Genomic DNA, 57,671 nt, shown 5'->3' on the forward strand with positions numbered 1-57,671 from the left:
CCTTGGCGGGGTTGGAACGGTAGGCGCCGGACATGGAGTAGTCCAGGTCGCCCGAGCCCTTGGCCAGGTCGTTGGTGGCCTGGGAGGGGTACAGCACCAGATTGCCGCCCTCGCTGACCACCATCAGGTCCGGCAGTTTGTCGCCGGTGAAGTCGCCGGGGGCGTCGGCCTGGTCGCGCGGTGTGACGTAGAAGAAGTACTTCGTCGCCTGGGACACGTTGCCCGCGCCGTCGACGACGCGTACGTACAGCACGTTGGGCCCGGCGGTCGGCGGCTTCGCGTTCGCGAGCGTCGCGCTGACGCTCGTGGCCGTACCGGAGGCGCGGTTCACGGAGAACGGGTAGTTCGCCGAGTTGAAGCCGTACTCGTAGCGGACGACGTCCGTGTCGAGGGCGCGCACGGTGAAGGAGCCGGGTGTGCCGAACTTCTTCGTGGACCAGTTGGCGTCCTCGGCGTCGTTGCCGAAGCCGTTCTCACTGCCGTCGGCGTTGGGGAAGTCGGTGGAGCTGACCTTGGGCGGTTTGGGAGCCGCGGTGTCGAGGACGAAGCGGCAGGGTGTCGTGGACGGGGTGTAGGCGGAGGTGGAGTTGGCGTCGTCGACCGCGCGCACCCGCCAGGAGTAGAGCGTGCCATGGGTGAGCTTGCTGGTCGAGAAACCGCTGGTGGTGCGCAGTGCGGTGCCCTTGTCCCCGCCGACGGAGACCTTGCCGGTGGAGCCGAGCAGGTCGCCCGTGGTGTCCCACTTGCCGGTCGGCCACAGGTCGAAGTCCAGGTAGTCGAGGTTCTTGTCCTTGTCGGAGCCCCGTGCGGTGAAGGTCAGGCTGCCCGAGCCCATGCGGACATACGGCTCGGTGGTGGTGCACTTGGCGTCGGGTCCCAGGTCGAGGGACTTGGAGTCGATGGTCGGTTTGCGGTTGTAGACGAGCTCCAGGACAGGTGCGTGATCACCGTTGGCCTGGAACTTCTTCCACGCGTACTGCGAGTCCTCGTCGCGGGCGCGCAGCCCGAACGTGATCATGTCCTTGCCCTGGTCGGCGCGCTGCTGCGCGGCCTTCCTCACGTCAAAGGTCTCGTAGGCGTCCCGGCAGCCGGACTTGTAGCCGTGCGCGAAGCTCTTGGTGGCGAATTTGTTGCCGTCGGTCAGCTTGGGGGCGTTCTTCCAGTTGGTGTGCCCGTTGACCGCGCCGGTGAGGTGCACGCTCATCGAACGGGCGCTGCACGACCAGGAGTACGTCTCCAGCATCCGCAGCTTCGCACTGGTGATCTTCGTGCCCTTGAGGTCCTTGTCGAAGGCGATGTTGAAGTAGGAGCGCGAGGTGCCCCAGGTGTCCGACTCGAATCCGACGCGCGCCTCGTGCGTCCCGCCCTTGTTGAACCCCTTGCCGTTGTAGAAGGTGGCGTTGGGGTGCCGGCTGTAGGCGGTGGTCCAGTTCTGCGTGTGCTTCTTCACGGACGGGTCGACGAACACCGGGTAGGTGGTCGCCGGGTCGTCGAGGAAGGAGAGATCGGGAGAGATGATCCAGTTCGCCCCGGACAGGTCGGACTCCACCAGCTCACCGCGGGAGTCGGGCGAGGGCCCGTCGAGTCCGGCCAGGCCGAGGGTGGCCGCCGGGCCGGTCGGTGTGGGCGCGGGCGTCGGCTCCGCCGGCGCGGACGGCAACGGCGACTCCGACACCGTCACCTCGGGACCGTCGCTGGCCATCGGCAGGGTCTCCGGATGGGTGTCGGCCTGCTCGTCGGTCTCGACGAGCTCCTCGGTGGGACTGGGGCTGTCGCTCGGAAGCTCGGTGGCCGACTCAGTGGGGCCGGGGGTCTCCGAAGCGGTCGGCTGCGCGGTCGCGCCGACGCCACCGTCCGTCACCGCCGGCGCTCCGCTGCTGTCCCACATCAGTGGCGTCGGTGAGACCGCGATCTCCTGGGAGTAGACGTTCTCGGCTGACAGGACCCCCGTGACCGGGTCCAGCCGGAAGGTCAGATCCGGTGAGGTGATTCCGTACGACAGCTGCTGGGCGCGGGGGTCGGCCGCTGCCTGCCGGTTCTTCAGGACGAGCAGCTGGGCGAAGCCCTCGTCGTCGGCCGTGAGCACCAGATCGGCGCCCGGGAAGATCTCCGGGTACAAGGCCCGTGAACCGTCGATGACGGGAGCCGGAACCGCGCCCGGCCAGGTGAGCTGGATGTCGTAGCCGTCGACGGTCAGGGTGACGAGTGGGTTCGCGGTCTCGTCCGCAGCGGCTCGGACGCCGGTGAGCAGGGAGGCGCGGCGGACGGTCGCGCGCGACGCGCGCTGTTCCTTCCGCGCCGGCGAACCCTTCTCGGAGCCGGCCGAGAAGACCATCCGCGCATTGGTCGCCTTCGGCTCCCAGCCGTCCTCGGTGCGGTGGAGGCGGTAGTCGATGTCCTTCCACTCCCCGCCCGCTTTGGCCCGGATCGGTGAGGAGTGCAGGTGCTTGACCATGAGCCCGTCGGGTCGCGCCCACGTGGTGGAGCGCGCCGTGCGCGATGCGGTGACCTCGACGAGCTCGCCGGTCCTCCGTGCCCGCGACACGGCTGCGGCCTCGGTCACCGGCTTCGCGCTCCTGTCGCGGTGGGGGTCCCCGCGTGAATCGGAACGGTCCAGGCCGAGGCCGACGAAGGTGATGCCGGTGGCGGCGAGAGCCGCCGTCAGGACGACGGCGGTGGTCCGATTTCCGGGCAGGCCCCGGCGCCGGGTGCGCTCCGTGCGCGTCATCGGGCGAGTTCCCCTTCCCCCCTTGGAGCCGGCGCGCAGTCAGGCGCGGCCGGGCGAGCCGATGATGACCCATGAGCGCGCCGACGTCACGCTTCGCGCCGAGCACGCGGGATGAGCGGAACGAGCGCCGGGACCGTACCTCTGGTGGACGCCGTTTCCCGAGAACTGCCCTGTGTCGCAGAGCCGTTGACGTCAATTCAGTGCCAAGTCGGACAAAGACTCCCGGCACCGATGAGTATTTGCGATTGAATCCGACGAATCACGTGCTATATCAGGGAAATGTGGGTGCTGGCGTTACCCCGGATAGGCGAGAACTGCGCATTACGCACGGTTATGAATCGTTACGTAACGTGATGGTGATCACATCCGCAGGGTCGATCTGGCGGAACTTCACAGGCGCTGCACAAAATCAGCTCATCTGATACGCCATCACGCGTGGTCCGAACCTGGTCCCGCCTCACTGGTCCGGGGGACCTCGTCGTGTTCGGTCGTTACTCGCCTGTCCGTCGTGGCCGCACACGCCGTGTGCGCATGGCCGTGGTGCCCGCCATCGGGGCCGCCCTCCTGGTAGGTCTCCTGCCCGCGCAGTCACTGGCCCTGCCACCCGATCCGTCCGTGGCCGAGAAGGGCCGCGAAACGCTGGAGCTCGAGGCGCTCGACCAGGACAAACCACTCTCGGGCGAGGCCTTCGAGCGGGACCTGGAGTCCCTGAAGGTCGACGTCCCCGCAGACCTGGAACAGGCTCCGGCCGGTACGGCGACAGCACCGGCCGCCGACTCGGGGCTGGTCAGTTTCGGCTCCGCCGCGTCGGCGGACCAGGCCACCCTGGGCGCGGGCACCACCGCCCGGCAGGCCGATCACACCCCTGTCGAAGACCTTCCTGTCAGCCTCGGGCAGGCCGCCGACCAGCCGGCGCCCACGGGTACCTGGCAGGTCTCCGTCGCCGCCCGGACCTCGACCGTCGCCCAGGGGGTCGACGGCGCGCTCATCACGATCCAGGCCCCCGCGACCGGCTCCGTGCCCGTCTCGGTCGAGCTCGACTACGCGACGTTCAAGAACCTCTACGGAGCGGACTGGGCCTCCCGGCTGCGCTTCGTCCAGTTCCCGGAGTGCTACCTCGTCACCCCGGAGGACGAGGCCTGCCAGACGTACGAGGAACTGGAGACGACCAACGACACCAGGACCCAGTCGATCACGGCGACGGTCGACACGGCGGCGGACGGCACGGTCACACCGGCCGTGGCGAAGGACCCCGGGACCACCGGCCCCTCGGTCGCCCAGGCCGCCTACCGCACCTCGGCCACGCGGGTCGCGGCGGGCGGTGACACGGCTGTCGTCGCCGCTGTCGACTCCGGCGGAGGCGCGGGCGGGACGTTCAAGGCCACCCCGCTGGCCGCCAGCGGATCCTGGCAGGCCGGCGGCTCCTCGGGGGCGTTCACCTGGTCGTACCCGCTGACGGTTCCCGCCGCACCGGCAGGACCGGCCCCGCAGATCACCTTCAGCTACAACTCCCAGTCGGTGGACGGCCGCGTCGCGGTCTCCTCTCCCCAGTCCTCCTGGATCGGCGAGGGCTGGGACTACGACCCCGGCTACATCGAGCGCCGCTACCGCTCCTGCCAGGACGACCGCAAGACCCTGGACGCGGGCACCCCCAACAACACGGCCAAGAAGGACAAGACGTCCGACCTGTGCTGGGCGTCGTACAACGCGGTGATGTCCCTGGGGGGCAGGAACGTCGAGCTGGTGCGGGACGCTCCCGCGGGCAGCGATCCGGAGACCGACACCGAGGTCTACCGGGCCCAGACCGACGACGGCACCCGCGTCGAGCGCAGGACCGGCGGGACCAACGGCGACGACAACGGCGAGTACTGGATCGTCACGACCACGGACGGCACCCAGTACTACTTCGGCCTCAACGAGGTCGGCGGTGGTCATGCCGACTCCCACTCCGTATCCACCGTGCCCGTCTTCGGCAACCACCCCGGGGAACCCTGCCACGCCACCGCCTTCGCCGACTCCCGCTGCGGGGCCGGGAGGCAGCAGGCCTGGCGCTGGGGACTCGACAAGGTCGTCGACGTGCACGGCAACGTGATGGTCGTCAACTGGAAGCAGGAGACGAACCACTACGCGGTCAGGAAGAAGTTCACCTCCCCCGAGCAGTACGAGCGTGCCGCCTACCCGGCCAGCATCGAGTACGGCATGCGCTCCTCCGACCTCACCCAGCCCTCCGCGACGGTCGAGTTCGGCGCGAAGCAGCGTTGCCTGAAGTCGGAGACGGCCTGTGACTCCGCGAACTTCGCCAAGACCGACGACCCCGGCGCCTACCGGCCCTGGTGGGACACCCCCGGCAACCTGAACTGCAAGTCGACGTCGAAACTGTGCCCGGCCTTCCCGTCGTTCTGGACGCAGATGCGTCTGGACACGGTGACGACGAAGGCCGCCCGCGCCGGCCAGACCGGCCTGGGCAAGGTCGACACCTACCAGCTCCACCAGTCCTTCCCGGAGGACTGGTACGACACGGCGCCCGGCCTGTGGCTGAACTCGGTCACCCGCCGGGGCTTCGCCCCCGGTGACACCACCGGCATCCTCCAGCACAAGGACGGCGTCAGCTTCGCCGAGTACTCGGTCGGCTCCACCTCGCCGCTGCGGACGAGACTGAAGGACCGCCAGCTTCCGAACCTGGTGCCGAGCGGTGCGAACGACCAGCGTCCCGCCTTCACCCGGCCCCGCATCGGCACCGTGGCGACGGAGCACGGCGGCGACATCGAGGTCGAGTACAAGGGCGGCTGCGCCAGTGAGCCGGCCGAGGACAAGGGCAAGGACAACGGCACCTGCTACCCGGTCCGCTGGTCGCCGGACGGCGACGAGAAGACGCCGGCGAAGTCGTGGTTCAACAAGTACGTCGTCCACTCCGTCACCCAGACGGACAAGGTCACCTCGCACGGCAAGCCGGTCTACACGACATACAAGTACGCGGGTCCTGCCTGGGCCAAGAACGACGACGAGTTCACCCGGCCGTCCCTGCGGACGTTCAGCGCCTGGCGGGGCTACCGCCAGGTCGCGGTCACCAAGGGGAGCAAGACCACCTCCCAGTCGGGCGAGCCGCAGGGGCAGTCGTACTCCGAGACCCGGTACTTCCAGGGCACGGGCGGGGAGGTCAAGGACTCCACGGGCACGTACACGCTGGTCACCGACGACGCACCGCAGTACGCGGGCATGACGGCGGAGAGCATCACCTACCTGGACTCCGACAAGCGGGTGCAGAAGCGTGCCCTGAGCTTCCCCTGGTCGAGGCAGACCGCCTCCCGCTCCCGTGAGGCGGAGAACGGCACCGCTCTCTCCCCGCTGCTCGCCCACCGCACCGGTGTCAAACGGTCGGACGAGATCCAGACCGTCGACACGAGCTGGCGGGCGGTACGGACCCTGACGACCGTCGACGACACCTACGGCCTTCCGGTCCAGGTGGAGACGTCCGTGGTCAAGCCGAACGGCTCCGGCGAGACCCTGTCCGACCAGAGCTGCACCAGGACGTCGTACGTGCACAACACCACGGCGTGGCTGATCGGCCTGACGAAGGAACAGCGGACCACGGGCACCTCGTGCGCCGGGTACGACACGGCGGACCCGGCCACCAAGCTCGTCAAGGCGGTCCGCGACAGCTACGACGGCCAGGCGTACGGGGCGGCTCCGACCAAGGGCCTGCTCACCTCCCAGGCAGGTACCGACGGCGCCGGAACCGCCTACTCGGTCGTCGCCGGCACGACGTACGACCCGCTGGGCCGTGTCCGCACGGTCACCAGTCCGGGCGTGGGCACGACCGAGACGCAGTACACCCCCGCGGACACCGGCGGACCGGTCACCACCACCAAGGTGATCAACGCCAAGGGCCATGCCGTCACGACGACCTTCGACCCCGGCCGCAGCCTCGCGCTGACGGTCACCGACGCCAACGGCCGGGTCACACGCAACGAGTACGACGCCCTCGGACGACTGGTGAAGGGCTGGTCGCCGTCCCGCTCCTCCGGCGGCAAGTCGCCCGACGTCGAGATCTCGTACCAGTCGGCGATCGCCACCTCCGAGACGACCCGCCCCGCCGCGGTCACCACCAAGAGCCTCAAGGACGACGGGACGTACAGCCGGCAGGTGGCGATCTACGACGGTCTGATGCGCCCCGTGCAGACGCAGTCCGAAGCCCACGGCCCCGGCCGTGTCGTCACCGACACCACCTACAACGACCACGGCCTGGTCGGCGAGCAGACCAGCGGGTACCTCGCGAAGGGCGATCCGGCAGCCGAGCTCTTCGCGCCCCGATCGCGGACCCTGATCCCGAGCTGGATCAAGTACCGCTACGACGGCCTGGAGCGCAAGCAGCGCGAGTCGACGTACCACGACGGCGACTTCGCCTACGCGACCTACACCTACTACAGCGACACCAGCACATACGTCGACCCCGCCGGGTCCACGGTCCCGCGGACCCGCACCTTCACCGACGCCCTCGGCAGGGTCACCTCCATCCGCCACTACAAGGACGACGGGAGCACCAGCGAGGGGCGCGTCACCTCGTACGAGTACGACGCACGCGGCTATCGCACCAAGGTCACCGATCCGGCAGGGAACGCGTGGACGTACACGTACGACGCGCGGGGACGGGTGACCTCCACCAAGGACCCCGACACGGGCGAGACGAAGACGTGGTACGACGAGGCCGACCGGCCTCAGAAGGTGACGGACGCCAAGTCCAGGACGACGTACACCGAGTACGACGAACTGGGCCGGGTCGAGTTCGTCCGTGAGGGCTCCGCGACGGCCGTCCCGGTCAAGGAGTTCACGTACGACAGCCTGCCCGGTGCGCTCGGGCAGCCGGTCGCCTCGATCCGGCGCACCCTGAACGGCGACTACATCGAGCGCGTCACCGGTTACGACACCGAGTACCGGCCCACCGGCACGGAGACGGTGATCCCGCCCGGCTCGCTGACGACGGGCGTCGCCGGAACGTACGCCTACGCGTACACCTACACACCCGTCACGGGGCAGGTCCAGTCGGTCACGCTGCCCGCGGTGGGCGGGCTGGCGCAGGAGAAGGTCGTCACCCGCTACAACGCGGACGGCCTCCCCGAGTCGACGGCGGGCGCGGCCTGGTACACGTCCGACGTCACCTACTCGCCCTACGGCGAGGCCCTGCGTACGGTGTCCGGCGCCCAGCCGTACCGGGTGTGGACGACGAACTTCGTCGACCCGCACACCGGCCGGCTCCAGCGCACGGTCGCCGACCGCGAGACCTCCGGCCCGCACCGCATCACCGACGGCTACTACGCGTACGACAAGTCCGGCACCATCACCTCCCACGCGCGTCAACTGACGGACGCCTCGGGCTCGTCGTGGGACACCCAGTGCTTCACCTACGACGTGATGGGCGAGCTGCTCAACGCCTGGACGTCGAACATCACCCCGACCGGCTCCGACGACGGCTGCAAGACGTCGAACGGCGCGACCTGGGGCCCCCGCACGGACTACATGGCCTCGTCAGGTCCGGTGGCCGACGCGCCCGACGCGTCGACGGACGTGTCGAGCCCGGACACCGCGCTGGCCACCACCCGGTCGGCCGCCGCCCCCGACGCCGCCACGGTCTCCACCGGAGCCACCGCCTACCACCAGTCCTTCACCTTCGACTGGCTCGGCAACCGCGCCGCCATGACCGAGCACGACCCGGCGGACGCCACGAAGAACGTCTCGCTCAAGTACGGCTACGGCACACCCCAGCCGCACACCATGAAATGGATCAGCTCCGACCCGGCCGGCCGGGGCAGCAGCTACACGTACGACGCGGCGGGCAACACCGAGGCCCGTGACCTGCCCGCCACCACGCAGAACCTCACCTGGACGCAGGAGAACAAGCTCGACACGATCACGGACGACGGCAAGAAGACGACGTACGTCTACGACACCGCCGGAAACCGCGTCCTGGAGAACTCCCCGTCGGGCTCGACGCTCTACCTGGGCGAGACCGAGGTGACGACCGACGCCGCCGGGGCGGTCGTCCGGGCCTCCCGCACCTACGGACAGGCCGGCGCGCCTCCCGTGACCCGCACGGCGAGCAATGGCGCGACGACGGGTCACCAGATCAGCGTGCTGCTCACCGACCATCTCGGCACGGCGAACACGGCGGTCTCCCTGTCGAGCGGACAGGCCGTCACCCGCCGGGCCTTCAAGCCCTACGGCGAGACCCGCGGGGCCAAGCCGTCGGTCTGGCCGAACAAGCGCGGCTACCTGGGCGTCGGCATCGACGACACGGCCACCGGCCTGACCCACATCGGCGCCCGCGAGTACGACCAGGACTCCGGCCGCTTCCTCTCGGCGGACCCGGTCGTCGACATCGCCGATCCGCTGCAGATGAACGGCTACGCCTACAGCGGCAACAGCCCGGTCAGCCACGGCGACCCCAGCGGCCTCTGGTGCGACAGCTGCAACGACGGCAAGGGCTGGACCCGCCCCGACGGCGGCACCCAGGGCGACCCGAACGGCGGTCTGAACTCCGACGGCTCGGTGCGGGGGACGCCGCACGGTGGCGGTGGCAGCTGGGAGAGCACCGTCACGTGGACCGCCGCCCAGACGCCTCGGACGAACGATATCGACGAGCTGCTCAAGCACTTCCTGATGAACAGTCCGAACGGTGACTCACCCGGGACCGACTACTGGGTGACGCCCGTCTATGAGAACGACGGACCGGGCAACGCATGCTTCGGCCGGGAGGCATGCCGTCAGGCGTACAAGTACCTGTTGCGCCACGACGACGTGGCGGAGGCCAAGCGCATCGCCGCCAACTACTGCGTCGCGAACTTGAACGAGTGCGTGTCGGACGCCAGCGCGTTCGAGCGCGGCAAGCTCATCGAGGGATTCATCGCGGCACTGGTCGCCGGGGGAAGGAGCTCATCGGCGGTCTCCGGTGTCGGGAAGACGAAGGGGTGGGGCTGCAAGTGCTTCCTGGCGGGGACGGACGTCCTCATGGCCGACGGGAGCAGCAAGGACATCGAGGACATCGAGTCCGGGGACGAGGTACTGGCCACCGACCCCGGAACCGGTGAGACGGGGTCCCGCAAGGTCACTCGTCTCATCGTCACCGACGACGACAAGCAGTTCAACGAGCTGTCGATCGCCACGGTCGATGGAATCGAGAAGCTCACCGCAACCCACGAGCATCCTTTCTGGTCCCCGTCCGAGCAGAACTGGATCGAGGCGGGCGACCTCACCGCCGGCATGACCCTGCGCACCGACACAGGGGACACGGTCGTCGTCACCGGGAACCGTGCCTTCACCAGGCACGCCCGTACCTACAACCTCACCGTTGACGACCTGCATACGTACTATGTGCTGGCGGGCGAGACTCCAGTACTCGTACACAACTCGGGCGGGCCGAGCTTTGACCTCAACAAGATGGACGCGCCCGGTCACAGTAATTACGCCTTGGTGGACAAAAACAACACGGTTTACTATGTCGGCAGATTTGGGCCGAACGAAACGCCGGCGACCGTTCAGAAGCGGCATGGTGCTAACTTTGATCGGTTCAACCCGGCAAACGGTGACAAGATGAGCGTGTTTCCGGGTACCAGGACATACGGTCAGGCGCGCCTCCTCGAGCAGCGGATGATGGAGTACTTCAACACCTACGTCGGAAGGGGGCCGACGTATCGAGGGAACAGGGACAACCCGATGGAACCAGGGAAGAAGCCCGCTTACCTCGCCTATGAGAACTACAAGAACGGAGGGTGTCCGTGAGTGACGAACGCGTGAAGGCAGACTTGATGGCGATTCTGCAGGAATTCGCGGAGAGTGCGGGCGGTCGTCCTTCTCTCAAGGAATTCATGGAGCTCTTCAAGTGGCCGTCGGAGGCCATTTACTCCGCCCCGCTCGAATTCGAGGCAATTCTGGTGGACGGAACCGTGTACTCTGGCCCGGCAGAGTCCAGGGTGTCCGAAATGAATGACTCGGTATTTACGGAATTGACTGACTTCCTTGCAAGTCTGCCCGGTGAGGACAGTGGAGGCGCCGTGGCTCCACATGGTCTGGCGAACATCCTGCTGGAATTCATCAACGACGAAGCCGAAAACTTTGCTGATGTGCCCAGTGGGGGTATTTCCAGCCTGCTCGTCTCAGGGGCAGGGGGTGTTGACCGGCCTGAGGTGGGGGACATTCTGGCTGTTCCCGTCGATGGTGGCTGGTACGCGGTGATCGTGGTTGCGCGCAACAGGTTCGGTGTGGCGCTCGGGGTTTTTGGAGAGAAGCTGCCTTCCCTGGACGCTGTGCACCCCGAACCTTCCTCCGCGTGCAAGTTTCCCGTTTACAGCGATGATGCGGAGGTCGTGAACGGATCGTGGAAGGTGGTCGGGCGGAATGAGGGCCTCCTTTCCGCATTTCCGGCCGAACCGGAAATCTACCACTCGCCGAGTTTGGTGTTTCCGGGGTTCGACTTCGGCGAGTTCGGCGCCGCGGAGAGCCCCTCCGGCACCGTCCGGCTGATCGACAGTGCCGAGGCGACGGCTGTCGGTATTTCTACAGGAAGCTACCGGCAGACGTTCACCGGAGAATTTCTGCAGCACTCCCTGGATGGTTTGGTAAGGCGCTGGCGTCAGTCTGAGCTGTAGTCGACGCCGTGTCGGGGCGCCGGGACGGCGTCGCTGCGGGGAGGGCGTGGGAAGCCGCTCTGGTTCGAAGTGGGTGGGCGTGACAGACTTTCTCTGTTGCGGAAGTGAACAGAGTGGCCAGGGGGCGTGGGCGGATGAGCAAGCGGCAGACGCGGAAGATGCTGCGGTTGATGGCGAGCGGGGAGCCGGTCGAGCTCACCAGCGCGATGGCTTCCGTGAAGAAGCTCGCCCGACTCGCCTTCACCGCCCAGCAGTTCGGGTACGAGTACGCGGACGTACGGCAGGGCGGCGGGAACAACAGCCAGCTGAAGATGCTGATCGTGCCCGACCACAGTCCGCACGCCCGCGCCCGCGCCGCGCAGAACTGGGCGCAGTACCCGAACGCCCACGACGGGGTGTCGCTGCCCCCGCTCGTGCCGGACGCGTTCGAACTGCTCAAGGCCCGCATCAACTTCGACCTCACCGGCAAGAGCGCCGAGAAGCGGATGGGGTACGGCGCTCTCGGTGTCTCCATCGGCCTGGTGATCCTGGCGTACCGGCTCGGCGGGACGTCCTCCGACTTCGTCATCTGCGCCGTCATATGGCTGGCCCTCATGGCCGTCTTCGGCATCGGGCTCGTCGTCACCCGCAAGCGCAACGCCAAGTTCGCCGCCCGGCTGCAGGCGGCCGGATTCGCCCCGGTGGCGGACGAGACCGGCCGGGTGCGCTATCTGCCTCCGGGCGGGCAGATGCCGGGGCACGGGAATCCGTACGGGGGTGGCGGGCCGTACGGGGGGCACGTGCCGGGGCAGGCGCCGGCCTACGGTCAGCCGCAGCCTCCGATGCCGTACGCCCAGCCGCAGCCGCAGCCGCAGCCTCCGATGCCGTACGCCCAGCCGCAGCCGCAGTACCCCCAGCCGCCCTACCCCCAGCAGAACCCCCACTGGCAGCCCCCGCAGCGCTGACGTCCGGGGCAGCTCTCATCCCGGCCTTGCCCGAGGTGAGAGCAACGTTCCCTCCCGGTCACCGGCTGCCACAGCGCCGAAACGCTCCCTCCCTACCTTCGGGATCAGTCCCTCGCGGCACCGCCCGCGCCCCCGGAGAGCAGTGGAGGCCTGATGACAGTCCGCAGCGGCCGTTGGATTCAGCAGTGGGATCCGGAGGACGAGGTCTTCTGGAACACGACCGGGGAGAAGACCGCCCGGCGCAACCTCCTCTTCTCCGTGCTGTCCGAGCACATCGGGTTCTCCGTCTGGACCATGTGGTCCGTGCTCGTCCTCTTCATGGGCCCCGAGTACGGGCTCACCCCCGCCGACAAGTTCCTGCTCACCTCCGTGGTCACACTGGTGGGCGCGGTCGTCCGGGTGCCGTACACCTTCGCCGTCGCCGTCTTCGGCGGGCGCAACTGGACGGTGATCAGCGCGGCGCTGCTGCTCGTGCCCACCGTCGCCGCGTTCACGGTGATGGAACCGGGGACCTCCTTCTCCACCTTCCTCCTCGTCGGCCTGCTGGCCGGTGTCGGCGGCGGCAACTTCGCCTCCTCCATGACCAACATCAACGCCTTCTTCCCACTCAGGAAGAAGGGCTGGGCGCTGGGACTGAACGCCGGCGGCGGCAACATCGGCGTCCCGGTGATCCAGCTGGCCGCCCTCGCGATCATCGGCGCGAGCGGCGGACCGCGTGTGCTGCTCGGTGTCTACATCCCGTTGATCGTCGTCGCCGCCGTGCTCGCCGCGCGGTACATGGACAACCTGGCCTCGGTGAAGAACGACACCGGCGCCGCCAAGGACGCCGCGCGGGACCCGCACACCTGGATCATGTCGTTCCTCTACATCGGCACCTTCGGCTCGTTCATCGGCTACAGCTTCGCCTTCGGGCAGGTGCTGCAGAGCCAGTTCGACCGCACACCGCTCGAGGCCGCGTACGTCACCTTCATCGGCCCGCTGCTCGGCTCGCTGATCCGGCCGGTGGGCGGATGGCTCGCCGACCGGTACGGCGGCTCGCGGATCACGCTGTGGAACTTCGTCGCCATGGGCGCGGCGACGTCCGTGCTGATCGTCGCCTCGATGCAGGGCTCGCTGGCGCTGTTCACCGTCGCGTTCGTGGTCCTGTTCGTGCTGACCGGCCTCGGCAACGGGTCGACGTACAAGATGATCCCCGGCATCTTCCAGGCGAAGGCGCTGGCGAGGGGGCTGGTGGGGGAGGAGGCGGCCGGGTACGGGCGGCGGCTGTCCGGGGCGGCCATGGGGCTGATCGGAGCGGTGGGGGCGCTCGGCGGCGTCGGCATCAATCTCGCCTTCCGTCAGTCCTTCCTCTCCTACGGCTCCGGCACCGGCGCGTTCGTCGCCTTCCTTGCCTGCTACGCGGTCTGCTTCGCGGTCACGTGGGCGGTGTATCTGCGCCGGCCGGTGGACACGAACCCCGCCTTGGAGAAGAAGCCGCAGCTCAGCTACGCGGACGTATGACGGGAAGTGACGTAACACTGGTGACATGAAGCCGAACCGAGCCTGTCATGGAGCGTTGACAGGCTCGATCGGCGTGACGGCGGAGCCGCGACCTCACGCACCACCATGCAGTACACCGACTCGATCCGGGACGAGAGAGCCATGTACGACGAACGAGAGCAGCCATCCGAACACGGACCCCTCGCCGGGTTCACCGTGGGTGTGACCGCCGCGCGCCGGGCCGACGAGCTGGGTGCGCTGCTGGAGCGGCGCGGAGCCGCCGTGCTGCACGCCCCGGCCCTGCGGATCGTGCCGCTCGCCGACGACAGCGAACTGCTGGCCGCCACCAAGGACCTCATCGGGCAGGCCCCGGACATCGCGGTCGCCACCACCGCCATCGGGTTCCGGGGCTGGGTGGAGGCCGCCGATGGCTGGGGGCTCGGCGAGGATCTGCTGGCGCGGCTGCGCGGGGTGCGGATCCTGGCGCGCGGGCCCAAGGTGAAGGGCGCGATCCGGGCCGCCGGGCTGACCGAGGAGTGGTCGCCGGCGTCGGAGTCGCTGGCCGAGGTGCTCGACCGGCTCCTCGAGGAGGGCGTCGACGGGCTGCGGATCGCCGTACAGCTGCACGGTGAGCCGCTGCCCGGGTTCGTGGAGGCGCTCAGGGACGCGGGCGCGGAGGTGGTGGGGGTGCCGGTGTACCGGTGGCTGCCGCCGGAGGACCTCGGCCCGGTCGACCGTCTGATCGACGCGGCCGTCGCCCGCACCCTGGACGCGGTCACGTTCACCAGCGCGCCCGCCGCCGCGTCCCTGCTGTCCCGCGCGGAGGAACGCGGACTGCTCGACGAACTGCTCGCCGCGCTCGGCCACGACGTGCTGTCCGCCTGCGTCGGACCGGTCACCGCGCTGCCGCTGCAGTCCCGCGGCATCGGCACGGTGCAGCCCGAGCGGTTCCGGCTCGGTCCGCTGGTGCAGGTGCTGTGCCGGGAACTGCCCGCGCGGGCACGCGCGTTCCCCGTCGCCGGGCACCGGGTGGAGATCCGGGGGCACGCGGTCCTGGTGGACGGCGCGCTCAAACCCGTACCGCCCGCCGGGATGTCGCTGCTGAGGGCGCTGTCGCGGCGGCCCGGCTGGGTCGTCTCCCGCGCGGAGCTGCTGCGCGTCCTGCCCGGCGCGGGACGCGACGAACACGCGGTGGAGACCGCCATGGCCCGGCTGCGCTCCGCCCTGGGCACCCCGAAACTCATCCAGACGGTCGTCAAGCGCGGCTACCGCCTCGCCCTGGACCCGTCGGCGGAGTCGAAGTACGCGGACGGGTGAGCGTTCCCGGCCCGTGGACGTCCACTCACGGGCCGGAGGGGTTACGGCGGCCGGAACGGGCAGGCACTGTGGGAGGGAACGGTTTCCCGGATCGCTCACCGGCCCCGGGCGCGGGGCCAACCTAGGCGGTGGCAGGAACATGGCACTGGGTACGGTCACGGCGGGCTCCTACGAGCTGCGGTTCGACACCGGGCGGATCTGCCTGGATCTGCTCGCGACCTCCCATCCCGTGGAACGGCTCGGCTCCGTGGAGGTGCTGCGCCTCTGGATCGCCGGCTCCGGGCTCGTCCCGGCGGACACCGCGCTGGCCCACGTCGACGCCTCCTGGCCGGCGGCCTTCCGCGAACTGCGCGGACAGCTGGCCCCGTTGGTGCGCGGAAGGCCGGCGTCGTACGACCGCCCGCTCGCGCGCGTCAACGAACTCGCCCGCGCCGCACCGCCGGTGCCCCGCGCGGTACCCGGCGAGGACGGCGTCCTGGTACGCCGGCTCGACGGCCCGCCCGGCCGGGCCGCGCTGCTCGCGGCCGTCGCGCGGGACGCCGTGGACCTGCTGACCGATCCCGTCGCGCGGGCGAGCCTGCGCCAGTGCGAGGGCGACAACTGCCCGATCGTGTACGTCGACGCCTCCCGCGGGCGCAGGCGCCGCTGGTGCTCCAGCGAGGTCTGCGGCAACCGGGAGCGCGTGGCCCGTCACCGCAGGCGCGCGGCACTCGCACGCGCCTAGACGAACTCCGGTGCCCCCTATGCGGCTTCTGTGCGCCGACCGCGAGAAATCGCCGAAGTGATCTCGGTTACACGGAAGTTCGGTCCGATCGTGCTGTGATCACCGCCACACGCGCGTCGATGTGTCGGAAATGTAAAGAAGCAACGGTGGAATTGTGGGTTCATGTCCCGGTCGTCATGTCACCCCACAGAAAACTGTCACCTCGCTTTGAACACCCAACACCCCGCTTCCGTACCGGTTGTCGAGCGACCGACTGGGGGATCCCCCGGACACCGGAGGTGGGCGTGCGCAAGGATGCGGCCGTGGCCAATGAACGTGGAGCGAGGGCCCGACATCGCATGTCCTCACAGCCCTCGGAACCTGACGAGGAGTTGATGCGTGCCCTGTACCGGGAGCACGCCGGACCATTGCTCGCCTATGTCCTCCGGCTGGTCGCCGGGGACCGGCAGCGCGCCGAGGACGTCGTTCAGGAAACGCTCATCCGTGCCTGGAAGAACGCCGGTCAGCTCAATCGGGCGACCGGTTCGGTACGCCCCTGGCTGGTGACGGTCGCCCGGCGCATCGTCATCGACGGCCACCGCAGCCGGCAGGCCCGGCCGCAGGAGGTCGATCCGTCGCCGCTGGAGGTCATCCCCGCGGAGGACGAGATCGACAAGGCGCTGTGGCTGATGACGCTGTCTGACGCACTCGACGACCTGACCCCGGCGCACCGGGAGGTACTCGTCGAGACGTACTTCAAGGGACGTACCGTCAATGAGGCGGCCCAGACACTCGGCATACCCAGCGGCACCGTCCGCTCCCGGGTGTTCTACGCCCTGCGTTCGATGAAGCTGGCACTGGAGGAGCGGGGGGTGACGGCGTGACGAAGGTCTACGGGGGATACGGAGAGGGCGGTACGGGTATGACTGGTCCCATGCAGGGATCACCGGTGCCGAACGAACACGAGACCGTCGGCGCCTACGCCCTCGGCATCCTCGACGACGCCGAAGCAACCGCTTTCGAGGCCCACCTCGCGACCTGCGAGTGGTGCGCCCAGCAGCTCGACGAGCTCGCCGGGATGGAGCCGATGCTGGCCGCGCTCGCGGACCTGCCCGGCACCGGGACGCCCGCGCTGGGTGAGTCGCTGTCCGCCAGGCCCGCCCCGCGCGTGGTGGAGAAGCTGGTCGACGAGGTGGCCGAGCGCCGCGCGCGCAAGCGCCGCCGCAACTTCTACATGGTGGCCGCGGCCGGCGCGCTGATCATCAGCGGCCCGTTCGTCGCCGTCGCGGCCAGCGGTGGGAGCGACGAGGGCGGAGGTGGGAGCGGTACCAACCGTACGCTGGCCGCCAACCCGGCCAAGGACGCCTTCGACAAGAGCACCGAGAAGATCATGGCGACGGACCCGGCCACCCAGGTGACGGCGACCGTGGCGATGGAGAAGAAGCTCTGGGGCACCGAGATCGTCACGGAGCTGAAGAACGTCAAGGGCGAGCAGAAGTGCTCCCTCGTCGCCGTCGGCAAGAACGGCGAGCGGGAGACCATCAACTCCTGGTCCGTCCCCGGCGAGGGCTACGGCCTCCCGGACGCCGAGTCCGACAAGGCCAAGCAGCCGCTGTACGTACAGGGCGGCGCGGCCTTCCAGCCGAACGAGATCGACCACTTCCAGGTGATGACCTTCGACGGCGAGCTGCTGGTCGAGATCGACGCGTAGGGGCCGGCCCGCAGGAAGTCGCCCCGCTCCGACCGGCACCGGTGAGCGGGGTCCGGTGCGTGCCGGGCCCCGCTCACCGGTGGGCCCGTAGCCGACAGGCCTCCCCTTCGCGTACGGTTGACGGCTGCCCAGCACGTCAGAAGGGGGCCCGGTGGCCGCTCAGGCTCAACAGGGAACCGCGGTCGATCCGGTTCACGACTCCGTCCGCGACCGGGAGATCCGAGTCGAACAGGAACACCTCGACCGGGTGTACCGGCGCCTCGAGGAGAAGATCCACGAGGCCGAGTTCCTCATGCGCGACGCCGCCCTGCGCGGCCATGTCGGCACGCCCGGCGCGCTCGCCGAGCGGGACGCCCAGGTCTTCCGGGCCGGCGTCCACCTCAACCGGCTGAACAACGAGTACGAGGACTTCCTCTTCGGCCGGATCGACCTGCTGCCCGGCAAGGACGGCAGGAAGGGCCCCGACGGCGCGTACACCGCCGTGGAGCCCGCCGAGGGCGCCGTACGGCCCGACAACACCGCGGACATCGCCGAGACCCTGCACATCGGCCGGATCGGCGTCCTGGACGAGGACTACGCCCCGCTGGTCATCGACTGGCGGGCGCCGGCCGCCGCGCCGTTCTACCGTTCCACCCCCGTCGACCCCGGCCGGGTCGTGCGCCGCCGGGTCATCCGCTCCAAGGGCCGCCGCGTCCAGAGCGTCGAGGACGACCTGATGCGCCCCGAGCTGACCGCGTCCCTCGACGGCCGCGAGCTGCCCGTGATCGGCGACGGCGCCCTGATGGCCGCGCTGGGCCAGGCCCGTACGCACACCATGCGGGACATCGTCGCGTCCATCCAGGCCGAGCAGGACCTGGTGATCCGCGCCCCCGCCGCCTCCGTGACCTATGTCGAGGGCGGCCCCGGCACCGGCAAGACCGCCGTCGCCCTGCACCGCGCCGCGTACCTCCTCTACCAGGACCGGCGCCGGTACGCGGGCGGCATCCTCATCGTCTCGCCCACCCCGCTCCTCGTCGCCTACACCGAGGGCGTGCTGCCCTCCCTCGGCGAGGAGGGCCAGGTCGCCATCCGCGCCATCGGCTCGCTGGTCGACGGCGCCGAGGCCACCCTGTACGACTCCCCGTCGGTGGCCCGTGCCAAGGGCTCGTACCGCATGCTGAAGGTGCTGCGGAAGGCCGCGCGCGGAGCGCTCGAGCCGAACGGCTCGCCGCAGCGGCTGCGGGTCGTCGCCTTCGGCCGGCGGCTGGAGCTGGAGGCCGGTGAACTGGCGGACATCCGCCGTACCGCCCTCGCCGGCACCGCCCCCGTCAACCTGCTGCGCCCGCGCGCCCGCAAGCTGCTCCTCGACGCCCTGTGGCAGCGTTCCGGCGCTGGCACCCGGCACACCGACCCGGAGCTCGCCGCCGAACTGCGCGCCTCCTTCGACGAGGACATCACCGGCGAGGACGACTTCATCGCCTTCCTCGACGCATGGTGGCCCGAGCTCACCCCGGCCGCCGTGCTGGACGCCATGGCCGACGAGCGGCGCCTCGGCCGCTGGGCCCGGCGGATCCTCAACCCGGGCGAGGTCCGCAAGGTCGCCCGGGCGCTGAAGCGCGTCGGCCGCTCCGTGCACGACATCGCCATGCTCGACGAGCTCCAGGCGATCCTCGGCGCCCCCGCGCGCCCCCGCAAGAAGCGCGACCTCGACCCGCTGGACCAGCTCACCGGGCTTGAGGAGCTGATGCCGGTGCGTGAGGAGACCCAGCGCGAGCGCGCCGAGCGGCTCGCCCAGGAACGCGTCGAGTACGCGCACGTCATCGTCGACGAGGCGCAGGACCTCACCCCGATGCAGTGGCGCATGGTCGGCCGCCGCGGCCGGCACGCCACCTGGACGGTCGTCGGCGACCCGGCCCAGTCCTCCTGGTCCGACCCCGACGAGGCCGCCCAGGCCCGCGACGAGGCCCTCGGCAGCCGCCCGCGCCGCCGCTTCGAGCTCACGGTGAACTACCGCAACCCCGCGGAGATCGCCGAACTGGCGTCGAAGGTCCTCGCCCTCGCCATGCCGGGGTCCGTGTCGCCGAAGGCGGTGCGCTCCACGGGTGTCGAACCGCGGTTCGCCGTCGCGGCCGGCCCGCTGGGCGAGACCGTGCGCGCGGAGGCCGCGCGGCTGCTGGAGCGCGTGGACGGCACCGTCGGCGTGGTCGTCGCCATGCAGCGACGCGAGGAGGCCCGGCGCTGGCTCGACGGGCTCGGCGACCGCGTGGTGGCGCTCGGCAGCCTGGAGGCCAAGGGCCTCGAGTACGACGCCACGATCGTCGTATCACCCGCGGAGATCGCCGACGAGTCCCCGGCCGGCCTGCGGGTCCTGTACGTCGCCCTGACCCGCGCCACCCAGCAGCTGACGGTGGTCTCGGCGGAGCGGGACGAGCCGGACCCGGACGGAGTGCCGGATCTGCTGAGGGACTGAGGGGAACGGTGAAAAAGCACGTGCGCCGGGGGAATGGTCTTACGGGATCCGTTTGTTAGCCTGGACGTGGCACCGGCCCGATCCAAGCCCCCGGGCCCAACCTTAGTCGCTGCGAGCGACCACTTGCCGCGAGGCGAGCATGGCGGGTCGGTGTCATATGAACGGCGGAGACCCACGTCATGAACTGTGACGTGGGTCTCTTTTTCTCCGCTCTTCCTCTTGTCCGATCGGCTCCCGCGTGGTGGAAACTGGCTTCCGTCGCACAGCACACGCCGATGAACAAAACGTCCGCAATCCACGGCGGCTACCGCGTACCCAGGGGTAGGTGCGACGATCGGACGGCACATTGAGCGACACGGTTAAAGCAGAGGAAGTCGGCCATGGCAACGGCGCCCAGCGTCTCCTACTCGATGACGATCCGGCTGGAGGTGCCCGCGAGCGGAACGTCCGTATCGCAGCTCACCACGGCCGTGGAGTCCTCCGGAGGCTCGGTGACCGGCCTCGACGTCACCGCGTCCGGCCACGAGAAGCTCCGTATAGACGTCACCATCGCGGCGTCCTCCACCTCGCACGCCGACGAGATCGTCGAGCAGCTGCGCGGCGTCGAGGGCGTCATCCTGGGCAAGGTCTCCGACCGTACGTTCCTGATGCACCTCGGCGGCAAGATCGAGATGGCGTCGAAGCACCCCATCCGCAACCGTGACGACCTCTCCATGGTCTACACGCCCGGTGTGGCCCGCGTGTGCATGGCGATCGCCGAGAACCCCGAGGACGCCCGCCGCCTCACCATCAAGCGGAACTCCGTTGCGGTTGTGACGGACGGCTCCGCCGTGCTGGGCCTCGGCAACATCGGCCCGAAGGCCGCCCTGCCGGTCATGGAGGGCAAGGCCGCACTGTTCAAGCGGTTCGCCGGCATCGACGCCTGGCCGATCTGCCTGGACACCCAGGACACCGACGCGATCGTCGAGATCGTCAAGGCCATCGCCCCGGGCTTCGCCGGCATCAACCTGGAGGACATCTCCGCGCCGCGCTGCTTCGAGATCGAGGCCCGGCTGCGCGAGGCCCTCGACATCCCCGTCTTCCACGACGACCAGCACGGCACCGCGATCGTCGTCCTCGCCTCCCTGACCAACGCCCTGCGGGTCACCGGCAAGTCCATCGAGAACATCCGCGTCGTGATGTCCGGCGCCGGCGCGGCCGGTACGGCCATCCTGAAGCTGCTGCTCGCCGCCGGTGTGAAGAACGCCGTGGTGGCCGACATCCACGGTGTCGTGCACGCCGGACGTGCGGACCTGGTGGACGCCGTGCCCGGCTCGGCCCTGTGCTGGATCGCCGACAACACCAACCCGGAGAACCTCACCGGCACCCTCAAGGAGGCCGTGCGCGGCGCCGACGTCTTCATCGGCGTCTCCGCCCCGAACGTCCTCGACGGCGACGACGTGGCGACGATGGCCGAGGGCGCGATCGTGTTCGCGCTCGCGAACCCCGACCCCGAGGTCGACCCCGCAATCGCCCGTCAGACGGCGGCCGTTGTGGCCACCGGCCGCTCGGACTTCCCCAACCAGATCAACAACGTGCTGGTGTTCCCGGGCGTCTTCCGCGGTCTGCTCGACGCGCAGTCCCGCACCGTCAACACCGAGATGATGCTGGCCGCCGCCAAGGCCCTCGCGGACGTGGTGACCGAGGACGAGCTCAACCCGAACTACATCATCCCCAGCGTCTTCAACGACAAGGTCGCGGGCGCCGTGGCCGGCGCCGTACGCGACGCGGCGAAGGCGGCGGGGACGTCGGCCCCGTAGGACCTCAGGCCCCGCGGGGGCTGTGAGGATCACCACGGCCGGTTGGAACCGGCGCGTCGGGGCACCCGAAGATCCCGGCGGCCCTTTAAGGTGGGCGGCCGGGCCGTGGCGCCCTTCGTGTGACTCCCTCGGGTGTTCTCACGACTCCTGCGGGTGCCGGATTGGCATTACCGCCGCAGGTAGAGGCAGGATGCGTCCCTGGGCGCGAGGGTCTGACGACGGACCCGGGTCCGGGGACTCTCCGAGGAACCTGGCAGCATCGGCTTGGCCGTGCCCGACATGCGGCTCCGCCGCGTGGCACGCCTCAAACGGCAAGAAGAACACGGGAGTAACAACATGAACCGCAGTGAGCTGGTGGCCGCACTGGCCGACCGCGCCGAGGTGACCCGCAAGGACGCCGACGCCGTGCTGGCCGCGTTCGCCGAGGTCGTCGGCGACATCGTCTCCAAGGGCGACGAGAAGGTCACCGTCCCCGGCTTCCTGACCTTCGAGCGCACCCACCGGGCCGCGCGCACCGCGCGCAACCCGCAGACCGGTGAGCCGATTCAGATCCCCGCGGGGTACAGCGTGAAGGTGTCGGCGGGCTCGAAGCTGAAGGAAGCCGCCAAGGGCAAGTAGCCTTGCGTCTTTGAGCGCGTCAGGGGCGACCGCGGGTCCGTTGTGGCTGGTCGCATCCGCGCGGCGGAGCCGCACATGACTACGGCCCGCGCCCCGTTGGGGCGCTCGTGGCAACGCCGATGGGGCGGTCACCCAGTCCGGGTGACCGCCCCATCGGCGTTGGCGTGGCTGTCCGTCAGCCCAGGGCCTTGCCCGGGAGTTCCACCTTGGCGCCCAGTTCCATCAACTTGTCCATGAAGTTCTCGTAGCCGCGGTTGATCAGGCCGATACCGTGGACCCGGGAGGTGCCCTGGGCGGCGAGGGCGGCGATGAGGTACGAGAAACCGCCGCGCAGGTCGGGGATGACCAGGTCCGCGCCCTGGAGCCGCGTCGGGCCCGACACGACCGCCGAGTGGAGGAAGTTGCGCTGGCCGAAGCGGCAGTCGGAGCCGCCCAGGCACTCGCGGTACAGCTGGATGTGGGCGCCCATCTGGTTGAGCGCGGAGGTGAAGCCGAGCCGGGACTCGTAGACCGTCTCGTGCACGATGGACAGGCCCGTCGCCTGCGTCAGCGCGACCACCAGCGGCTGCTGCCAGTCCGTCTGAAAGCCCGGGTGCACGTCCGTCTCCAGCGCGATGGACTTCAACTGCCCGCCGGGGTGCCAGAAGCGGATGCCCTCGTCGTCGATCTCGAAGGCGCCGCCGACCTTGCGGAACGTGTTCAGGAACGTCATCATCGAGCGCTGCTGGGCGCCCCGGACGTAGATGTTTCCCTCGGTCGCCAGCGCCGCGGACGCCCACGAGGCGGCCTCCAGGCGGTCCGGCAGGGCGCGGTGGGTGTAGCCGCCGAGCTTGTCCACACCGGTGATGCGGATCGTGCGGTCGGTGTCCATCGCGATGATCGCGCCCATTTTCTGCAGGACGCAGATCAGGTCCTCGATCTCCGGCTCCACCGCCGCGTTGGACAGCTCGGTGACGCCCTCCGCGAGCACCGCCGTCAGCAGCACCTGCTCGGTCGCGCCGACGGACGGGTACGGCAGTTCGATCTTCGTGCCGCGCAGCCGCTGCGGGGCCTCCAGGTACTGGCCGTCCTCCCGCTTCTCGATCGTCGCGCCGAACTGCCGCAGTACGTCGAAGTGGAAGTCGATGGGCCGGCCGCCGATGTCGCAGCCGCCCAGACCCGGGATGAACGCGTGCCCGAGCCGGTGCAGCAGCGGGCCGCAGAACAGGATCGGGATCCGCGAGGAACCGGCATGGGCATCGATGTCGGCGACGTTGGCGCTCTCCACGTGCGTGGGGTCGAGCACCAGCTCACCGGGCTCCTCGCCCGGACGGACCGTCACGCCGTGCAGCTGCAGCAGCCCCCGTACGACCCGGACGTCACGGATGTCCGGGACATTGCCCAGACGGCTCGGTGCGCTGCCCAGCAGCGCGGCGACCATGGCCTTCGGTACGAGGTTCTTCGCACCGCGGACACGGATCTCGCCCTCCAGCGGGGTTCCGCCGTGGACAAGCAGTACGTCATCAGTGCCGTTGACGGTCATGGATCTCGCGTTCCGTGGAGAGTGGGGCAGGGGCCGGAAGGGAAAGGGTAGTCGCCCCTCACCCCCCTTCTGTAAGCCCGTACGGGCCCTTTGGACGTCATGGATCTGTCACAACACGAACGGTTCCGCTCCGGCCACGCGGGGTCACCGTCTCCGTCGTGCGCCGGGGATGTCCCGTCCGCCCTGAGCTGCCTTCACTCCCGTACCCCCGTTGCCTCCCCACACGGGAGCGGGATGCGGGATCATGTCTGGCATGACCGAGGTGTCCTCGCTCACAGGGCGGCTGCTCGTGGCCACTCCCGCCCTGGCGGACCCGAACTTCGACCGTGCGGTCGTGCTCCTCCTCGACCACGACGAGGAGGGCTCCCTCGGTGTCGTCCTCAACCGGCCGACCCCCGTGGACGTGGGCGACATCCTCGAGGGCTGGGCGGACCTGGCCGGCGAACCGGGGGTCGTCTTCCAGGGCGGCCCGGTGTCGCTGGACTCCGCCCTCGGCGTCGCCGTCGTCCCCGGCGGGACGGGCGGGGAGACCGCGCCGCTGGGCTGGCGCAGGGTGCACGGCGCGATCGGACTGGTCGACCTGGAGGCCCCGCCGGAGCTGCTCGCCTCCGTCCTCGGCTCCCTGCGCATCTTCGCCGGATACGCGGGCTGGGGCCCCGGCCAGCTGGAGGACGAGCTGGTGGACGGCGCCTGGTACGTGGTGGAGTCGGAGCCCGGCGACGTCTCCTCCCCGTCCCCGGAGCGGCTCTGGCGCGAGGTGCTGCGCCGCCAGCGGGGCGAGCTGGCGATGGTGGCCACATATCCGGACGACCCTTCGCTCAACTGATGCCTGTGAGCTTCAGTACCCTTGGCTGTTATGAGCACTCTTGAGCCCGAGCGCGGGACAGGTACGGGGACCCTCGTCGAGCCGACGCCGCAGACCTCCCACGGCGACGGTGACCACGAGCGCTTCGCCCACTATGTCCAGAAGGACAAGATCATGGCGAGCGCGCTCGACGGCACGCCCGTCGTGGCGCTGTGCGGCAAGGTGTGGGTGCCCGGCCGCGACCCGAAGAAGTACCCGGTGTGTCCCATGTGCAAGGAGATCTACGAGTCCATGAGCGCCGGCGACGACGACAAGGGCAAGGGCAAGGGCGACAAGTAGTTCGTCCCCTCTGTCACCTCCTTTCCGTCCGTCCCATTCCTTCCGAGGCCCTCGGAGCACGCTTTGCGTGCCCTGGGGGCCTTTGTGCTGTCCGCGCGTTGCGCAGGATGCGTCAGCCGGTCACAGAGTGGTTGAGACCTCTTGTGGCGCGGTTCACCTAGTCCTTAGCCTCCGATGTTGTTGTGCACAGCGAAACCGCCATTGCATATGTTGCAACGCGTTCGGAGGAGCAACTCCATGAAGCTGTCCGCCCGCCTGGTCGCCGCCGCGGCCGTCCTCGCCACGGCCGCCGCCTGCGCGCCCCAGACCTCCGGCACCTCCTCCTCCGACAAGGACGAGAAATCCGGCACCCTCCGTGTCTGGCTCTTCCAGGAGGTCAGCAACAAGCCCAAGGAACAGGTCGTCGACTCCGTCCTGGCCGAGTTCGAGAAGGCGCACAAGGACACCGAGGTCACCGTCGAGTACATACCCGTGGAGACCCGCGCCCAGCGCATCAAGGCCGCCTTCAACGACCCGAAGTCCGCCCCCGACCTCATCGAGTACGGCAACACGGACACCGCCGGCTATGTGAAGGACGGCGGACTCGCCGACGTCACCGAGGAGTTCGGGGACTGGAGCGAGGCCAAGGACACCGACCCGACCGCCAGACAGTCGGTCACCGTCGACGGCAAGGTCTACGGAGCCCCGTACTTCGTCGGGGTCCGCGCGCTCTACTACCGCACCGACGTCTTCGACGAACTCGGCCTCGACGTCCCGAGGACCCAGGCCGAGCTGATCTCCACAGCCAAGGAGATCCACGCCGCGAAACCGGAGTTGTACGGCATCGCGGTCGGCGGCGCCTACACCTACGGCGCCATGCCCTTCATCTGGGCCCACGGCGGTGAACTCGCCACCGGCAAGGGAGGCTCGTACGCCTCCGCCATCGACAGTGCCGACTCCCGCAAGGGCATCGAGGCGTACACCTCGCTCTTCGGCGACGACAACTGCCCGGCCGCGAAGTGCGCCGGCATGGGCGGCAACGACACGGTGACCGCGTTCGCCTCGGGCAAGGCGGCCATGGCGATCGGCGGCGACTTCAGCCACGCGGCCGTGGAGGCCGGGAAGGTCAAGGGCAAGTACGCGGTCGTACCGCTGCCGGGCGTCGAGGCCGGGTCCATCGCCCCCGCGTTCGCCGGAGGCAACAACCTCGGCGTGCTCAAGTCCACCGCGCACCGGACCCTTGCCGTCGATCTGATGGAGCGGCTGGCGTCCAAGAAGGCGCAGGGGGCGTTGTTCGAGGGCATGGGGTTCCTGCCGACGTTCTCCGATGTGCGGGAGCAGGTGGCGGCGAAGGAGGCCTTCGTGAAGCCGTTCGTCGAGACACTGGCGGCGGACACGAAGTTCGTGCCGGCGTCGCCCGCGTGGGCGCAGATCGATTCGTCGTTGGTGTTGCCGACCATGTTCCAGGAGGTCGTCTCCGGCAAGAAGAACGTGGCGACTGCCTCGCGTGATGCTGCGAAGAAGATGAACGAGGCGTTCGGATCCGTCGGATGACGGTGCCCACGAGCCCGGGGGTCCTGGAGGACCGGCGGGTGCGGGCACGCGGTGGCCTGTCGCGCCCACGCGGCGGTGGCCGCAAGGCCGGCACGGCCCCGCGCCCCTTCGGGGGTTCCCGTACCCCTTGGCTGTATCTCGCGCCCGCTCTCGTGGTGCTCGGGGGACTGCTTGCCTACCCCGTTTATCAGCTCGGGTTGATCTCGCTCTTCCATTACACCCAGGCCCAGGTCAGCGGAGGTGAACCCACCACCTTCGTGGGGTTCGGGAACTACGCCGAGCTCTTCCGCGACGAGCAGTTCTGGCAGGTGCTGCTGGCCACCGTGGTGTTCGCGGCGGCCTGTGTGGTGTGCACGCTGGCCGTGGGGTGTGCGCTCGCCGTGCTGCTGACCCGCGTGCGGGCGGTGCCGCGGCTGGCGTTGATGCTGGCCGGGCTCGGGGCGTGGGCGACACCGGCGATCACCGGGTCCACGGTCTGGCTGTTCCTCTTCGACGCCGACTTCGGGCCGGTCAACCGGGTGCTGGGGCTCGGCGACCACTCGTGGACGTACGGCAGGTTCAGCGCGTTCCTCCTCGTCCTGCTCGAAGTGGTCTGGTGCTCCTTCCCGTTCGTGATGGTGACGGTCTACGCCGGTATCCGCGCCGTACCGTCCGAGGTGCTGGAGGCCGCCTCCCTGGACGGGGCCTCGCAGTGGCGGATCTGGCGCTCGGTGCTCGCGCCGATGCTCCGGCCGATCCTGGTGGTGGTGACCATCCAGTCGGTCATCTGGGACTTCAAGGTCTTCACCCAGATCTACGTCATGACGGGCGGGGGCGGTATCGCCGGCCAGAACCTGGTCCTGAACGTCTACGCCTACCAGCAGGCGTTCGCGTCCTCGCAGTACAGCCTCGGCGCGGCGATCGGCGTGGTGATGCTGCTGATCCTGCTCGCCGTGACGCTGGTGTACCTGCGGCTGCTGCGCCGCCAGGGGGAGGAACTGTGACACTCGTGAGCCGGGACGGGGAACCCCGGGTGAATCCTGTGCGCCGGTCCGTACGGCGTCCGGGGCGGCTGGCGGCCGAGACGGCGGCGCTGCTGACCGCGGCCGTGGTGGCGTTCCCGCTGTACTGGATGGTGCTGAGCGCCTTCAAACCGGCCGGGGAGATCGAGTCGACGGAGCCGCGGCCCTGGACGCTGGCGCCCTCCCTCGACTCGTTCCGGCGGGTGTTCGGGCAGCAGGAATTCGGCCGGTACTTCCTCAACAGCGTGGTCGTCGCGGTCGCCGTGGTGGTCGCCTCCGCGCTGATCGCCTTTCTCGCCGCGACCGCCGTGACGCGATTCCGGTTCCGTCTGCGGACCACCCTGCTGATCATGTTTCTGGTGGCCCAGATGGTGCCCGTGGAGGCGCTGACCATCCCGCTGTTCTTCGTCATGCGGGACTTCGGCCAGTTGAACACGCTGTGGTCGCTGATCCTGCCCCACATCGCGTTCTCCCTGCCGTTCGCGATCTGGATGCTGCGGGGGTTCGTGAAGGGGGTTCCACAAGCGCTGGAGGAGGCCGCCTACATCGACGGGGCGAGCCGTGCGCGTTTTCTGTGGCAGATCCTTTTCCCGCTCGTTCTGCCGGGCCTCGTGGCCACCAGTGTTTTCTCCTTCATCTCCACCTGGAACGACTTCCTGTTCGCCAAGTCCTTCATCATCAGCGACATCTCGCAGTCGACCCTCCCGATGGCGCTGCTGGTCTTCTACAAACCCGACGAGCCGGACTGGGGCGGGGTCATGGCGGCGTCGACGGTGATGACGATTCCGGTACTGGTCTTCTTCGTACTCGTACAGCGGCGTCTGGTCTCCGGACTGGGCGGCGCGGTAAAGGACTGACATGACCGAACTGATTCCAGCGCCCCGCAGTGTCGTCGCCGGATCCGGCGAGGTGCGGCTGACGGAGCGATCGCGGCTCCACGCCGGCCACGGCACGGAGGGCGTCGGCCACTGGCTGCGCGCCGTCCTGTCGCAGGCGACCGGACTGCCGCTGCCCGAGGGGCGGACACCCGAGGACACGGACCGGGACGGCATCCGGCTCCGGCTCGGCCCCGGGCTGGGTCCGGAGGAGTACCGCCTCGTCAGCGACCGCGGCGGCGTCCTCGTCGAGGGCGGCAGCGCCGCCGGTGTCTTCTGGGGCGCGCAGACCCTGCGCCAGCTCCTCGGCCCCGACGCCTTCCGCCGGGCGCCCGTCCGCCGCGACGGCGGATGGGCCGTGCCCCATGTCACCGTCGAGGACGGTCCCCGATTCCGCTGGCGCGGACTGATGCTCGACGTCGCCCGGCACTTCATGCCCAAGGAAGGCGTGCTGCGCTATCTCGATCTGATGGCGGCGCACAAACTCAACGTGCTCCACCTCCATCTGACGGACGACCAGGGCTGGCGCCTCGAGATCCAGCGGTATCCGAAGCTGACCGAGATCGGCTCCTGGCGTGCCCGGACGAAAATCGGGCACCGCGCGTCACCGCTGTGGGACGACAGCCCGCACGGCGGTCACTACACCCAGGACGACATCCGCGAGATCGTCGCCTACGCCGCCGAGCGGCATATCGGCGTCGTCCCCGAAATCGACGTACCGGGGCACTCGCAGGCCGCCATCGCCGCATATCCGGAACTCGGCAACTCCGATGTCATCGACACCGCCTCCCTGACCGTCTGGGACACCTGGGGGATCAATCCGAACGTACTCGCCCCCACTGACAACACCCTGCGTTTCTACGAGGGGGTGCTCGAGGAGGTCCTGGAACTGTTCCCCGCGGACGCCGGGCCGTTCTCGCCGTTCGTGCACATCGGCGGCGACGAATGCCCCAAGGACCAGTGGCGCGCCTCGGACACGGCGCAGAAACAGATCAGCAACCTCGGACTCGCCGACGAGGACGCGCTGCAGTCCTGGTTCATCCGGCACTTCGACGGCTGGCTCGCCGCGCGGGGACGGCGGCTGATCGGCTGGGACGAGATCCTGGAGGGCGGCCTCGCACCCGGTGCCGCGGTGTCCTCCTGGCGCGGCTACTCCGGCGGGATCGCCGCCGCACGCGCGGGGCACGACGTGGTCATGTGCCCCCAGCAGCAGGTCTACCTGGACTACCGTCAGGACGCGGGCCCCGACGAGCCGGTGCCGATCGCGTACGTGCGCACCCTGGAGGACGTCTACCGGTTCGAGCCCGTACCGGCGGAGCTGACCGGCGACGAGACCGCGCGGGTGCTGGGCACCCAGGCCAATGTGTGGACCGAGGTGATGGAGGACCAGGGGCGCGTCGATTACCAGACGTTTCCCCGGCTCGCGGCGCTCTCCGAGGTCGCCTGGAGTGCCCTGCCGGACTCCGACGACCGGGACTTCGCCGACTTCGAACGGCGGATGGGCGCCCACTACCGGCGCCTGGACGCCCTCGGAGTCGCCTACCGTCCTCCCACGGGCCCGCTGCCCTGGCAGCGGCGTCCCGGTGTGCTGGGACGCCCGCTCGACGGCCCGCCGCCCCAGGGGTGACCCGCGCCGCCCGGGGGCCCCGGAACCCTCGGGCGGCGCCCGCCCGTTCTGCGTCGAACAGCCTGTGCGAAACGGGAACAAGGGTCACCGAAGAGTGGCAATCCCCGGCGCACCGGCGATGCCGGGCGGAAACCGGCCATGACCGGGACGAGGTGGGTGAATGCCTCCTAGCGGACCCCCGTCTTCGGCACCTGTCAAGATGTGCCAGAGTTGCCACGTCCGCCCTGTCAGGCCGTACCGTACGGCAGCACAGGTAGGACCAGGTGGGGCAGCGGGAAGGGGCAGCCGGACTTGAGCACGCACGCACCGCAGGCGGCGCAGGCCGTGACGCTGCCCACGACACTCGACGAGGCCGTGGCGGCCCTCACGGCGATGCCCGCCGCCGTGCCCGTCGCGGGCGGCACCGATCTGATGGCCGCCGTCAACTCCGGGCAGCTCAGGCCCGCCGCGCTGGTCGGCCTCGGCAAGATCAGCGAGATCCGCGGCTGGCAGTACCTGGACGGACACGCGCTCCTCGGCGCCGGCCTCACCCACGCGCGTATGGGCCGCCCCGACTTCGCCGCCCTCATCCCGGCGCTCGCCGCCGCCGCGCGCGCGGCCGGACCGCCGCACATCCGCAACGCGGGCACCCTGGGCGGCAACATCGCCTCCGCCGCCCCCACCGGGGACGCGCTGCCGGTGCTCGCCGCGCTGGAGGCGACCCTGGTCGTCGCCGGTCCGGGCGGTGTCCGCCGTGAGGTCCCGGTGTCGCACCTGCTGGCCGGAATGGACCTGTTGCGCCCCGGTGAGCTCATCGGCTTCGTGCGCGTGCCGCTGCTGCACGCGCCCCAGGTGTTCCTCAAGGCGACCGGCCGCACCGGGCCGGGCCGCGCCGTCGCCTCCGTCGCCCTCGTGCTCGACCCCGCCCGACGCGGGGTGCGCTGCGCGGTGGGCGCCATCGCGCCGATGCCGCTGCGGCCCCTGGACGCCGAGCAGTGGGTGGCGCAGCTCATCGACTGGGACAACAACCGCGCGATCGTGCCCGAGGCACTGAACGCGTTCGGGGAGTACGTCGCCGCGGCCTGCATCCCCGACGCCGCCCCCGGCGAGGACGGCACCGTCCCGTCGCTTCCGCCCGCGGTACTGCATCTGCGGCGCACCGTCGCCGCGCTGGCCCGACGAGCACTGGGGAGGGCGCTGTCGTGACCGACGACCAGCACGGACAGGGCAGGCCCCCGGGCGGCAGCCGCTGGGACCCGCTGCCCCAGGGCGACTACGACGACGGCGCCACGGCCTTCGTGAACCTCCCCGAGGGAGGCATCGACGCCCTCCTGGACGCCATGGAGAGCCCGCTCGCCGCGCCCGGCCACGGCTATGTGCCGCCGCAGATCACCGTCGACCAGGCGGCTGCCGCGGGCACCGACCCGGCGGCCACCGGCACCTGGGGCGTGCCCGGCGCGCCCGTCGACGGCGCCCAGTGGCACGACCCGGCGACGGGCGGGACGCAGGGGGACCGGTTCACGTACAACCCGGGCGCCACCGGGCAGTGGGCCTTCGAGGAGAGCTCCCCGCAGAACCCCGCGCCCGGACAGGACGTCACCGGCCAGTGGTCGATCCCGGTGGCGGACGGCGATCTGCCGGACGAGTCGGGCGAGTTCACCCAGTCCTCCCTGGTCGAGCAGTGGGGCGGCACCCCGCCGCCCACGCTCCCCGGCGGCGCGGCGGCCCCCTGGGCGCCCCCGCAGGACATCGGCCGCCCGTGGGGCCCCGGCGTCCCCGGAGTCCCGCAGGAGGGCGACGAGCACGGCCCCGTACGGGACGAGCACGCCCAGCACGAGAACCCCGCCCCCCGGCAGCCGCAGGACACGGGCACGTACGGCGGCCGGCCCCTCCCGCACGCGGACGGCCGCGACCGGGCCCCGTACGGCGGAACGCCCGCCCAGGGCACGCCGGTACCGCCCGCCGAGCAGGCGCCGCGGCAGGACGTCTTCGGCGGAACACCGGCCCGGGACACGCCCCTGCCGCCCGCCGGGCACGCGCCCGGGCAGGACGTCTTCGGCGGAACACCCGCCCAGGGCACGCCCATGGGCGAGCACGCGTCCGGGCAGCACGACGGGCCGCGGTCGGCCGGTGTGCCCCAGCCGCTGCCCGCCGACTCCTACGCCGGGCAGCCGCGGTGGCCGGCCGGCGCCGAGGCCGCCGAGGGCGCCCCGGACGGGCTCCGGGAGCACCCGCGTCCGGGCGGCCAGGACGCCCCTGAGCCCGCTTCCGGGGCCGAGGACGCCCAGGGAGCCCCCGAGGCCGCCGACAGCCTCTCCGAGCCGTCCGACGCCCCCGACGGGGAACCGGTGACGGAGCCCGCCGACGCCCCGGACACCGCCACGGAGTCCGGCACGTCGGACACCCCGGCCGATCAGGGCGGGCCCGCTCCGGACGCGCCGCACGAGCCGCCTCACGACGACCACCCGCTCGCCTCCTACGTGCTCCGCGTCAACGGCACCGACCGGCCCGTCACCGACGCCTGGATCGGCGAGTCGCTGCTCTACGTGCTGCGCGAGCGCCTCGGTCTCGCCGGTGCCAAGGACGGCTGCTCGCAGGGCGAGTGCGGTGCCTGCAACGTGCAGGTCGACGGCCGGCTCGTCGCGTCCTGCCTGGTCCCCGCCGTCACCGCGGCCGGCACCGAGGTCCGTACCGTCGAGGGCCTGGCGCAGGACGGCCGCCCCTCCGACGTGCAGCGGGCACTCGCGCGGTGCGGCGCCGTGCAGTGCGGCTTCTGTGTGCCCGGCATGGCGATGACCGTGCACGACCTCCTCGAGGGCAACCCGGCCCCCACCGACCTGGAGACCCGCCAGGCCCTGTGCGGCAACCTGTGCCGCTGCTCCGGCTACCGGGGCGTGGTCGACGCGGTCCAGGAGGTCGTCGCCGAACGCGAGGCGCACGCGGCCGAGGACGACACCGACGGCGACGCCGACACGCCCCGCATCCCGCACCAGGCGGGCCCCGGCGCCGGCGGTGTCAACCCGTCCGCGTTCGGCGTCACCGGACCCGCCGACGAACCCCATGACCAGCCCTACGGCACGGACGGAGGCCAGGCGTGACCAACGAAGCAGCCACCGCGCAGGCCACGGAGGCCGCCCCCGAACCGGAACCGCTCCCGCACGGGCTCGGCGTCTCCCTCCCGGCCGCCGACACCCGCGCCAAGACCGAGGGCACCTTCCCGTACGCGGCCGACCTGTGGGCCGAGGGCCTGCTGTGGGCGGCCGTGCTCCGCTCACCGCACCCGCACGCGCGCGTCGTGTCCATCGACACCACCCACGCGCGGGAGATGCCCGGCGTCCGCGCGGTCGTCACGCACGAGGACGTCCCCGGCGACCCGCTGCACGGCCGCGGCACCGCCGACCGGCCCGTCTTCGCCTCCGAGGTCGTACGCCACCACGGCGAGCCCCTCGCCGCCGTCGCCGCCGACCACCCCGACACCGCGCGGATGGCCGCTGCCGCCGTCATCGTCGAGTACGAGGTCCTCGACCCGGTCATCGACCCCGAGCAGGCGTTCGAGGCCGAACCGCTGCACCCCGACGGCAATCTGATCCGGCACATCCCGCTGCGCCACGGCGACCCCGACGCGGCCGGTGACGTCGTCGTCGAGGGCCTGTACCGCATCGGCCGCCAGGACCCCGCGCCCATAGGGGCCGAGGCCGGACTCGCCGTGCCCCGCCCGGACGGCGGCGTGGAGCTGTACCTGGCCTCCACCGACCCGCACGGCGACCGGGACACCGCCGCCGCCGCGTTCGGCCTGGAACCCGAACGGGTGAAGGTCGTCGTCACCGGCGTCCCCGGCGCCACCGCCGACCGCGAGGACCGCAGCTTCCAGCTCCCGCTCGGTCTGCTCGCGCTGAAGACCGGCCTCCCGGTGAAGCTCGCCGCCACGCGCGAGGAGTCCTTCCTCGGCCACACCCACCGCCACCCCACCCTGCTGCGCTACCGCCACCACGCCGACGCCGAGGGCAGACTCGTCAAGGTCGAGGCGCAGATCCTGCTCGACGCGGGCGCCTACGCCGACACCTCGTCCGACGCCCTCGCGGCCGCCGTGGCCTTCGCCTGCGGCCCGTACGTCGTCCCCAACGCCTTCATCGAGGGCTGGGCCGTCCGCACCAACAACCCGCCCTCCGGCCATGTACGCGGCGAGGGCGCCATGCAGGTGTGCGCCGCCTACGAGGCGCAGATGGACAAGCTCGCCAAGAAGCTCGGCGTCGACCCGGCCGAACTGCGCCTTCGCAACGTGATGGCCACCGGCGACGTCCTGCCCACCGGCCAGACGGTGACCTGCCCGGCCCCGGTCGCGGAACTCCTCGAAGCCGTACGGGACTTCCCGCTGCCGCCGCTGCCCAAGGACACCCCCGAGGACGAGTGGCTGCTGCCCGGCGGCCCCGAGGGCGCGGGCGACCCGGGCGCGGTGCGCCGGGGTGTCGGCTACGGCCTCGGCATGGTGCACATGCTCGGCGCGGAGGGCGCGGACGAGGTGTCCACGGCCACCGTGCGCGTCCAGGGCGGCGTCGCGACCGTACTGTGCGCGGCCGTCGAGAACGGGCAGGGGTTCTCCACCCTGGCCCGGCAGATCGTCCAGGAGACCCTCGGCATCGACGAGGTGCACGTGGTGCCCGTCGACACCGACCAGCCCCCGGCCGGCCCCGGCTGCCGCGGCCGGCACACCTGGGTGTCCGGCGGCGCGGTGGAGCGGGCGGCGAAGATGGTCCGCACCCAGCTCCTGCAGCCCCTCGCGCACCAGTTCGGCATGTCCCACGAGCTGCTCCAGATCACCGACGGCAGGATCACCTCGTACGACGGTGTGCTGTCCACCACCGTCACCGAGGCGATGGACGGCAAGGAACTGTGGGCCACCGCCCAGTGCCGCCCGCATCCGACGGAGCCGCTGGACGAGGCCGGACAGGGCGACGCCTTCGTCGGCATGGCGTTCTGCGCCGTCCGCGCGGTGGTCGACGTCGACATCGAGATCGGCTCCGTACGGGTCGTCGAGCTGGCCGTCGCCCAGGACGTGGGGCGGGTGCTCAACCCGGCGCAGCTGGCCGCGCGGATCGAGGCGGGCGTGACCCAGGGCCTGGGCGCCGCGCTCACCGAGAACCTGCGCACCCCGCGCGGCCTGGTCCGCCACCCCGACCTGACCGGCTACGCCCTCCCGACCGCCCTCGACGCGCCGGACATCCACATCGTCAAGCTGGTCGAGGAGCGGGACGTGGTCGCGCCGTTCGGCGCGAAGGCCGTCAGCGCGGTACCGGTGGTGACCTCACCGGCGGCGATCGCCTCCGCCGTACGGGCCGCCACGGGCCGCCCGGTCAACCGGCTGCCGATCCGGCCGCAGGCCGCGGTGGTGACCGGCGGCTGAATCCGCACGGGTGATTCTCGCCGGGGAAGGCAACGCGAACGGCCGCTCAGGCGTCTTGTGTGGTGGGGGCGTTTGATGGCGCCCTGGGGTCCGGGGCGTTGTCAGTGGTGGCGCGTAGTCTTCCGAGAAGTGGGGGACGGCCGCCAGCCCGGAAGGGTCCGGTCCGTCCTGCCCGGGGCGGGGTGTTCGCGGGCCCGGGACCGAGCACACGTATCGCGGGGGAATCATGAGCACGACCGACACCGTTGTCGCGCCGGTGATCACACTCACCGGCGCCGACCTCGATCCCCATGTCACGCACGCGTCCACGCGCGGCTGGCTGACCGGCCCCGGACTGCCCGCCGACAGCGGCCTGTTCGGCTTCGCCGAACTCGCCCGCGAGGGCGGCCCGCGCACGGTGCGCGATTCCACCGGCGACCCCGACGGCCGGCTCTCGGCGGAGCTGCGGGACCAGCTCGTCATCGGCGGCATGCTGGGGCCGGGCGGACTGGAGACGGAGTCGGTGCTGCTCGACGGCGCGACCGGCGAGGTGTCCACGACGTTCTTCCTCCACGACCGCCCCGATCTGATGGACCGCCGCCCGCTCGCCCCGTCCCTGCCGACGCTGGTGCGGTTCGCGGCGGCGACGGACGAACTGGCGGGACTGCGCGGCCAGTTCGCCGCCTACGCGGGCCGGTACGGCACGAAGGCGGTCGCCGAGGCGTCCCGGCAGCTGCTGGCCGTGTTCGAGGAGGGCACGGACGGCGAGCCGGCACCGTTCTGGAAGATGGCCGCGCTGATCAGGCCGCTGGCGCTGATCGCGGGCCCCGGCACGGCGTCGGGTCTCGCCCTGGACCTCCCCCGTGGGCTGCTGGACGACGAGTTCGGGCGGGGCGGAGTCGTCCGCTTCGAGGAGGTCGACTTCCCCAACACGCTCACGCACGAGCCGACCCGCCGCTTTCTGCGCGAGACGGGGCTGCCGGAGGACGGTTTCCTCTTCCAGCTGGACACGGATCTGCCGCTGCGCACGCTCGCGGAGTACTACGCGGACGAGGACTCGCCCGCCGACGCGGGGCTGCCCGCGCGGGCCGAGCAGCTGATACGGCTGGGGTATCTGGTCGAGGACACCGCGCTGGTCGTCGACGGGGCGTCGGGGGCGGTGTTCAGCTGGAGCGAGCGGGACTCCGCGCTGTCGCCGCTGAACACGGACATCTCGACGCTGGCGTTCACGCTGTGGCTGTTGCACCGGGAGCACGCGATCGATGAGGCGTCGGGGCATGCGCTGACCAGCGATACGTATGACCAACTGGCATTGACCATGTTGCAGGTGTTGTCGTCCATCGACCCCACGGGGGCGGGGGCGGACGCGGAGTGGCACTACTGGACGGAGCTGTTCCAGGACGAGGCGGGGGGAGTTCTGTAGCCGGTCGGCTGCGGCGCCGTGGGGGCTGCTCGCGCCCACGCGGCGGAGCCGCAGATCGACAGGGCCCCGCGCCCCTTCGAGGAGGCGGGGTGCTGGAGAGCACCCCGCCTCCTCGCGGAGGCCGTGGCGGGAATCGAACCCGCGTAACTCGCTTTGCAGGCGAGTCCCTGAGCCACTCGGGCACACGGCCGTGTTGTGCGGTTCCTCCGGATCGACCGTAGGGCGGCGTCGGGGTGGGGTTCAAGGGGATCACGGGGGACGCAATGGGACTGCCATACGCCGTTCATGAATGACGCGGCGGTCCTACGACCAAGGTCCCGGTGCGGAGCCCTACCCCCGACAGGGGTCAAACCGGGGCTTGGCCCTTACTCTGGCGGTCATGACCGCCCCGAACCCGCGTGACACCGATGTCGCCGAGCCCGCCGACGCCCCTCCCCCGGAAACCGTCTCCGACGGGACCGTGCTGAGCCGCCCCTACCGGGCGCTGAGCATCGGCGTCGTCTCCGTGGTGCTGCTGATCGCCTTCGAGGCGACGGCGGTCGGTACGGCGATGCCGGTGGCCGCACGGGAGCTGGACGGGGTGTCGCTGTACGCGTTCGCGTTTTCGGGGTACTTCACCACGAGCCTCTTCGGCATGGTGCTGTCCGGCCAGTGGTCCGACCGCCGGGGCCCGCTCGCCCCGCTGGCCTGCGGTATCGCCTCGTTCGCGGTCGGACTGCTGCTCGCCGGGACGGCGGGGGCGATGTGGCTGTTCATCCTGGGGCGGGCCGTACAGGGACTCGGCGGCGGGCTGGTGATCGTCGCGCTGTACGTCATCGTCGGCCGGGCCTACCCGGAGCGGCTGCGGCCGGCCATCATGGCGGCGTTCGCGGCGAGCTGGGTGGTGCCGTCGATCGTCGGCCCGCTGGCCTCCGGCGCGGTGACCGAGCACATCGGCTGGCGCTGGGTGTTCCTCGGCATACCGGTGCTCGTGGTGTTCCCGCTGGCGCTCGCCCTGCCGCAGATACGGCGCCTGGCGTCCGGCCCGGTCGACGGGGACGCGCCCGCCTCCTTCGACGCCCGCCGTATCCGGCTGGCCCTGGCGATCTCCTTCGGCGCGGGCCTGCTGCAGTACGCCGCCCAGGACCTGCGCCGGCTCTCCCTGCTGCCGGGCGCCCTGGGCGTGGCCCTGCTGGTCCCGGCCGTGCTCGGCCTCCTCCCGCGCGGCACGTACCGCGCGGCCCGCGGACTCCCCTCGGTCGTCCTGCTGCGCGGGGTCGCGGCCGGGTCCTTCATCGCGGCGGAGTCCTTCGTCCCGCTGATGCTGGTCACCCAGCGCGGCCTCAGCCCGACGCTGGCCGGTTTCTCCCTCGCGGCCGGCGGCGGCACCTGGGCCCTGGGCTCCTGGGTCCAGTCCAGGCCCCGCCTGGAGCCGTACCGGGAGCGTCTGATGACCCTCGGCATGGTCCTGGTCGCGGCGGCGATCGCGGCGGCCCCCAGCGTGCTGATCCAGAGCGTGCCCGCCTGGACGGTGGCCGTCGCCTGGGCCTTCGGCTGCTTCGGTATGGGTCTGGTGATCTCCTCCACCAGCGTCATGCTGCTCAAGCTCTCGCCGCCCGCGGAGGCCGGCACCAACTCCGCCGCCCTCCAGATCTCCGACGGCCTCTCCAACGTCCTCCTCCTCGCGGCAGGCGGCGCGGCCTTCGCGGCCCTCGGCGGCGGCACGGTGACCCACGCGGCCACGGAGGCCACGGGCTCCCACCCGGCCGCCTTCGCGGCGGTGTTCCTGCCGATGGCGGCGGTGGCCCTGGCGGGGGCATGGGTGGCGGGACGGGTACGGACGAAATCGGCATGACACCGAGTGGTACCACGCGGTACCATCGGGGCATGGCTGGACTGAACCTGCGGTTTACCGACGAAGAGCTCGATGCCCTGCGCGAGCGTGCGGCTGCGGAAGGGCACAGCATGCAGACCTTCGCGCACGATGCGGTGATCAAGGCCATAAACGAACATTCGCGGCTGTTCGACGAGGCGGCGGAGCATGTGCTGAGGGCCAGTGAAGAGCTGAACCGGAGGCTCGCCTGATGTACTACCTCACCTTGCCCGAGCTGCTGAACCTCGCGAAGCGGCTTGGGGAGGATGCGGTGCGCGACTACGGGCTGCTGGACTCGGCCCTGGCGCGCCCGCAGTCGAGCGTGTTCGGCCAGGACGCGTACCCGGACGTGTGGCAGAAGGCCGCGGCCCTGATGGAGTCCCTCGCTCGCAACCACGCCCTGGTCGACGGAAACAAGCGTCTCGCTTGGTACGCGACCTGGGTTTTCCTCCACATGAACGGGCATCCGCTCGATCCGGATTTCGACGTGGACGAGGCGGAGCGGTTCGTGCTGGACGTCTGTCAGGGGGCACTGGATGTGCCCAAGGTCGCATCCCAGCTGCCGCGCTTCGCGCGCTGACTGTGACCTCGGTCCCACCCTCGGGTGACTCGGCGCCGTACCGGCGTTGACACCACCGGGCCATCGGTAGGGTGGCCCGTTGTCGTACGCCGCCGAGCCACCCCCATCGGAGATCGTGACTACCACCGCCAGCTCCGCGTCCCACTCGCACCACCTGTCCCCGGCCTTTCCCGGACGTGCCCCCTGGGGTACCGCCGGCAAGCTGCGGGCCTGGCAGCAGGGGGCGATGGAGAAGTACATCCAGACCCAGCCCCGGGACTTCCTGGCGGTCGCCACGCCCGGCGCCGGCAAGACGACCTTCGCCCTGACGCTGGCCTCCTGGCTGCTGCACCACCACGTCGTACAGCAGGTGACCGTCGTCGCGCCCACCGAGCATCTGAAGAAGCAGTGGGCCGAGGCCGCCGCGCGGATAGGCATCAAGCTCGACCCCGAGTACAGCGCGGGCCCGCTCGGCAAGGATTACGACGGGATCGCCATCACCTACGCCGGTGTCGGCGTGCGCCCCATGCTGCACCGCAACCGGGTCGAGCAGCGCAAGACCCTCGTCATCCTCGACGAGATCCACCACGCCGGTGACTCCAAGTCCTGGGGTGAGGCCTGCCTCGAGGCGTTCGAGCCGGCCACGCGGCGGCTCGCGCTCACCGGCACGCCGTTCCGCTCCGACACCAACCCCATCCCCTTCGTCGCGTACGAGGAGGGCGACGACGGGATCCGGCGGTCCTCCGCCGACTACACGTACGGCTACGGCTCCGCCCTCGCCGACAACGTCGTCCGTCCGGTCATCTTCATGTCGTACAGCGGCAATATGCGCTGGCGCACCAAGGCCGGCGACGAGCTCGAGGCCCGCCTCGGCGAGCCCATGACCAAGGACGCCGTCAGCCAGGCCTGGCGTACCGCGCTGGATCCGCGCGGCGAGTGGATGCCGGCCGTGCTGCGCGCCGCCGACCAGCGGCTCACCGAGGTCAGGAAGGCCATCCCGGACGCCGGCGCCCTCGTCATCGCGGCCGATCAGGACTCCGCGCGGGCGTACGCCAAGCTGATCCGCGAGATCACCGGCAGCAAGGCCACCGTCGTCCTGTCCGACGACACCGGCGCGTCGAAGAACATCGACACGTTCAGCGAGAGCACCGACCGCTGGATGGTCGCCGTCCGTATGGTGTCCGAGGGTGTCGACGTGCCGCGCCTCGCGGTCGGCGTGTACGCCACCACCATCTCCACCCCGCTGTTCTTCGCCCAGGCCGTGGGCCGTTTCGTACGGTCCCGGCGGCGCGGCGAGACCGCGTCCGTGTTCCTGCCGACCATCCCGGACCTGCTCGGCTTCGCGGGCGAGATGGAGCGCGAGCGCGACCACGTCCTCGACAAGCCCAGGAAGGAGGGCGAGGAGGACCCGTACGCCGAGTCCGAGAAGGAGATGGAGGAGGCGAACCGGGAGCAGGACGAGGACACCGGCGACCAGGACATGCTGCCCTTCGAGGCGCTGGAGTCCGACGCCGTCTTCGACCGGGTGATGTACAACGGCGCCGAGTTCGGCATGCAGGCCCACCCCGGCAGCGACGAGGAGCAGGACTACCTCGGCATCCCCGGCCTCCTCGAACCCGACCAGGTGCAGATGCTGCTGCAGAGGCGGCAGGCCCGGCAGATCGCGCACAGCCGCAAGAAGCCGGACACCGAGGCCGATCTGCTCGAACTGCCCGCCGAGCGGCGGCCCGTGGTCTCCCACAAGGAGATGATGGAACTCCGCAAGAAGCTCAACAACCTCGTCGGCGCGTACGTCCACCAGAGCGGCAAGCCGCACGGTGTCATCCACACCGAGCTGCGCCGCGTCTGCGGCGGCCCGCCCTCCGCCGAGGCCACGGCGGGACAGCTGCGCCAGCGGATCGAGAAGGTGCAGGAGTGGGCCACGCGTATGCGCTGACCTCGCGTGTACGTATGAGGACAAACGGAACCACTTCGCTGTGAGAGTGCCCGGATTCTGGACGGAGCCTTCCGCTCACCGAACCGGCTCGCTACTGTCCCCGCTACGCACACGCCCCGTGGCAGCGCCGCCGCGGAGCGCAGCCGTGAAGCGACTGTGCCCGGACACAGCCGGGCCGCCGGCCGATCGGCGGCCTCTGAAGCGCGTGACCGACGGGACTCGGTGACGCATCTGCCGCGAGGGGACCGCCGACCTCACCACTAAGGAGTGGGCGTCGTGACCGCGGAGACCTCTCAGACGCTCGACCGGGGACTGCGCGTCCTCAAACTGCTGGCCGACACGGACCACGGGCTGACCGTCACCGAGCTTTCCCACAAACTGGGCGTGAACCGGACTGTCGTCTACCGGTTGCTCGCCACGCTGGAGCAGCATGCCCTCGTACGACGTGACCTGGGCGGACGGGCCCGGGTCGGGCTGGGAGTACTGAGGCTGGGCCGTCAGGTGCACCCGCTGGTACGGGAGGCCGCGATGCCGGCGCTGCGGTCGCTGGCGGAGGACATCGGGGCGACCGCGCATCTGACGCTGGTGGACGGGTCGGAGGCGCTGGCGGTGGCGGTGGTGGAGCCGTCGTGGACGGACTACCACGTGGCGTACCGGACGGGGTTCCGGCATCCGCTGGACCGGGGGGCCGCCGGCAAGGCGATCCTCTCCGCCCGGCAGCGGGGGGCGGACGAGCCGGGGTACACGCTGACGCACGGCGAGCTGGAGGCGGGCGCGTGCGGGGCGGCCGCGCCGCTGCTGGGGGTGACGGGGGTGGAGGGCAGCGTCGGCGTGGTCATGCTGTCGGAGGTCGTCCCGGAACGGGTCGGCACCCGCGTCATGGACGCGGCGCGAGAGGTCGCGGAAGCCCTGCGCTGACACACCGCGCGCCCCCACGGCGAGGCCACGCGCCCGCCCACACCACGCGACACCACGCGGGCCGCGCGACACCACGCGCACCACGCGGCACCATGCGCACCGCGGCACCGCGGCACCACGGCACCACGCGCACCACGCGCACCACGGCACCACGCGCACCACGCGCACCACGCGCACCACGGCACCACGCGCACCACGGCACCACGCGCACCACGCGCACCACGCGGCGCGGCATCGCGCGCGCCGCACACCGCGCGCACGCGTACTCCGCACCTCCGCCCATCCGCGGGCAGTCGTGCCGCAGGGCGGCACGGGTGGGCGCGACGGCACCCCGTCGGCGCCGGGTCGCGCTCCGTCCCCCCGTCGCGCACCAGTACCGCTGACCGGTGCACAGCGGGGGTGGGTCCACTCACCGGCGTTCGCCGGGTGCCGCTGCGCCCACCCGTGCCGCCCCAGCGGCACGACTGCCCGCAGCTGCGGCGGAGTGCGGGGGTGGGTCCACTCACCGGCGTTCGCCGGGTGCCGCTGCGCCCACCCGTGCCGCCCCAGCGGCACGACTGCCCGCGGCTGCGGCGGTCCGGCTGCTCGCTGCTGCGGCGGTCCGGCTGCTCGCGGCTGCGGCGGTGCGGCTGCTCGCGGCTGCGGCCTTGCGGCTGTGGTGTGGGTGTGGGGGACGGTGGGGTGGGGGCACGTGGTTACGATGAGCCCCGTGTTCTCCCGGTTCTCGCGTTTCCAGGCCCTCGCCGTGCTCGGTGTTCCCGTCGTGGCCCTGCTGGCCACCGCCGGCTTCGCCCCGCTGCCCTTCTCCGTCGCACAGCCCGGACTGACCGCGAACGTCCTCGGCGAGAACAAGGGGACACAGGTCATCACGATCACCGGCGCCCCCGTCAGGAAGACCAGCGGGCAACTGCGGATGACCACCATCGAGGCCACCTCCCCGGACACCCACGTCGACCTCCCCGACGTCATCGACAGCTGGTTCAGCACGAAGCAGGCGGTCATGCCCCGCGACTCCGTCTACCCGAGTGGCGACAGCGTCAAGGAGATCGAGCAGTACAACCGCGCCCAGATGAAGGAGTCCCAGGACGAGGCGACCCGCGCCGCGCTGCACTACCTCGACCGCGAGGACGACGACATCAAGGTCACCCTCGAGCTCGCCGACGTGGGCGGCCCCAGCGCCGGCCTGCTCTTCTCCCTCGGCATCGTCGACAAGCTCGACGGCGACGGCAGCGGCGGCGACCTCACCGGCGGCCGCGTCATCGCCGGCACGGGCACGATCGACGCGAACGGCACCGTGGGCGCGGTCGGCGGCGTACCCCTCAAGACGCAGGCGGCCAGGCGCGACGGCGCCACCGTCTTCCTGGTCCCGAAGGACGAGTGCTCCGACGCGCGGGCCGAACTCCCCGACGGCCTGCGCCTGATCCCCGTCACCACACTCGAGAGCGCCGTCGACGCCCTCGTGTCCCTGGACAACGGCAAGGGCCAAGTCCCCAGCTGCTAGGGCCTGTCCGGCGGATCATGCCGGAGGCGCGGGGTCTGGCACGCACATCTGCGGCGTTGTCGTCGGTTGCCAGGGCTCCGCCCTGTCGTCCTCCTCCGCCTTGCAGCTGCACGCACCAGACCCCGCTCACCTGGGCTGTAAAGGCACCGCCGGCTTTCTCCGGCTTGATCCGCCGGACAGGCCCTAGCCCTTCTTGACGAACCCCTCGTCCACCATCCAGTCCAGCGCCACCTGGTGCGGATCCTCCCCGTCGACGTCCACCTTCGCGTTGAGGTCCTGCGCCACCGTGTTGTCGAGCTTCGCCGTCACCGGCGCCAGTACCTCCGCGATGGCCGGCCACTTCTCGAACGTGTCCGAGTTGACCGTCGGCGCCGCGTTGTAGTTGGGGAAGAACTTCCTGTCGTCCTCCATCACCACCAGGTTCATGGACTTGATGCGCCCGTCGGTGGTGAAGACCTCGCCGTATGTACAGGCGCCCTTGGCGGTCTGGGTGTAGATGATCCCGGTGTCCATCTGTGTGACGTTGCCCGCCGGGATGTTCATGCCGTACGCCTTCTCCATGCCCGGCAGCCCGTCCGCGCGGTTGGCGAACTCGCCCTCCACGCACAGTGTCACCGCCCCCGGATCGGACTTCGCCAGCTTGGCCACCTCGGAAAGGGTCCGCGTACGGTACTTCTTGTAGTTCGCCTGGTTCATGGCGAGGGCGTACGTGTTGTTCAGCCGCGACGGCGCCAGCCAGGTCACCCCGTTCCTCACGTCCGCGTCCCGTACCGCCTCCCACTGCTCTTGCGGATCCGGGATCGGCTTGCTGTTGCCCTGGTACGTGATCCAGGCCGTGCCCGTGTACTCGAACCCGGCGTCCGCCTCCCCCTTGACGACCGCCTCCCGGGAGCCCACGGACCCCTGGATGCCGGTCCGGTCGACGACCTCCGCGCCGGCCGCCTGGAAGGCGATGCCCATGATCGCGCCGAGGATCAGCTGCTCGGTGAACTCCTTGGAGGTGACGGTGAGTTTCGCGCCCTCCAGCGGTTTCCCCCGGCCGACGGAGCCGGGTTCCACATCGTCGACCATGGGGGAGCCGCTGGTCAGCCCGCAGCCGGCGGCCGCCAGCAGCAGCGCCCCGGCGAGCAGCGGACACAGACGTCGTCTCATGCCCCCGCCTCCAGCCCGCGCGGCCGCAGCAGCAGCTCCGCCAGCGACGCCAGCCAGTCCACCAGCAGCGCGAGCGCGACCGTGAGGACCGAGCCCACGATCAGTACCGGCATCCGCTGGCTGGTGATCCCGGTGGTGATCAGTACGCCCAGTCCGCCGCCCCCGCCGAAGGTCGCCAGTGTCGCCGTGCCGACGTTCAGGACGAGCGCCGTGCGCACCCCGGCGAGGATGAGGGGCACGGCGAGCGGCAGTTCCACGCGCGTGAGCACGCCCATCGGGGACATGCCGATGCCGCGCGCCGCCTCCAGCAGCGTCGGGTCGTTGGCCCGCAGCCCGGCGATGGTGTTGGAGAGCACCGGCAGGATGGCGTAGGCGATGATGCCGATCAGGGCGGCCCTGCGGCCGATGCCCAGCCAGATCACCAGCAGCGCCAGCAGACCGATCGCCGGGGTGGCCTGCCCCATGTTGGCGAGGGCCATGGCCGCCGGGGTGGCCTTGCGGAACATCCGGCGGGTCAGCAGGATGCCCAGCGGGATCGCGATGATCAGCACGAAGAACGTAGAGATCACGGTGAGTTCGATGTGCTGCCACAGCGCCTTGGACACCTGCCCGTTCGACAGCGCGTTCCGGGTCAGCGCGTCGAGGTCGGCCTGCTCGAACCACAGCCAGGTCGCCAGCAGTACGGCGATCAGCGCGACGGGCAGGAACGTCAGCTTCCGCCAGGTCACCCGGTGCGGCGCGGCCGGGGCGGTGGCCTCGGCCTCCTCGTCCGAGGACCCGCCGCCCTCGTCCCGGAAGACATGCCCCCGCACCTCGTGCTCACCGTCGGGCCGCCACGCGGACGAGCCGGACCGGCCGGAGGAGCCGGGCGTGGCCGCCCTCACGCCTTCTCCTCCCCGCCGAAGCCCTCCTGCTCCGCGTGGGTCTGCGCGGACCGGTGCTCCTGGAGGTCCTGCTGGGCGTCCATGGCCTCCAGCCGGTCGGCCTCGAGGAGTTCGTGCACGGAGTTCATCAGCGTCTCCACGTCCACGACACCCTCGTACGTGCCCCGCCGCCCGGTGACCGCGACCCGCCCCGTGTTGTCGGTGAGCACGGCCTCCAGCGCGTCCCGCAGGGTCGCGTCCCGCGTCACCGTGTCGTGCACCAGCGTGCCCGCGCGGGCCAGCGAACCCTTCGCGCGCATCATGTCGCCGCGCCGCAGCCACTTGTAGGGACGGCCCCGCTTGTCGAGCAGCAGGACCTCGTTGTGACCGCCGGCGCGCAGCCGGTCGAAGATCTGCTGGATCGGGTCGTCGACGGACACCGTCGGATAGTCGGTGATCTCCACGTCCCGCACCCGGGTCAGGTTGAGCCGCTTCAGCGCGGCCCCGGCGCCCACGAAGCCGGACACGAAGTCGTCGGCCGGGTTGGTGAGGATCGCCTCCGGGGTGTCGAACTGGGCGATGTGGGAGCGCTCGCGCAGTACCGCGATCCGGTCGCCGATCTTGATCGCCTCGTCGAAGTCGTGGGTGACGAAGACGATCGTCTTGTGCAGCTCCCGCTGGAGCCGGATCAGCTCGTCCTGGAGGTGGTCCCGGGTGATCGGGTCGACCGCGCCGAACGGCTCGTCCATCAGCAGCACCGGCGGGTCCGCGGCCAGCGCCCGCGCCACACCCACCCGCTGCTGCTGACCGCCGGACAGCTGGCGCGGATAGCGGCCGTGGAACTCGCCGGGGTCCAGACCGACCAGGTCCAGCATCTCCTCCACCCGGTCCCGCACCCGGGCCGCCGGCCAGCGCAGCATCCTCGGCACCAGCGCGATGTTCTGCGCCACCGTCATGTGCGGGAAGAGCCCGCTCGCCTGGATCGCGTACCCGATCTTGCGGCGCAGCCGTACCGGGTCCATGTCGGTGACGTCCTCGCCGCCGATCCGGATCCGGCCGCCCGTCGGCTCGATCAGCCGGTTGATCATCTTCAGGGTGGTGGACTTCCCGCAGCCCGAGGGGCCGACGAAGACCACCGTCTCGCCCGCGCTGATGTCCATGCTGACGTCGTCGACGGCCGGCAACGCGCTGCCCGGGTACCGCTTGGTCAGCCCCTCCAGCTCGATGGTCGCCCCGACCGACCCGGACTCCTTCCCGGGGGCGTCGGCCTCGGACACGGATCGGTCAGGCACGGATCCCCCTGGAAATGGTCAGCCGCCCGATCAGGACGTACGCGGCGTCGAACAACAGGGCCAGGATGATGATCCCGAGGGTGCCCGCGAGCACCTGGTTCAGCGCGTTCTTGCTGCCCAGCGAGGCGATCCCGCGGAAGATCAGGTTGCCGAGCCCGGGCCCGGAGGCGTACGCGGCGATGGCGGCGATGCCCATCAGCATCTGGGTGGAGACCCGGATCCCGGTCAGGATCGGCGGCCACGCCAGCGGCAGCTCCACCCGCGCCAGCCGCGCCACCCGCGACATCCCGATCCCCTTGGCCGCGTCCACCAGCGACGGATCGACCCCGCGCAGTCCCACGATCGCGTTCCGCACGATCGGCAGCAGCCCGTACAGGGTCAGCGCGATCACCGTCGGCGGCACGCCCAGCCCCACGACGGGGATCAGCAGACCGATCATGGCCAGCGCCGGGATGGTCAGCAGGGTGGCGGTGGTGGTCGTGGCGAGGTTCCCCGCCCACTCGCTGCGATAGGTGACCACCCCGATCAGCACCCCGATCAGCGTCGCCACCACCATGCACTGGAAGACCACGCTGGCGTGCTGGTAGGCGTCGGTGAGCAGTTGCTGATGGCGGCTGCCCAGGTACTCCCAGAAGTTCACGTCCGCTCACCCCAGGTCGGTTCACTCGCCGAGCGCGGCCTGCTCCACCAGCGGGATGATCCGCAGCGGAACGGGGTTCTCCATGACGATCGCCGTGGAGGCCCGGACAATGCCATCAAAACCGACGACACGGTCGATCACCCGCTGGAGATCGGCGTTGGAACGCGCCACCAGCCGGCACAGCATGTCCCCGGTGCCGGTGGTGGTATGCAGCTCCAGCACCTCGGGAACGGTCGCCAAGTGGGCCCGTACGTCGGCCCCTTGACCCTGCCTGATCTGCAGCGTGGCGAACGCCGTGACCGGGTAGCCGAGGGCCGCCGGATCCACCTGGGGGCCGAATCCGCGGATGACTCCGTTCGACTGAAGCCGGTCGAGGCGGGCCTGCACGGTGCCGCGCGCCACGCCCAGCCGCCGCGACATCTCCAGCACCCCGACACGCGGCTCCCGCGCGAGCAGCAGGATGATCCGCCCGTCCAGATGATCGATCGCCATCCGGTCCTCCCCGATGGTCAGCCTGTACGGAAAGCCCGCCGATACGGGCGTACGACTGAACACATTGTCCAGTGAACAGCCAAACTATTGCGCACCTTGCAGAGCTGCCCCACGCTGCCCCTATGACGCAGACCACACATCACACTCCCGACGCGACCGCCCGGCAGGCCGATCCCTTCCCGGTCAAGGGAATGGACGCGGTCGTCTTCGCCGTGGGCAACGCCAAGCAGGCGGCGCACTACTACTCCACCGCCTTCGGCATGAAGCTGGTCGCCTACTCCGGACCGGAGAACGGCAGCCGCGAGACCGCGAGCTACGTCCTGGAGAGCGGCTCCGCCCGCTTCGTGTTCACCTCGGTGATCAAGCAGTCCACCGAGTGGGGCGCGTTCCTCGCCGACCACGTGGCCGCGCACGGCGACGGCGTCGTCGACCTCGCCATCGAGGTCCCGGACGCCCGTGCCGCGTACGCCTACGCCGTCGAGCACGGCGCCCGCTCCGTCGCCGAGCCGTACGAGCTGAAGGACGAGCACGGCACGGTCGTCCTGGCGGCGATCGCCACCTACGGCAGGACGCGGCACACCCTCGTCGAGCGCGGCGGCTACGACGGGCCCTACCTGCCCGGGTACGCCGCCGCCGACCCGATCGTCGCACCGCCAAAGCGGCGCACCTTCCAGGCGGTCGACCACTGTGTCGGCAACGTCGAGCTCGGGCGGATGAACGAGTGGGTGGAGTTCTACAACAAGGTCATGGGCTTCACGAACATGAAGGAGTTCGTGGGCGACGACATCGCGACCGAGTACAGCGCGCTGATGTCGAAGGTGGTCGCCGACGGGACGCTCAAGGTGAAGTTCCCGATCAACGAGCCGGCGATCGCGAAGAAGAAGTCCCAGATCGACGAGTATCTGGAGTTCTACGGCGGTGCGGGGGTCCAGCACATCGCGCTGAACACGAACGACATCGTGGAGACGGTGCGGGCGATGCGGGCGTCGGGGGTGCAGTTCCTGGACACCCCGGACTCCTACTACGACACCCTCGGGGAGTGGGCGGGGGAGACGCGGGTTCCGGTGGAGACGCTGCGTGAGCTGAAGATCCTCGTGGACCGGGACGAGGACGGCTATCTGCTGCAGATCTTCACGAAGCCGGTGCAGGACCGTCCGACGGTCTTCTTCGAGATGATCGAGCGCCACGGGTCGATGGGCTTCGGCAAGGGCAACTTCAAGGCGCTCTTCGAGGCGATCGAACGCGAACAGGAGAAGCGCGGCAACCTGTAACCCCGTAGCCCGCCGCCGCTGCGGGCAGTCGTGCCGCCGCAGTCCGCCGCAGTCCGCCGCAGTCCGCCGCAGTCCGCGTAGCTGCGGGCAGTCGTGCCGCTGGGGCGGCACGGGTGGGCGCAGCGGCACCCCCTCCAGCGGGGCCAGCGCACACCCACCCCCGCCCAGCAACCCCCCGGGGTGACGGCTGAGCGGGGGGACGGAGCGCAGCCCGGCGCAGGCGGGGTGCCGTCGCGCCCACCCGTGCCGCCCTGCGGCACGCCTGCCCGCGGATCGGCGGAGTGCGGCACGCCTGCCCGCGGACGGGCGGGCACGTCTGCCCGCGGGTCGGGGGAGGCAGGTGCGCGGGGCGCGGAGAGTGGCGGGCACGTCTGCCCGCGGGTCGGGGGAGGCAGGTGCGCGGGGCGCGGAGAGTGGCGGGCACGTCTGCCCGCGGGGCGGCGGGGGCAGGTGCGCGGGGCGCGGAGAGTGGCGGGCACGTCTGCCCGCGGGTCGGCGGGGGCAGGTGCGCGGGGCGCGGAGTCCGGCGGGTGCGTGGGGCGCAGCGGGTGCGCGTGGGCGTGGGGGTTCACAGTCGTGGGTAGGGGTGCGACGCTGTGATCATGAGCCGTATCGAAGCGCTACGCGATGAAGACACGGTGCCCCTGGTGGGCCGGCTCCTCGACGGCCTGCCCCGCGAAGCCGTCCTCACCGACCCCGACATCACCGCCTCCTACGCCCACGACATGGCGAGCTTCTGCCCTGCCGGCACCCCCGCCGTCGTGGTCCTGCCGCGCACCGTCGAACACGTCCAGCACGTCATGCGCACCGCCACCGAACTGGACGTCCCCGTCGTCCCCCAGGGCGCCCGCACCGGCCTGTCCGGCGCCGCCAACGCCACCGACGGCTGCATCGTGCTCTCCCTGACCAGGATGGACCGCATCCTGGAGATCAGCCCGGTCGACCGGATCGCCGTCGTCGAACCCGGCGTCGTCAACGCCACCCTCTCCCGAGCCGTCGGCGAACACGGCCTGTACTACCCGCCGGACCCCTCCAGCTGGGAGACCTGCACCATCGGCGGCAACATCGGCACCGCGTCCGGCGGCCTGTGCTGCGTGAAGTACGGCGTGACCGCCGAGTACGTCCTCGGCCTGGACGTCGTCCTCGCCGACGGCCGGCTGATGTCCACCGGCCGCCGCACCGCCAAGGGCGTCGCCGGCTACGACCTGACCCGTCTGTTCGTCGGCTCCGAGGGCTCCCTCGGCATCGTCGTCCGGGCGGTCCTCGCCCTGCGCCCCAAGCCGCCCGAGCAACTGGTGCTGGCCGCCGAGTTCGCCTCCGGCGCCGCGGCCTGCGACGCCGTGTGCCGGATCATGGAGGGCGGGCACGTTCCCTCCCTCCTCGAACTCATGGACCGTACGACCGTCAAGGCGGTCAACGACATGACCCGCATGGGCCTCCCGGAGTCCACCGAGGCCCTGCTGCTCGCCGCCTTCGACACCACCGACCCCGCCGCCGACCTCGCCGCCCTCGGCGCACTGTGCGAGGCCGCCGGCGCCACCCAGGTCGTCCCCGCCGAGGACGCCACCGAGTCCGAACTGCTGCTCCAGGCACGGCGGATGTCCCTGGTCGCCCTCGAAGCCGTCAAGGGCACCACGATGATCGACGACGTGTGCGTGCCCCGCTCCAGGCTGGGCGAACTCATCGACGGCGTCGAGCGGATCTCGGAGAAGTACCGGCTCACCATCGGCGTCGTCGCCCACGCCGGCGACGGCAACACCCACCCGACGGTCTGCTTCGACGCCTCCGACCCCGAGGAGTCGCGACGGGCCCGCGAGTCGTTCGACGAGATCATGGCGCTCGGCCTGGAACTAGGCGGCACCATCACCGGCGAACACGGCGTAGGCGTACTGAAGAAGGAGTGGCTGGCGCGCGAGATCGGCCCCGTCGGGCTCGAGATGCAGCGGGCCGTGAAGCACGTCTTCGACCCGCGGGGCATTCTCAACCCGGGCAAGCTCTTCTGAACGAGAACGTGCCCGAAACGGGTGGGGTCCGGCCGGACGGGCGGTCAGGTGCCCGCTCGTCTGATAGATGTGGTTCCCTCCGACCCACCCCTCGAGCAGATACGGGACGACGGACATGAGCGCCCCAACCCCGGCCCCCGGCGACGACAGGCCCCGCGAAGGGTATTACCCGGACCCCTCCATTCCCGGATACGTCCGGTACTGGAACGGTGCCTCCTGGGTACCGGGCACGAGCCGTCCGGCGCCCAAGGACGGCGCGCCGCTCGCCTCACCGGGCGGCGCGGGACCGGCGCGGCCCGCCGTCGAGGAGACCGGCCCGCACTTCTTCGACGAGGACCCGGCCGAGGCACCGTCCCCGGCCTTCCCGGCCCCGGCCTCCGAGCCCGCCGTCTCCCCGGCCGAGGCACAGCACGGCAGCCGGCCGGAACCCGCCTCGGCCTGGGGCGCCGACCGTTCCCACCAGACCGGCTTCGGCGGCGACCAGGACCGCAAGGTCTCCTGGGGCGCCGACCCGAGGGTCCCGCACACGCCGACGCCGACGCCCGCTCCGGAGACCGCGGACTCCCCGGACGGGGAGGCGGAGGCCCCCTCCGGCAGCACCTTCGTCTTCCGCCGCCCGGCCGGGCAGTCCCGGCAGGAGCCCGCCGCTCCCACGGACGACGGCACGATGACCTTTCGCGCCGTCACCCCGCTCACGGGCGGGTCCGGCACCGGAACCGCCGCCCCCGGGCGGCCCGGTTTCGGCGCCGGCAAGGCGGCGGCCGACCGGGCAGCGGCAGCGGCGGCAGCCGCGACGCCGCCCGCCCCGCAGCAGGCCACCGCCCCCGCCGTCCCCCCGCAGGCGGCGGCGCCCCAGCCCGCCGCCGCACCCCTCGCGAGCGGCCCCGGGGGCGGCCAGTCCTCCTGGGCACAGCAGGTGCACCGGCTGGCGGGCGACGGGGAAGCGCCCGTCGCGCCCTGGAAGCCCCCGGTCGACGACGTGTTCCAGGCCGCCGCCCGCCGCCAGGCCGCGGCCCGCCCCGCCCCGCTGGGCAAGCGGCTGGCCGCCCGGCTGCTGGACACCGTCGTCCTCGGCGCCGTCACCGCCCTCGCCGCCGTCCCGCTCGGCACGCGGGCCATGGACCACATCGACGCGAAGATCGAGGCGGCCAAGCAGTCCGGCCGGACCGTCACCGTCTGGCTCCTCGACGGCACCACCGCCGTCCACCTCGGCATCGTCCTCGCCGTCCTCCTCCTCGCCGGTGTCCTCCTCGAGGTGCTGCCCACCGTCAAATGGGGCCGCACCCTGGGCAAGAGGCTGCTGGGCATCGAGGTACGGGACATCGAGGGGCACGACGCGCCGTCGTTCGCCGCGGCCCTGCGCCGCTGGCTGGTCTACAGCGTGCCCGGACTGCTCGTGATCGGCGTCGTCGGCGTCGTATGGTGCCTGTTCGACAAGCCGTGGCACCAGTGCTGGCACGACAAGGCGGCGCACACGTTCGTCGCCGCCTGACCTCGCGTCACCCGGACCGCCGCCCCTTCGTACGGCCGCTACTCCGGACGGCCGCTCGCCGGATGCGGCGGCCGGGGGTTCACGGTCGACTCGGGGCATGACCACCGAACCGCCCCCCGGCTCCGGTCAGCAGCCGCCGGACGACGACCCGTTCACCAAACACCCCCCGCCGGGCGGTCCCGGGGCCCCCGGGCCGGGCTCCCCGTACGACACCCCCGGCGCGGGCGGCGGTCCGTACGGAGGCGGTCCCGCCGATCCGCTGGCCGGCATGCCCCCGCTCGCCGAGAGCGGCAGGCGCACGCTCGCCCGCGTCATCGACATGATCCTCGTCGGCATCGTCGTCTGGCTGCTCACCTGGCCGTTCGGCGTCAGTGAGTACAACGTCGACGGCGACGACGTCAACGTCGGCAACTCGCTGGGACAGTCCGTCATCGCCGCCGTGCTCTACATCGCCTACGACACCTTCATGATGTCCCGCAACGGCCAGACCCTGGGCAAGAAGTGGCTGCACATGAGGGTGGCGGACCTCGCCGACGGCTCCACCCCCTCCAGACAGACCGCGTTCGTCCGCGCCCTGGTGCTGTGGCTGCCGTTCGCGTTCTGCTGCGCCTGTGTGTGGACGATCATCGCGGGCGGCTGGAGCTTCTTCGACCGGCCCTACAAGCAGGGTCTGCACGACAAGGCGGCCAAGACCGTGGTGGTCAGCACAAGATGACGGCCGTACGAGACGAAGGTCCGCGCGGGACGACGGCTCCGCGAGACGACGCCCCGCACGCCACGACGCTCAGGACGCAGCCCGCTCCCGCACCGGCTCACGCGCCGGCGACGGGACGGTGGCCCGTACCGGCCGGATGGACCGGACCGGCTCCGGAGCCGCGGACGCGACCGCCGCGACGGCACGACGGGGGTGCGCCACCGCCATGGCGACCAGCAGCCCGAGGGCGAGCGCCGACACGGCGACGACGGCGACGCCCACGGTCGAACTCGCGCCCGACAGCAGCAGCAGGGCGAACGTCGAGAAGATCACGGTGCACGAACCGTAAACGAGCTGAGCGACAGTCGGACGGGGCATGGCCATCGTGTCCTCGGGAGTCGGGGTATGTCCGCCTGGCTTTCCACCGGTTCGGGGCGGTTGTGCCAAGCGACTCTAACCGCGAGCGTGCCCTGGGGGAACGCGCGGTAAGCGTGACCTGACCTACAGGGCCGGTGCACAGGGGGCGCACGGAGTCATGACGTCCGACAAGTGGACGGTTGTGCGCGCCCGCGAGGGTTCGCGCGGATGCGTCCGGTAAGCGAACGACGACTCCGCATAGTGCACTTGATTTGTTCAAGTCAAGGTCTGTTTTTTCTGGCGAACCTCTAGTCAAATGTCGTCACTTGACTACACGCGTTGATCACGTGCGTGCGGGACCTTCCATAGACGGAACCTCCTTCGGCCGCGCGCACGCACGCGGGAGGGGATCTCAAGTGAGCAGTAGACCCTGGACGTTCAGAGCGACCGCGATAGGCGTGGCCCTCGCGGCGGCCACCGCCACGTGCTCTGCGTTCACCGTGGCCCAGGCCGATTCGGCGGACAGCGCCGATCGCCCCAGCGCCGTGGACCGGCACGACCCGGCGTCGAACCAGCACGTCGAGCACGACCTCGAGGGCCCGCTCTCCAAGACGCAGGCGGCTCAGCGCGAGGAAGCTCTCAACCAGGTCATATCAGGTAAGACCTCGGTCAAGAACCGTGATGGTTCGAAGGTCGTCCAGCTCAAGAGCAAAAAGGGCGACAGCAAGTACGTGGAGCTCGGCCGGGAGAAGACCGACAAGATCTTCACCATCCTCGTCGAGTTCGGCGACCAGGTCGACAGCCGCTACGGCGGCGACGCCGGCCCGGAGCACAACCAGATCGCCAAGCCGGACCGCAAGAAGGACAACTCCACGGCCTGGCAGGAGGACTACGACCAGCAGCACTTCGACGACCTGTACTTCGGGTCCGGCAAGGGCGTCGACTCGGTCAAGACCTACTACGAGAAGCAGTCCTCCGGCCGCTACTCGGTCGAGGGTGAGGTGTCCGACTGGGTCAAGGTCCCGTACAACGAGGCCCGTTACGGCAACAACGCCTGCGGCGACACCAACTGCCCGAGCGTGTGGAACGTCGTCAGCGACGGTCTGAACGCCTGGGTCGCCGAGCAGAAGGCGGCCGGCCGTACCGACGCCCAGATCAAGGCGGACGTCACCCGCTTCGACGAGTGGGACCGTTACGACTTCGACGGCGACGGCGACTTCAACGAGCCCGACGGCTACATCGACCACTTCCAGATCGTGCACGCCGGTGAGGACGAGTCCGCGGGCGGCGGCGTCCAGGGCACCGACGCCATCTGGGCCCACCGCTGGTACGCCTTCGGCACCGACGCCGGCGCCACCGGCCCGGACCAGAACCGGCTCGGCGGATCGCAGATCGGCTCCACCGGCATCTGGGTCGGCGACTACACCATCCAGCCGGAGAACGGCGGACTCGGCGTCTTCGCCCACGAGTACGGCCACGACCTCGGTCTGCCGGACCTCTACGACACCGCCGGCGGCGAGAACTCCACCGGCTTCTGGACGCTGATGTCCTCCGGTTCCTGGCTCGGCACCGGGAAGAAGGAGATCGGCAACCTGCCCGGCGACATGACCGCCTGGGACAAGCTCCAGCTGGGCTGGCTGAACTACGACACCGCCAAGGCGGGCGTCAACTCCTGGCACAAGCTGGGTGTCGCCGAGTACAACACCAAGCACAAGCAGGGCCTGGTCGTCACGCTGCCGAAGAAGGCCGTGACCACCGAGATCGTCCCGCCGGCCGAGGGGCAGACGCAGTGGTGGAGCGGCAGCGGTGACAACCTCAAGAACACGCTGACGCGTTCGGTCGACCTGACCGGCAAGTCCGCCGCCGAGCTCACCTTCGACGGCTGGTACGAGATCGAGGCCAACTACGACTACCTCTACACCGAGGTGTCCACCGACGGCGGCGCCAACTGGACCGCCCTCGACGGAACGGTCGACGGCCAGCCGATCCCGCGCGACGGCAGCGACAAGCCGGCCCTGCACGGCACGCTCGACGGCTACAAGAAGTTCGCGTACTCCCTGGACGCCTACGCCGGCCAGAAGGTCGACCTGCGCTTCCGCTACCAGAGCGACGGCGGCGTGGCCCTCAAGGGCTTCACGGCCGACCAGATCACGGTGACCGCGGACGGCACGCCGCTCTTCTCCGACAACGCGGAGAGCGCGGACGCCGCCTGGACGGCGAACGGCTTCACCCGCCAGGGCGCGTCCTTCACCAAGGACTACGCCCAGTACTACATCGCCGAGAACCGCCAGTACGTGTCGTACGACAAGACCCTCGAGGTCGGCCCGTACAACTTCGGCTTCACGTCCCGCCCGGACTGGGTCGAGCACTACGCGTACCAGAACGGCCTGCTGATCTGGAAGTGGGACACCTCCCAGGCGGACAACAACACCAGCGAGCACCCGGGCGCCGGTCTGGTCCTCCCGATCGACGCGCACCCGACCGCGCTGAAGTGGTCCGACGGAACGCTGATGCGCAACCGCGTCCAGACCTACGACGCCACCTTCAGCAAGTTCCGCACCGACGGGATGCTGCTGCACAAGGCGGACGTGGCCACGTGGATCCCCTCGTCGAAGGGCGTGCCGGTCTTCAACGACCGCACGAACACCTACTACGACGCGGCGAACCCCGGTGGAAGTGTCAAGGTCACTGACACCAACACCAAGATCAAGATCAACAAGGAGGCCAAGGACGGCTCGACCATCGAGCTCGAGGTCGGCCCCGCAGGTAGGTAAGTAGCATCTCCGCAGGTCGGAGCATGATCGGCGGTGACCCCCTGGCGGGTCACCGCCGATCCGTGTTTAGGTGCCTCCCGTGGCTCTCTTATTGACACCTGTGACGACACAGGCCGACCCCGGGGGTACGACCGCATGAGCGCCGGAGGTTTCTCCAAGCTGCCGAACGGCACGGTGGTGGTGGCACTCAACCTGCCCAGCCCCGCCGCCGACGCCCCCGCCGGAGTCCGCGTCCTCGTCCACGCCCGAAACCGCGCCCGAGCCCTGACCAGGCTCCGCAACCTGGGCCTGCGCGCCGTCTACCTCCGAGGCAACGCGGCCCCGCCCACCCCCGACGAGATCACCGCCGTCCTCCACCACCCGGACGGCCTCATATGGCGCACGACCCCCGCAGACCCCGCCCTCACCCTGGAACTCTGGCACCCCATAAAAGCCCTGCTGAGGCAGTAGCCGCGCAGCCGCGGGCAGCCCCCGCCCCCGCAGCCGTGGGCAGCCCCCACCCCCGCAGCCGCGGGCAATCGTGCCGCAGGGCGGCACGGGTGGGCGCGGCGGCACCGGCTCGGCGCCGCGAGCCGAACCCACCCCCGGCAGACCCCGGCCCAGGCCCACTGACCAGCCCAGGCCCACTGACCAGCCCAGGCCCACCCACAAACACAGGGCTCACTGCACCACAGGCTTACCCGACAGCTCCACCCCCGCCGAGCGCAGCTCATCCAACGCCCGCTCCGTGGTCCCCGCAGCAACCCCCGCCGTCAAAGACAACAGCACCCGCACCCGAAACCCCTCCCGCACCCCGTCCACCGCGGTGGCCCGCACACAGTGATCCGTGGCGATCCCCACCACGTCCACCTCGTCCACCGCCCGCTCCCGCAGCCACTCCGCCAACGACTCCCCGTTCTCGTCGACCCCCTCGAACCCGCTGTAGGCGGCCGAGTAGGCCCCCTTCGAGAACACGGCGTCCACCGCCCCCGACGTCACCGCGGGCGCGAAGTTCGGATGGAACC

Annotated in this window: 42 protein-coding genes and 1 tRNA gene (1 of these 43 running past the window's edge); 33 read left to right on the forward strand and 10 right to left on the reverse strand. The window is 70.7% G+C overall.

All coding sequences use genetic code 11. From position 1 onward, the window contains the following. Window positions 1-2,728, reverse strand: a 2,728-nt coding sequence (locus ACGFR9_RS18715; protein ID WP_393209604.1) for a DNRLRE domain-containing protein, incomplete at its 3' end; no start/stop codon positions are given. A 531-nt stretch (window positions 2,729-3,259) separates the two neighbouring features. Here ACGFR9_RS18715 and ACGFR9_RS18720 point away from each other — a divergent pair. From ACGFR9_RS18720 to ACGFR9_RS18770, 11 genes are all read left to right on the forward strand, one after another. Continuing rightward, on the forward strand, window positions 3,260-10,501 hold the full coding sequence (locus tag ACGFR9_RS18720; RefSeq protein ID WP_393209607.1) for a polymorphic toxin-type HINT domain-containing protein: 7,242 nt from the start codon (window positions 3,260-3,262) through the stop codon (window positions 10,499-10,501). Beyond that, a complete protein-coding gene (locus ACGFR9_RS18725) occupies window positions 10,498-11,367 on the forward strand; it encodes a hypothetical protein (protein ID WP_393209610.1) in 870 nt (289 codons plus the stop codon). The genes ACGFR9_RS18720 and ACGFR9_RS18725 overlap by 4 nt, the downstream gene beginning before the upstream one ends. Window positions 11,368-11,501: 134 nt before the next feature. Then, window positions 11,502-12,311: a hypothetical protein gene (locus ACGFR9_RS18730; RefSeq protein WP_393209613.1), complete on the forward strand. Its 810-nt coding sequence runs from the start codon at window positions 11,502-11,504 to the stop codon at window positions 12,309-12,311. A gap of 153 nt (window positions 12,312-12,464) precedes the next feature. Continuing rightward, window positions 12,465-13,811, forward strand: a complete 1,347-nt coding sequence (locus ACGFR9_RS18735; RefSeq protein ID WP_393209616.1) for a nitrate/nitrite transporter — start codon at window positions 12,465-12,467, stop codon at window positions 13,809-13,811. Window positions 13,812-13,952: 141 nt separating this feature from the next. Then, on the forward strand, window positions 13,953-15,107 hold the full coding sequence (locus ACGFR9_RS18740) for a uroporphyrinogen-III synthase (protein WP_393209619.1): 1,155 nt from the start codon (window positions 13,953-13,955) through the stop codon (window positions 15,105-15,107). Window positions 15,108-15,246: 139 nt separating this feature from the next. Continuing rightward, the gene (locus ACGFR9_RS18745; RefSeq protein WP_393209622.1) at window positions 15,247-15,831 is read left to right on the forward strand and encodes a CGNR zinc finger domain-containing protein; all 585 of its coding nucleotides are present in this window, start codon (window positions 15,247-15,249) and stop codon (window positions 15,829-15,831) included. Window positions 15,832-16,109: 278 nt separating this feature from the next. Beyond that, window positions 16,110-16,694, forward strand: coding sequence for a sigma-70 family RNA polymerase sigma factor (locus ACGFR9_RS18750; protein WP_004930798.1), 585 nt, complete (start codon window positions 16,110-16,112; stop codon window positions 16,692-16,694). 65 nt (window positions 16,695-16,759) lie between these two features. Next, window positions 16,760-17,521, forward strand: a complete 762-nt coding sequence (locus tag ACGFR9_RS18755) for an anti-sigma factor family protein (RefSeq protein ID WP_393209625.1) — start codon at window positions 16,760-16,762, stop codon at window positions 17,519-17,521. A 151-nt stretch (window positions 17,522-17,672) separates the two neighbouring features. Then, window positions 17,673-19,970 carry a HelD family protein gene (locus tag ACGFR9_RS18760; protein ID WP_393209628.1) on the forward strand — a complete coding sequence of 766 codons (2,298 nt, stop codon included), beginning with the start codon at window positions 17,673-17,675 and terminating at the stop codon, window positions 19,968-19,970. A 380-nt stretch (window positions 19,971-20,350) separates the two neighbouring features. Continuing rightward, window positions 20,351-21,769, forward strand: a complete 1,419-nt coding sequence (locus ACGFR9_RS18765; protein ID WP_393209631.1) for an NAD-dependent malic enzyme — start codon at window positions 20,351-20,353, stop codon at window positions 21,767-21,769. A gap of 336 nt (window positions 21,770-22,105) precedes the next feature. Further along, the gene (locus ACGFR9_RS18770) at window positions 22,106-22,387 is read left to right on the forward strand and encodes an HU family DNA-binding protein (RefSeq protein WP_004987462.1); all 282 of its coding nucleotides are present in this window, start codon (window positions 22,106-22,108) and stop codon (window positions 22,385-22,387) included. 175 nt (window positions 22,388-22,562) lie between these two features. Here the strand turns inward: ACGFR9_RS18770 and murA are convergent, their stop codons facing one another. Next, window positions 22,563-23,909, reverse strand: a complete 1,347-nt coding sequence (gene murA, locus ACGFR9_RS18775; protein ID WP_030224840.1) for a UDP-N-acetylglucosamine 1-carboxyvinyltransferase — start codon at window positions 23,907-23,909, stop codon at window positions 22,563-22,565. A 253-nt stretch (window positions 23,910-24,162) separates the two neighbouring features. On the opposite strand from murA, the gene ACGFR9_RS18780 reads away from it, so the two are divergent. From ACGFR9_RS18780 to ACGFR9_RS18825, 10 genes are all read left to right on the forward strand, one after another. Further along, a complete protein-coding gene (locus ACGFR9_RS18780) occupies window positions 24,163-24,735 on the forward strand; it encodes a YqgE/AlgH family protein (RefSeq protein ID WP_030224838.1) in 573 nt (190 codons plus the stop codon). 30 nt (window positions 24,736-24,765) lie between these two features. After that, a complete protein-coding gene (locus tag ACGFR9_RS18785) occupies window positions 24,766-25,053 on the forward strand; it encodes a DUF3039 domain-containing protein (RefSeq protein WP_393209636.1) in 288 nt (95 codons plus the stop codon). A gap of 237 nt (window positions 25,054-25,290) precedes the next feature. Further along, window positions 25,291-26,586, forward strand: a complete 1,296-nt coding sequence (locus ACGFR9_RS18790; protein WP_393209639.1) for an extracellular solute-binding protein — start codon at window positions 25,291-25,293, stop codon at window positions 26,584-26,586. Then, window positions 26,583-27,569, forward strand: a complete 987-nt coding sequence (locus tag ACGFR9_RS18795; RefSeq protein ID WP_393209642.1) for a carbohydrate ABC transporter permease — start codon at window positions 26,583-26,585, stop codon at window positions 27,567-27,569. Before ACGFR9_RS18790 ends, ACGFR9_RS18795 begins: the two co-directional genes overlap by 4 nt. A 29-nt stretch (window positions 27,570-27,598) precedes the next feature. Beyond that, a complete protein-coding gene (locus ACGFR9_RS18800; RefSeq protein ID WP_393209645.1) occupies window positions 27,599-28,444 on the forward strand; it encodes a carbohydrate ABC transporter permease in 846 nt (281 codons plus the stop codon). Window position 28,445: 1 nt separating this feature from the next. Then, window positions 28,446-30,089, forward strand: a complete 1,644-nt coding sequence (locus ACGFR9_RS18805; RefSeq protein ID WP_393209648.1) for a beta-N-acetylhexosaminidase — start codon at window positions 28,446-28,448, stop codon at window positions 30,087-30,089. A 291-nt stretch (window positions 30,090-30,380) separates the two neighbouring features. Next, the gene (locus tag ACGFR9_RS18810; RefSeq protein WP_393209651.1) at window positions 30,381-31,274 is read left to right on the forward strand and encodes an FAD binding domain-containing protein; all 894 of its coding nucleotides are present in this window, start codon (window positions 30,381-30,383) and stop codon (window positions 31,272-31,274) included. Next, a complete protein-coding gene (locus ACGFR9_RS18815; protein WP_393209654.1) occupies window positions 31,271-33,166 on the forward strand; it encodes a 2Fe-2S iron-sulfur cluster-binding protein in 1,896 nt (631 codons plus the stop codon). The genes ACGFR9_RS18810 and ACGFR9_RS18815 overlap by 4 nt, the downstream gene beginning before the upstream one ends. Next, complete coding sequence (locus tag ACGFR9_RS18820) at window positions 33,163-35,469, forward strand: xanthine dehydrogenase family protein molybdopterin-binding subunit (RefSeq protein ID WP_393209657.1); 2,307 nt, start codon at window positions 33,163-33,165, stop codon at window positions 35,467-35,469. The genes ACGFR9_RS18815 and ACGFR9_RS18820 overlap by 4 nt, the downstream gene beginning before the upstream one ends. A gap of 226 nt (window positions 35,470-35,695) precedes the next feature. After that, entirely contained in the window at window positions 35,696-36,871 is a 1,176-nt protein-coding gene (locus ACGFR9_RS18825; protein WP_393209660.1) for an SUKH-4 family immunity protein, read from the forward strand. Between the two features lie 118 nt (window positions 36,872-36,989). On the opposite strand, the gene ACGFR9_RS18830 is transcribed toward ACGFR9_RS18825, so the two are convergent. Continuing rightward, window positions 36,990-37,061 (reverse strand) — tRNA-Cys (locus ACGFR9_RS18830). 189 nt (window positions 37,062-37,250) lie between these two features. Here ACGFR9_RS18830 and ACGFR9_RS18835 point away from each other — a divergent pair. From ACGFR9_RS18835 to ACGFR9_RS18860, 6 genes are all read left to right on the forward strand, one after another. Next, the gene (locus tag ACGFR9_RS18835) at window positions 37,251-38,705 is read left to right on the forward strand and encodes an MFS transporter (RefSeq protein ID WP_393209663.1); all 1,455 of its coding nucleotides are present in this window, start codon (window positions 37,251-37,253) and stop codon (window positions 38,703-38,705) included. A gap of 32 nt (window positions 38,706-38,737) precedes the next feature. Then, window positions 38,738-38,935 carry a hypothetical protein gene (locus tag ACGFR9_RS18840; protein WP_393209666.1) on the forward strand — a complete coding sequence of 66 codons (198 nt, stop codon included), beginning with the start codon at window positions 38,738-38,740 and terminating at the stop codon, window positions 38,933-38,935. Further along, window positions 38,935-39,303, forward strand: coding sequence for a type II toxin-antitoxin system death-on-curing family toxin (locus ACGFR9_RS18845; RefSeq protein ID WP_393209669.1), 369 nt, complete (start codon window positions 38,935-38,937; stop codon window positions 39,301-39,303). The genes ACGFR9_RS18840 and ACGFR9_RS18845 overlap by 1 nt, the downstream gene beginning before the upstream one ends. A 115-nt stretch (window positions 39,304-39,418) precedes the next feature. Beyond that, complete coding sequence (locus ACGFR9_RS18850) at window positions 39,419-41,218, forward strand: DEAD/DEAH box helicase (protein ID WP_393209672.1); 1,800 nt, start codon at window positions 39,419-39,421, stop codon at window positions 41,216-41,218. Window positions 41,219-41,494: 276 nt separating this feature from the next. Next, window positions 41,495-42,136, forward strand: coding sequence for an IclR family transcriptional regulator (locus ACGFR9_RS18855; RefSeq protein WP_030224812.1), 642 nt, complete (start codon window positions 41,495-41,497; stop codon window positions 42,134-42,136). A 709-nt stretch (window positions 42,137-42,845) separates the two neighbouring features. Further along, window positions 42,846-43,637 (forward strand): PDZ domain-containing protein, encoded by a 792-nt coding sequence (locus ACGFR9_RS18860; protein WP_393209675.1) that lies wholly within the window; start codon window positions 42,846-42,848, stop codon window positions 43,635-43,637. A gap of 183 nt (window positions 43,638-43,820) precedes the next feature. Here the strand turns inward: ACGFR9_RS18860 and ACGFR9_RS18865 are convergent, their stop codons facing one another. From ACGFR9_RS18865 to ACGFR9_RS18885, 5 genes are read right to left on the reverse strand one after another with little or no spacing between them, the layout of a single operon-like run. Then, window positions 43,821-44,789 carry a glycine betaine ABC transporter substrate-binding protein gene (locus tag ACGFR9_RS18865; protein ID WP_393209677.1) on the reverse strand — a complete coding sequence of 323 codons (969 nt, stop codon included), beginning with the start codon at window positions 44,787-44,789 and terminating at the stop codon, window positions 43,821-43,823. Continuing rightward, the gene (locus tag ACGFR9_RS18870) at window positions 44,786-45,673 is read right to left on the reverse strand and encodes an ABC transporter permease (protein WP_393209680.1); all 888 of its coding nucleotides are present in this window, start codon (window positions 45,671-45,673) and stop codon (window positions 44,786-44,788) included. The genes ACGFR9_RS18865 and ACGFR9_RS18870 overlap by 4 nt, the downstream gene beginning before the upstream one ends. Next, window positions 45,670-46,944 (reverse strand): ABC transporter ATP-binding protein, encoded by a 1,275-nt coding sequence (locus ACGFR9_RS18875; RefSeq protein ID WP_393209683.1) that lies wholly within the window; start codon window positions 46,942-46,944, stop codon window positions 45,670-45,672. Before ACGFR9_RS18875 ends, ACGFR9_RS18870 begins: the two co-directional genes overlap by 4 nt. Beyond that, window positions 46,937-47,584, reverse strand: coding sequence for an ABC transporter permease (locus ACGFR9_RS18880; RefSeq protein ID WP_311646261.1), 648 nt, complete (start codon window positions 47,582-47,584; stop codon window positions 46,937-46,939). The genes ACGFR9_RS18875 and ACGFR9_RS18880 overlap by 8 nt, the downstream gene beginning before the upstream one ends. Window positions 47,585-47,605: 21 nt before the next feature. Next, complete coding sequence (locus ACGFR9_RS18885) at window positions 47,606-48,076, reverse strand: Lrp/AsnC family transcriptional regulator (protein ID WP_190000849.1); 471 nt, start codon at window positions 48,074-48,076, stop codon at window positions 47,606-47,608. A 122-nt stretch (window positions 48,077-48,198) separates the two neighbouring features. Between ACGFR9_RS18885 and hppD the strand changes: the two genes are divergently transcribed. The 4 genes from hppD to ACGFR9_RS18905 all read left to right on the forward strand — a co-directional run bounded on the left by hppD (window position 48,199) and on the right by ACGFR9_RS18905 (window position 53,557). Continuing rightward, window positions 48,199-49,347, forward strand: coding sequence for a 4-hydroxyphenylpyruvate dioxygenase (gene hppD, locus ACGFR9_RS18890; protein ID WP_393209688.1), 1,149 nt, complete (start codon window positions 48,199-48,201; stop codon window positions 49,345-49,347). Window positions 49,348-49,943: 596 nt separating this feature from the next. Then, complete coding sequence (locus ACGFR9_RS18895) at window positions 49,944-51,350, forward strand: FAD-binding oxidoreductase (protein WP_393209691.1); 1,407 nt, start codon at window positions 49,944-49,946, stop codon at window positions 51,348-51,350. Window positions 51,351-51,465: 115 nt separating this feature from the next. Then, on the forward strand, window positions 51,466-52,842 hold the full coding sequence (locus ACGFR9_RS18900) for an RDD family protein (protein ID WP_393209694.1): 1,377 nt from the start codon (window positions 51,466-51,468) through the stop codon (window positions 52,840-52,842). Window positions 52,843-52,939: 97 nt separating this feature from the next. Next, a complete protein-coding gene (locus tag ACGFR9_RS18905; protein ID WP_393209697.1) occupies window positions 52,940-53,557 on the forward strand; it encodes an RDD family protein in 618 nt (205 codons plus the stop codon). Window positions 53,558-53,626: 69 nt separating this feature from the next. On the opposite strand, the gene ACGFR9_RS18910 is transcribed toward ACGFR9_RS18905, so the two are convergent. After that, window positions 53,627-53,920, reverse strand: coding sequence for a hypothetical protein (locus ACGFR9_RS18910; protein ID WP_393209700.1), 294 nt, complete (start codon window positions 53,918-53,920; stop codon window positions 53,627-53,629). A gap of 389 nt (window positions 53,921-54,309) precedes the next feature. Here ACGFR9_RS18910 and ACGFR9_RS18915 point away from each other — a divergent pair, with 389 nt between their 5' ends. Both ACGFR9_RS18915 and ACGFR9_RS18920 read left to right on the forward strand, forming a co-directional pair. Continuing rightward, window positions 54,310-56,667 carry an immune inhibitor A domain-containing protein gene (locus ACGFR9_RS18915; protein WP_393209703.1) on the forward strand — a complete coding sequence of 786 codons (2,358 nt, stop codon included), beginning with the start codon at window positions 54,310-54,312 and terminating at the stop codon, window positions 56,665-56,667. 135 nt (window positions 56,668-56,802) lie between these two features. Beyond that, window positions 56,803-57,117: a hypothetical protein gene (locus ACGFR9_RS18920; RefSeq protein ID WP_393209706.1), complete on the forward strand. Its 315-nt coding sequence runs from the start codon at window positions 56,803-56,805 to the stop codon at window positions 57,115-57,117. Between the two features lie 210 nt (window positions 57,118-57,327). Here the strand turns inward: ACGFR9_RS18920 and ACGFR9_RS18925 are convergent, their stop codons facing one another. After that, window positions 57,328-57,671: the 3' portion of an isochorismatase family protein gene (locus tag ACGFR9_RS18925; RefSeq protein ID WP_393209709.1), read on the reverse strand. 250 nt of this gene lie beyond the right edge of the window; the window shows 344 of its 594 coding nt (coding positions 251-594); the start codon falls outside the window, past its right edge; it ends in the stop codon at window positions 57,328-57,330.

Source organism: Streptomyces sp. NPDC048584 (assembly GCF_043199595.1).
GTDB lineage: Bacteria > Actinomycetota > Actinomycetes > Streptomycetales > Streptomycetaceae > Streptomyces > Streptomyces edwardsiae.

What these genes read in the sequence shown, in the direction of transcription:
- ACGFR9_RS18720 (WP_393209607.1), top strand. Translation starts at nt 3,260, where the DNA reads ATGGCCGTGGTGCCCGCCATCGGGGCCGCCCTCCTGGTAGGTCTCCTG.
- ACGFR9_RS18730 (WP_393209613.1), top strand. Translation starts at nt 11,502, where the DNA reads ATGAGCAAGCGGCAGACGCGGAAGATGCTGCGGTTGATGGCGAGCGGG.
- ACGFR9_RS18735 (WP_393209616.1), top strand. Translation starts at nt 12,465, where the DNA reads ATGACAGTCCGCAGCGGCCGTTGGATTCAGCAGTGGGATCCGGAGGAC.
- ACGFR9_RS18740 (WP_393209619.1), top strand. Translation starts at nt 13,953, where the DNA reads ATGTACGACGAACGAGAGCAGCCATCCGAACACGGACCCCTCGCCGGG.
- ACGFR9_RS18745 (WP_393209622.1), top strand. Translation starts at nt 15,247, where the DNA reads ATGGCACTGGGTACGGTCACGGCGGGCTCCTACGAGCTGCGGTTCGAC.
- ACGFR9_RS18765 (WP_393209631.1), top strand. Translation starts at nt 20,351, where the DNA reads ATGGCAACGGCGCCCAGCGTCTCCTACTCGATGACGATCCGGCTGGAG.
- ACGFR9_RS18770 (WP_004987462.1), top strand. Translation starts at nt 22,106, where the DNA reads ATGAACCGCAGTGAGCTGGTGGCCGCACTGGCCGACCGCGCCGAGGTG.
- murA (WP_030224840.1), bottom strand. Translation starts at nt 23,909, where the DNA reads ATGACCGTCAACGGCACTGATGACGTACTGCTTGTCCACGGCGGAACC.
- ACGFR9_RS18780 (WP_030224838.1), top strand. Translation starts at nt 24,163, where the DNA reads ATGACCGAGGTGTCCTCGCTCACAGGGCGGCTGCTCGTGGCCACTCCC.
- ACGFR9_RS18785 (WP_393209636.1), top strand. Translation starts at nt 24,766, where the DNA reads ATGAGCACTCTTGAGCCCGAGCGCGGGACAGGTACGGGGACCCTCGTC.
- ACGFR9_RS18790 (WP_393209639.1), top strand. Translation starts at nt 25,291, where the DNA reads ATGAAGCTGTCCGCCCGCCTGGTCGCCGCCGCGGCCGTCCTCGCCACG.
- ACGFR9_RS18795 (WP_393209642.1), top strand. Translation starts at nt 26,583, where the DNA reads ATGACGGTGCCCACGAGCCCGGGGGTCCTGGAGGACCGGCGGGTGCGG.
- ACGFR9_RS18805 (WP_393209648.1), top strand. Translation starts at nt 28,446, where the DNA reads ATGACCGAACTGATTCCAGCGCCCCGCAGTGTCGTCGCCGGATCCGGC.
- ACGFR9_RS18825 (WP_393209660.1), top strand. Translation starts at nt 35,696, where the DNA reads ATGAGCACGACCGACACCGTTGTCGCGCCGGTGATCACACTCACCGGC.
- ACGFR9_RS18835 (WP_393209663.1), top strand. Translation starts at nt 37,251, where the DNA reads ATGACCGCCCCGAACCCGCGTGACACCGATGTCGCCGAGCCCGCCGAC.
- ACGFR9_RS18840 (WP_393209666.1), top strand. Translation starts at nt 38,738, where the DNA reads ATGGCTGGACTGAACCTGCGGTTTACCGACGAAGAGCTCGATGCCCTG.
- ACGFR9_RS18845 (WP_393209669.1), top strand. Translation starts at nt 38,935, where the DNA reads ATGTACTACCTCACCTTGCCCGAGCTGCTGAACCTCGCGAAGCGGCTT.
- ACGFR9_RS18865 (WP_393209677.1), bottom strand. Translation starts at nt 44,789, where the DNA reads ATGAGACGACGTCTGTGTCCGCTGCTCGCCGGGGCGCTGCTGCTGGCG.
- ACGFR9_RS18885 (WP_190000849.1), bottom strand. Translation starts at nt 48,076, where the DNA reads ATGGCGATCGATCATCTGGACGGGCGGATCATCCTGCTGCTCGCGCGG.
- hppD (WP_393209688.1), top strand. Translation starts at nt 48,199, where the DNA reads ATGACGCAGACCACACATCACACTCCCGACGCGACCGCCCGGCAGGCC.
- ACGFR9_RS18900 (WP_393209694.1), top strand. Translation starts at nt 51,466, where the DNA reads ATGAGCGCCCCAACCCCGGCCCCCGGCGACGACAGGCCCCGCGAAGGG.
- ACGFR9_RS18905 (WP_393209697.1), top strand. Translation starts at nt 52,940, where the DNA reads ATGACCACCGAACCGCCCCCCGGCTCCGGTCAGCAGCCGCCGGACGAC.
- ACGFR9_RS18910 (WP_393209700.1), bottom strand. Translation starts at nt 53,920, where the DNA reads ATGGCCATGCCCCGTCCGACTGTCGCTCAGCTCGTTTACGGTTCGTGC.
- ACGFR9_RS18920 (WP_393209706.1), top strand. Translation starts at nt 56,803, where the DNA reads ATGAGCGCCGGAGGTTTCTCCAAGCTGCCGAACGGCACGGTGGTGGTG.